Source organism: Phytoactinopolyspora halophila (assembly GCF_003287285.1).
Classification (GTDB): domain Bacteria; phylum Actinomycetota; class Actinomycetes; order Jiangellales; family Jiangellaceae; genus Phytoactinopolyspora_A; species Phytoactinopolyspora_A halophila.
Genome location: NZ_QMIG01000013.1, coordinates 1 through 57,671, shown reverse-complemented (window position 1 = coordinate 57,671; position 57,671 = coordinate 1). Strand labels below are relative to the sequence as shown.

48 protein-coding genes (1 of these 48 running past the window's edge) are annotated in these 57,671 nt (G+C 68.9%); 14 read left to right on the top strand and 34 right to left on the bottom strand.

The window, feature by feature from the left end; all coding sequences use genetic code 11:
- Nucleotides 1–430 carry the 3' portion of a helix-turn-helix domain-containing protein gene (locus DPM12_RS12920; RefSeq protein ID WP_123788442.1) on the top strand. Its footprint begins 455 nt before the window's first position, so only the last 430 of its 885 coding nucleotides appear in the window; its start codon lies off the left edge, out of view; it ends in the stop codon at nucleotides 428–430.
- Nucleotides 431–502: 72 nt separating this feature from the next.
- On the opposite strand, the gene bar is transcribed toward DPM12_RS12920, so the two are convergent.
- From bar to DPM12_RS12900, 4 genes are all read right to left on the bottom strand, one after another.
- Nucleotides 503–1,639: a barbiturase gene (gene bar, locus DPM12_RS12915; protein ID WP_112258741.1), complete on the bottom strand. Its 1,137-nt coding sequence runs from the start codon at nucleotides 1,637–1,639 to the stop codon at nucleotides 503–505.
- A 96-nt stretch (nucleotides 1,640–1,735) separates the two neighbouring features.
- The gene (locus DPM12_RS12910) at nucleotides 1,736–2,674 is read right to left on the bottom strand and encodes a carbamate kinase (RefSeq protein WP_112258740.1); all 939 of its coding nucleotides are present in this window, start codon (nucleotides 2,672–2,674) and stop codon (nucleotides 1,736–1,738) included.
- A 233-nt stretch (nucleotides 2,675–2,907) separates the two neighbouring features.
- Complete coding sequence (locus DPM12_RS12905) at nucleotides 2,908–4,395, bottom strand: carboxyl transferase domain-containing protein (RefSeq protein WP_112258801.1); 1,488 nt, start codon at nucleotides 4,393–4,395, stop codon at nucleotides 2,908–2,910.
- A 91-nt stretch (nucleotides 4,396–4,486) separates the two neighbouring features.
- Complete coding sequence (locus DPM12_RS12900) at nucleotides 4,487–5,665, bottom strand: CaiB/BaiF CoA transferase family protein (RefSeq protein ID WP_211658935.1); 1,179 nt, start codon at nucleotides 5,663–5,665, stop codon at nucleotides 4,487–4,489.
- Nucleotides 5,666–5,786: 121 nt separating this feature from the next.
- On the opposite strand from DPM12_RS12900, the gene DPM12_RS12895 reads away from it, so the two are divergent.
- Nucleotides 5,787–6,515, top strand: coding sequence for a carbonic anhydrase (locus DPM12_RS12895; RefSeq protein ID WP_112258739.1), 729 nt, complete (start codon nucleotides 5,787–5,789; stop codon nucleotides 6,513–6,515).
- A 12-nt stretch (nucleotides 6,516–6,527) separates the two neighbouring features.
- Here DPM12_RS12895 and DPM12_RS12890 read toward each other — a convergent pair whose 3' ends face one another.
- The 13 genes from DPM12_RS12890 to DPM12_RS12830 all read right to left on the bottom strand — a co-directional run bounded on the left by DPM12_RS12890 (nucleotide 6,528) and on the right by DPM12_RS12830 (nucleotide 24,718).
- Nucleotides 6,528–8,381, bottom strand: coding sequence for a hydantoinase B/oxoprolinase family protein (locus DPM12_RS12890; protein WP_112258799.1), 1,854 nt, complete (start codon nucleotides 8,379–8,381; stop codon nucleotides 6,528–6,530).
- Between the two features lie 47 nt (nucleotides 8,382–8,428).
- Nucleotides 8,429–10,534 carry a hydantoinase/oxoprolinase family protein gene (locus DPM12_RS12885; RefSeq protein WP_112258738.1) on the bottom strand — a complete coding sequence of 702 codons (2,106 nt, stop codon included), beginning with the start codon at nucleotides 10,532–10,534 and terminating at the stop codon, nucleotides 8,429–8,431.
- Between the two features lie 219 nt (nucleotides 10,535–10,753).
- Nucleotides 10,754–12,061, bottom strand: coding sequence for a vWA domain-containing protein (locus tag DPM12_RS12880; protein WP_112258737.1), 1,308 nt, complete (start codon nucleotides 12,059–12,061; stop codon nucleotides 10,754–10,756).
- Nucleotides 12,062–12,182: 121 nt separating this feature from the next.
- Nucleotides 12,183–13,145: a sensor histidine kinase gene (locus DPM12_RS12875; protein ID WP_112258736.1), complete on the bottom strand. Its 963-nt coding sequence runs from the start codon at nucleotides 13,143–13,145 to the stop codon at nucleotides 12,183–12,185.
- Entirely contained in the window at nucleotides 13,142–13,867 is a 726-nt protein-coding gene (locus DPM12_RS12870) for a response regulator transcription factor (RefSeq protein WP_112258798.1), read from the bottom strand. Before DPM12_RS12870 ends, DPM12_RS12875 begins: the two co-directional genes overlap by 4 nt.
- 167 nt (nucleotides 13,868–14,034) lie before the next feature.
- The gene (locus DPM12_RS12865; protein ID WP_158542881.1) at nucleotides 14,035–15,411 is read right to left on the bottom strand and encodes an ATP-binding protein; all 1,377 of its coding nucleotides are present in this window, start codon (nucleotides 15,409–15,411) and stop codon (nucleotides 14,035–14,037) included.
- A 157-nt stretch (nucleotides 15,412–15,568) separates the two neighbouring features.
- Entirely contained in the window at nucleotides 15,569–16,801 is a 1,233-nt protein-coding gene (locus DPM12_RS12860) for an amidohydrolase family protein (protein ID WP_112258734.1), read from the bottom strand.
- A gap of 33 nt (nucleotides 16,802–16,834) precedes the next feature.
- Complete coding sequence (locus DPM12_RS12855; RefSeq protein ID WP_112258733.1) at nucleotides 16,835–18,166, bottom strand: amidase; 1,332 nt, start codon at nucleotides 18,164–18,166, stop codon at nucleotides 16,835–16,837.
- Complete coding sequence (locus DPM12_RS12850; RefSeq protein ID WP_112258732.1) at nucleotides 18,163–18,894, bottom strand: SRPBCC family protein; 732 nt, start codon at nucleotides 18,892–18,894, stop codon at nucleotides 18,163–18,165. The genes DPM12_RS12855 and DPM12_RS12850 overlap by 4 nt, the downstream gene beginning before the upstream one ends.
- Nucleotides 18,894–21,305, bottom strand: coding sequence for an aerobic carbon-monoxide dehydrogenase large subunit (cutA, locus tag DPM12_RS12845; protein WP_112258731.1), 2,412 nt, complete (start codon nucleotides 21,303–21,305; stop codon nucleotides 18,894–18,896). Before cutA ends, DPM12_RS12850 begins: the two co-directional genes overlap by 1 nt.
- Nucleotides 21,302–21,844 (bottom strand): (2Fe-2S)-binding protein, encoded by a 543-nt coding sequence (locus DPM12_RS12840; RefSeq protein ID WP_112258730.1) that lies wholly within the window; start codon nucleotides 21,842–21,844, stop codon nucleotides 21,302–21,304. Before DPM12_RS12840 ends, cutA begins: the two co-directional genes overlap by 4 nt.
- A complete protein-coding gene (locus tag DPM12_RS12835; RefSeq protein WP_112258729.1) occupies nucleotides 21,841–22,749 on the bottom strand; it encodes an FAD binding domain-containing protein in 909 nt (302 codons plus the stop codon). The genes DPM12_RS12840 and DPM12_RS12835 overlap by 4 nt, the downstream gene beginning before the upstream one ends.
- 253 nt (nucleotides 22,750–23,002) lie before the next feature.
- Nucleotides 23,003–24,718 (bottom strand): PucR family transcriptional regulator, encoded by a 1,716-nt coding sequence (locus tag DPM12_RS12830; RefSeq protein WP_211658933.1) that lies wholly within the window; start codon nucleotides 24,716–24,718, stop codon nucleotides 23,003–23,005.
- 84 nt (nucleotides 24,719–24,802) lie between these two features.
- On the opposite strand from DPM12_RS12830, the gene DPM12_RS12825 reads away from it, so the two are divergent.
- From DPM12_RS12825 to DPM12_RS12815, 3 genes are read left to right on the top strand one after another with little or no spacing between them, the layout of a single operon-like run.
- Nucleotides 24,803–25,825, top strand: a complete 1,023-nt coding sequence (locus DPM12_RS12825; RefSeq protein ID WP_112258727.1) for an oxamate carbamoyltransferase subunit AllH family protein — start codon at nucleotides 24,803–24,805, stop codon at nucleotides 25,823–25,825.
- Between the two features lie 10 nt (nucleotides 25,826–25,835).
- Entirely contained in the window at nucleotides 25,836–27,341 is a 1,506-nt protein-coding gene (locus DPM12_RS12820; protein WP_112258726.1) for an AllF/FdrA family protein, read from the top strand.
- Complete coding sequence (locus tag DPM12_RS12815) at nucleotides 27,338–28,750, top strand: YlbE family protein (protein ID WP_112258725.1); 1,413 nt, start codon at nucleotides 27,338–27,340, stop codon at nucleotides 28,748–28,750. The genes DPM12_RS12820 and DPM12_RS12815 overlap by 4 nt, the downstream gene beginning before the upstream one ends.
- A gap of 47 nt (nucleotides 28,751–28,797) precedes the next feature.
- Here DPM12_RS12815 and DPM12_RS12810 read toward each other — a convergent pair whose 3' ends face one another.
- The 4 genes from DPM12_RS12810 to DPM12_RS12795 form a co-directional block, all read right to left on the bottom strand.
- Nucleotides 28,798–29,436, bottom strand: coding sequence for a nucleotidyltransferase family protein (locus DPM12_RS12810; RefSeq protein ID WP_211658932.1), 639 nt, complete (start codon nucleotides 29,434–29,436; stop codon nucleotides 28,798–28,800).
- Complete coding sequence (locus tag DPM12_RS12805) at nucleotides 29,433–30,566, bottom strand: XdhC family protein (protein WP_112258724.1); 1,134 nt, start codon at nucleotides 30,564–30,566, stop codon at nucleotides 29,433–29,435. Before DPM12_RS12805 ends, DPM12_RS12810 begins: the two co-directional genes overlap by 4 nt.
- Nucleotides 30,551–31,780 carry a vWA domain-containing protein gene (locus tag DPM12_RS12800; RefSeq protein ID WP_112258723.1) on the bottom strand — a complete coding sequence of 410 codons (1,230 nt, stop codon included), beginning with the start codon at nucleotides 31,778–31,780 and terminating at the stop codon, nucleotides 30,551–30,553. The genes DPM12_RS12805 and DPM12_RS12800 overlap by 16 nt, the downstream gene beginning before the upstream one ends.
- A gap of 62 nt (nucleotides 31,781–31,842) precedes the next feature.
- Nucleotides 31,843–32,766 carry an AAA family ATPase gene (locus DPM12_RS12795; protein WP_112258722.1) on the bottom strand — a complete coding sequence of 308 codons (924 nt, stop codon included), beginning with the start codon at nucleotides 32,764–32,766 and terminating at the stop codon, nucleotides 31,843–31,845.
- A gap of 209 nt (nucleotides 32,767–32,975) precedes the next feature.
- Here DPM12_RS12795 and DPM12_RS12790 point away from each other — a divergent pair, with 209 nt between their 5' ends.
- On the top strand, nucleotides 32,976–34,415 hold the full coding sequence (locus DPM12_RS12790; RefSeq protein WP_112258721.1) for a uracil-xanthine permease family protein: 1,440 nt from the start codon (nucleotides 32,976–32,978) through the stop codon (nucleotides 34,413–34,415).
- A 97-nt stretch (nucleotides 34,416–34,512) separates the two neighbouring features.
- Here the strand turns inward: DPM12_RS12790 and def are convergent, their stop codons facing one another.
- Nucleotides 34,513–35,058, bottom strand: a complete 546-nt coding sequence (def, locus tag DPM12_RS12785) for a peptide deformylase (protein WP_112258796.1) — start codon at nucleotides 35,056–35,058, stop codon at nucleotides 34,513–34,515.
- A 247-nt stretch (nucleotides 35,059–35,305) separates the two neighbouring features.
- Between def and DPM12_RS12780 the strand changes: the two genes are divergently transcribed.
- Together DPM12_RS12780 and DPM12_RS12775 are read left to right on the top strand one after the other, a co-directional pair.
- Complete coding sequence (locus tag DPM12_RS12780) at nucleotides 35,306–37,912, top strand: glycoside hydrolase family 2 protein (protein WP_112258720.1); 2,607 nt, start codon at nucleotides 35,306–35,308, stop codon at nucleotides 37,910–37,912.
- Entirely contained in the window at nucleotides 37,905–38,909 is a 1,005-nt protein-coding gene (locus DPM12_RS12775) for a LacI family DNA-binding transcriptional regulator (protein WP_123788440.1), read from the top strand. Before DPM12_RS12780 ends, DPM12_RS12775 begins: the two co-directional genes overlap by 8 nt.
- Nucleotides 38,910–39,027: 118 nt before the next feature.
- On the opposite strand, the gene DPM12_RS12770 is transcribed toward DPM12_RS12775, so the two are convergent.
- From DPM12_RS12770 to DPM12_RS12735, 8 genes are all read right to left on the bottom strand, one after another.
- Nucleotides 39,028–39,657 carry an HAD family hydrolase gene (locus DPM12_RS12770; RefSeq protein WP_112258718.1) on the bottom strand — a complete coding sequence of 210 codons (630 nt, stop codon included), beginning with the start codon at nucleotides 39,655–39,657 and terminating at the stop codon, nucleotides 39,028–39,030.
- Nucleotides 39,654–39,971 (bottom strand): metal-sulfur cluster assembly factor, encoded by a 318-nt coding sequence (locus tag DPM12_RS12765; protein WP_112258717.1) that lies wholly within the window; start codon nucleotides 39,969–39,971, stop codon nucleotides 39,654–39,656. The genes DPM12_RS12770 and DPM12_RS12765 overlap by 4 nt, the downstream gene beginning before the upstream one ends.
- 95 nt (nucleotides 39,972–40,066) lie before the next feature.
- Entirely contained in the window at nucleotides 40,067–40,519 is a 453-nt protein-coding gene (gene sufU / locus DPM12_RS12760; protein WP_112258716.1) for a Fe-S cluster assembly sulfur transfer protein SufU, read from the bottom strand.
- On the bottom strand, nucleotides 40,513–41,778 hold the full coding sequence (locus tag DPM12_RS12755; protein WP_425467593.1) for a cysteine desulfurase: 1,266 nt from the start codon (nucleotides 41,776–41,778) through the stop codon (nucleotides 40,513–40,515). Before DPM12_RS12755 ends, sufU begins: the two co-directional genes overlap by 7 nt.
- Before the next feature lie 133 nt (nucleotides 41,779–41,911).
- A complete protein-coding gene (gene sufC, locus DPM12_RS12750) occupies nucleotides 41,912–42,670 on the bottom strand; it encodes a Fe-S cluster assembly ATPase SufC (RefSeq protein ID WP_112258715.1) in 759 nt (252 codons plus the stop codon).
- Nucleotides 42,671–42,717: 47 nt separating this feature from the next.
- On the bottom strand, nucleotides 42,718–43,947 hold the full coding sequence (sufD, locus tag DPM12_RS12745; RefSeq protein ID WP_112258714.1) for a Fe-S cluster assembly protein SufD: 1,230 nt from the start codon (nucleotides 43,945–43,947) through the stop codon (nucleotides 42,718–42,720).
- Nucleotides 43,948–44,005: 58 nt separating this feature from the next.
- Nucleotides 44,006–45,418, bottom strand: coding sequence for a Fe-S cluster assembly protein SufB (gene sufB, locus DPM12_RS12740; protein ID WP_211658931.1), 1,413 nt, complete (start codon nucleotides 45,416–45,418; stop codon nucleotides 44,006–44,008).
- A gap of 45 nt (nucleotides 45,419–45,463) precedes the next feature.
- Complete coding sequence (locus DPM12_RS12735) at nucleotides 45,464–46,147, bottom strand: helix-turn-helix transcriptional regulator (RefSeq protein ID WP_211658930.1); 684 nt, start codon at nucleotides 46,145–46,147, stop codon at nucleotides 45,464–45,466.
- 218 nt (nucleotides 46,148–46,365) lie between these two features.
- On the opposite strand from DPM12_RS12735, the gene DPM12_RS12730 reads away from it, so the two are divergent.
- The 4 genes from DPM12_RS12730 (at nucleotide 46,366) to DPM12_RS12715 (ending at nucleotide 50,001) form a co-directional block, all read left to right on the top strand.
- The gene (locus tag DPM12_RS12730; RefSeq protein WP_112258711.1) at nucleotides 46,366–47,169 is read left to right on the top strand and encodes a hypothetical protein; all 804 of its coding nucleotides are present in this window, start codon (nucleotides 46,366–46,368) and stop codon (nucleotides 47,167–47,169) included.
- Between the two features lie 44 nt (nucleotides 47,170–47,213).
- The gene (locus DPM12_RS12725) at nucleotides 47,214–48,146 is read left to right on the top strand and encodes an ABC transporter ATP-binding protein (RefSeq protein ID WP_112258710.1); all 933 of its coding nucleotides are present in this window, start codon (nucleotides 47,214–47,216) and stop codon (nucleotides 48,144–48,146) included.
- A complete protein-coding gene (locus DPM12_RS12720) occupies nucleotides 48,143–48,916 on the top strand; it encodes an ABC transporter permease (protein WP_112258709.1) in 774 nt (257 codons plus the stop codon). Before DPM12_RS12725 ends, DPM12_RS12720 begins: the two co-directional genes overlap by 4 nt.
- 86 nt (nucleotides 48,917–49,002) lie before the next feature.
- Nucleotides 49,003–50,001, top strand: coding sequence for a COX15/CtaA family protein (locus tag DPM12_RS12715; protein ID WP_158542880.1), 999 nt, complete (start codon nucleotides 49,003–49,005; stop codon nucleotides 49,999–50,001).
- A 36-nt stretch (nucleotides 50,002–50,037) separates the two neighbouring features.
- On the opposite strand, the gene DPM12_RS12710 is transcribed toward DPM12_RS12715, so the two are convergent.
- From DPM12_RS12710 to DPM12_RS12695, 4 genes are all read right to left on the bottom strand, one after another.
- Entirely contained in the window at nucleotides 50,038–50,814 is a 777-nt protein-coding gene (locus tag DPM12_RS12710; protein WP_112258707.1) for a hypothetical protein, read from the bottom strand.
- Nucleotides 50,815–50,893: 79 nt separating this feature from the next.
- Nucleotides 50,894–52,018 (bottom strand): NAD(P)/FAD-dependent oxidoreductase, encoded by a 1,125-nt coding sequence (locus DPM12_RS12705; protein WP_112258706.1) that lies wholly within the window; start codon nucleotides 52,016–52,018, stop codon nucleotides 50,894–50,896.
- Nucleotides 52,019–52,123: 105 nt separating this feature from the next.
- Entirely contained in the window at nucleotides 52,124–53,086 is a 963-nt protein-coding gene (locus tag DPM12_RS12700) for a MerR family transcriptional regulator (RefSeq protein ID WP_211658929.1), read from the bottom strand.
- A gap of 158 nt (nucleotides 53,087–53,244) precedes the next feature.
- Nucleotides 53,245–54,192, bottom strand: a complete 948-nt coding sequence (locus DPM12_RS12695) for a heme o synthase (protein ID WP_112258704.1) — start codon at nucleotides 54,190–54,192, stop codon at nucleotides 53,245–53,247.
- 183 nt (nucleotides 54,193–54,375) lie between these two features.
- Here DPM12_RS12695 and tkt point away from each other — a divergent pair, with 183 nt between their 5' ends.
- Nucleotides 54,376–56,472 (top strand): transketolase, encoded by a 2,097-nt coding sequence (tkt, locus tag DPM12_RS12690; RefSeq protein WP_245951263.1) that lies wholly within the window; start codon nucleotides 54,376–54,378, stop codon nucleotides 56,470–56,472.
- 100 nt (nucleotides 56,473–56,572) lie between these two features.
- Nucleotides 56,573–57,671, top strand: a 1,099-nt coding sequence (tal, locus tag DPM12_RS12685; protein ID WP_112258794.1) for a transaldolase, incomplete at its 3' end; no start/stop codon positions are given.

Sequence of the window (57,671 nt, the reverse complement as noted above, 5' to 3'; positions counted from 1 at the left end):
GGCGCGGCGGCTCGGCAGTGAGGTGCTCACCACCGTCATCTCCCCCGCACAGTGGCGGCGCCCGCACGATCGGGTCGTGCGGGCGATCGCGTCGGGACCGCAGGTGCCGCTGCTGGCCGACCAGCTCCTGGAGCAACGGCACCCGCTGTCACCGGCGCGCGATACGGAATCAGAGCGACGTGGATTCCGCTTCTCCGTGATCGACTTGCTGGGCACACAGCCGGAACCGGACGGCCCGGACGATGCCAGGCCGGATGACGCCAGGCCGGATGACGCCAGGCCCGACGCCACCAAGCCGGGCGGCACCGGGCCCGACCGCACCGGGCCGTACGGCACCGGCGCGAACGCGAGTCCCGCCTCATCGGGCGGCGGGAACGACGCCGCCCGGGAGCAGGCCGAGCCCAGCCGCCGAAGCGGTCAAGCCTCGTAGCGATCAAGCACCAGAGCGGGCCGAGCCCGGTCGGCAGAGCCCGGCCGCCGGAGCAGTCAGCCGCCGGAGCAGTCAGGCGTCGTAGCGGTACCCGGTGGGTTCGTCACCCAGGTCCACGACTGCTGCCACCGGCCCGCCACCGTCGGGGCCCTGGTGCGCCGCCGACACGGACACGAACACGGCAGGATCGCCGGTGACCGAGGCGGAGACCCCGCCCACCGCCGCCTTGATCTGGCGGTGCCAGTGCACGTCCGAGTCGTCGAGCATGGCGTTGCGCCGGCCACGTACGGCGCCGTCCTGGCTGACCTCGCATTTCAGGAACACGTTGACGAGGCGGCCGTCGAGATCGCTGTGGTGTGGCCGTTCGGGCAGCTTCAGCCCGGCGTCACGAATCGCCGCCCAGATGCCGTCGGTATCCACGGCATCCTTCATCACCGAGTGCCCGATGCGGTAGCGGCCACCGACGCCGCGCGCGTTGCCGACGACGACTACCTGCGCCTGGTCCAGCTCGACACCGGACGAGCAGGATGCGACCGCCGAGTACAGGTCACGGCTGTGCATGACGTCGGCGTCGTCGGGCATGTCGATCTCGCCGAGCGCCACGCCGACACCGAGCGCCGTGCAGCCGTTCGACAGGTCCATGGATTCGTGCGTGTTCTCCGTCCACACCGACTTGCCGCGCGCCTTGGCGTCGCGGATGGTGTGGATGGTCAGCAGCGGAGTCTTCGTCTGCACGTAGTGCACGTCGGCCGGGTCGGTGATCCCCGCGCGTTCCATCGCGACCTGCACGGCATCGGAGACCTTCTGCACCATGCCGCGTCGCCCGATCTCTTCGGGCAACAGCGTCTCGCTCATCGCGAAGCCTACGGTCAGGCGCGGCTCGTCGGTCTGTTCGGCCTGCTCGCGCGGCACCGTCGCGAAGATCGTCGCGTGCGGGCTGATCACCCCGTCCGTTCCGCCCGACCATACGATCGGCACCTGCTTGACCTCGTCCTCGGTCCGCGTGCCTTTCGCCATGAGGACCTCGCGGAACGCGCGGTCGGCGATGATCCGGGTGTAGTCGTTGACGCCGCCGTTGCCCTCTGTCTTGCCCACTACGGCGATGACGCGATCCGCATCCAGTACACCCGAGTCGATGAGTTCGGCCAGTCCCGAAGCGTCACTGACGTGCTTGATGGCAACCTTGCGGACTTCGATCGGCTCAGGCATACCCGGCCACCTTTCGTACTCGTGTTTCCACTCTCGTGCACCCGTGCCGCCTTCCGGGCACGTACAGCTGGCCATCGGACGTGTGCTGGCGTCGGCTCATGCCGCCGGCACCACCGTCGTCCCGACGTCGTCGCTTACCGCGTCAGCGATACGGCCGAGCGAGGTGATCACCGCACGCCGTCCGCCGTTCTCCACGAAGCGACAGCACGCCTCCACCTTGGGTCCCATGCTGCCACCGGCGAAGTGGCCCTCGGCGGCATGTTTACGCATGGTCGGAACGTCCACCAGCCCCAGGGCGCGCTCGCGCGGCGTGCCGTAGTCGAGCACGGCGCCGTCGACGTCCGTCGCGATGACCAGCGTGTCGACGTCCAGCATGCGGGCGAGCAGCGCCGCTCCGAGATCTTTGTCGATGACGGCTTCCACGCCGCGCACCGTGCCATCGGGGTCGCGAACGACGGGAATGCCACCCCCGCCGTTGGCGACGACGACGAATCCGGCGCGGATCAGCGCGGACACGGCCGGCGCGTCGAGGATCTCGCGTGGCTCGGGGCTCGCGACCATCCGGCGCCAGCCGCGCTCTCCACGATCCTCCCAGACCTGGCCGTGCTCGATCAGCACCTGGGCTTCGTCGCGCGGCAAGTAACGCCCGATCGGCTTGGTGGGGTTGGCGAGGCCGGGGTCATCCGCGTCCACCCGGGCACGCGTGACCACCGCCGCGGCCTGGCGGTCGATGCCGCGCCCATGCAACGCACGCTGCAGGGCGTTGACGGTGACGAACCCGATGGTTCCCTGGGTCTGCGCCCCGCACCAGTCCAGCGTCACCGGTGGGACGACCGAGGCGGCGAGCTCGTTTTTGACCAGGAGGTTGCCGACTTGCGGGCCGTTGCCGTGGGTGAGGACGACGTCGACGCCGCTGGCGATGAGATCGGCAACGGGTTCCATCGCTTGGGTGATTGCGGTGATCTGGTCCTCCGGGCGCGCGTGGCCCTCCGGCGACGTCATCGCATTGCCACCCAGCGCGATCAGCACTCGCACGCGTCTTACCTCCTCAACCCGGCTACTGGCCGGTCAATCCCGGCGGTCTCGGTGGACGGACAGCCGTGCTTCGAGCCTAGGGAGTCGGCCGGGACGCCACGATGGTGAGGTTCGCCCAAACGACGACGATGTTTCGGCACCAATCACCAATTCTGTGATCATGAACACTTTCCCGCCCTGTGGCGGGTCGAATCGTTCATGATCATGCTGGGGAGGGCTCCGAGATCCCCGGGTCAGCTCAAGTGGCGGTAGCGTCGCGACCGTGCTGCCCGGCGCTCGGCCGGGTCCATCTCAAGCAGCCGGACCAGCTCGTGCTGCAGGACATGCCCGACCCGGCGGCAGTAGTCCTCCGGCTCGTCCGCCGCGTCGTCGTGCTCGGCGACGATCCGGTCCACGATCCCCTGCCGCAGCAGGTCGAGCGAGCGCACACCTTGGGCAGCCGCGACATCGGGCGCGTACTCGGTGGTCCGGTACATGATCGCACTGGCCCCCTCGGGCGGCAGCGGGGACAGCCATGCGTGCTGGGCACACAGCACGCGGTCGGCCGGCATCAGCGCCAGGGCGCCGCCACCGCTCCCCTCGCCCAGCAACAGGCACAGCGTGGGCGCCTCCAGCATGACCAGTTCGGCCAGGCAACGGGCGATCTCCCCGGCCATGCCACCCTCCTCGGCCGTCTTCGACAGCGCAGCTCCGGGCGTGTCGATCACGGACACCAGTGGCAGGCCGAGCTCGTGCGCCAGGCGCATGCCCCGGCGCGCCTCCCGCAACGCGCCTGGCCCCATGGGACCCGCCGCGGCCTGGCCACGCCGGTCTTGCCCGAGCACGACGCAGGGAGCGCCACCGAAGCGGGCCAGCGCCAGCAACAGGCCGGGATCGAGCTCCCCCTCGCCGGTGCCGTTCAGCGGCACGACGTCCGTGGCCGCGACCCGCAGCAGCCGGCGCACCCCGGGCCGCTCGGGCCGGCGGGAGCGGAACACCGATTCCCACGCGGGGATGTCGTCCAGCGGTTCCTTGGGCAGTTCCGGCACCGGGGGCAGCCCCTCACGCGGGGCCATCAGCACCGTCAGCGCCCGGTCGGCGATGCCGGCGAGTTCCTCCGCGGGCAGCACCGCGTCGAGAAGGCCGTGCGCGTAGAGGTTCTCCGCGACCTGCACTCCCTCGGGAAACGGGCGTTCGTAGAGTGCCTCGTACACGCGCGGTCCGAGGAAGCCGATCAGCGCGCCCGGCTCGCCCACGGTGACGTGTCCCAGCGACCCCCACGACGCCAGCACCCCGCCCGTCGTCGGATGTCGCAGGTAAACCAGGAAAGGCAGTCCGGCGGAGCGGTGCGCCACGACCGCATCGGTGATCTTCACCATCTGGACGAACGCGAGCGTGCCTTCCTGCATGCGGGTCCCGCCCGACACGGGCGCGGCCAGCAATGGCAGGCCCTCGGCCGTGGCGCGTTCGATGCTGCGGGTGAGCCGGTCGGCCGCCGCCACGCCGATCGAGCCGCCCAGGAAGCGGAACTCGCACGCCGCCACGGCCACGCGGCGGCCGTTGATCCGTCCCTCCCCCGTCACCACGGCCTCGTCCAGCCCGCTGCGTTCTCGTGCGGTGGCGAGCTCGGCAGCGTACGCGCTGTCGGCGGCGACGTCGGGCAGCTCGGTGTCCCAGCGGATGAACGAGCCGTCGTCCAGGACGAGCTCGATCAGCTCCACAGCACCCCGTCTCTCGGTCACACCATCCACTCCCGTCCATGCGTCCTCCGCTGATCATCGGCGATTTTGCGGCCCGAGACGGGCAAAATCGCCGATGATCAGCGGAGGGTGATCAGGGGGATTCGTCCAGCCAGGCCCGCACGGACTCGTCGTGCTCGCCGAGCATGGGCGGTGCGACGTGCTCGCGCGGCTGCCCGCCGTCCACCCGCAAGGGCGGTCCCGGCAGCTGCATCGAGCCGAGCACGGGGTGCTCGACATCGATGAGCAGGCCCTGCGAACGCGTCTGATCCCACTCGTAGACCTGATCGAGCGTGCGCACCTTGCCGCTCGCGATGCCCGCCTTCTCCAGCAGATCCAGCCAGTGGTCGGTGCTCGCCGCCGCGAACGTGCGCTCGATCTCGCCGATGAGCTCCTGGCGGTTCTGCACCCGATCGGCGTTCGTGGCGAACCGGGAATCGTCCGGATCGAGGCCGACGATGCCGGCGAACGCGCGCCACTGGGTCTCGCTGCCGACGGCCACCTGCAAGGCCCCATCGGCCGCCTGGAACAACCCGTACGGCGCGATCGACGCGTGATGGTTGCCGGTACCTTCCGGAACATCTCCGGCGACGGTCCACCGGGTGCCCTGGAAGGCGTGCACGCCGACGACGGATGCCAGCAGCGACGTCCGCACCACCCGGCCCTTGCCGGTCCGTTCCCGTTCGAGAAGCGCGGCCAGCACGCCGCTGGTGCCGTACATACCGGACAGCAAGTCCGCGATCGGCACCCCGACCTTGGTGGGCTGTCCGGGCTCGCCGGTGATGCTCATCAGCCCGGCCTCGCCCTGCGCGATCTGGTCGTAGCCGGCGCGGCCGCCTTCCGGGCCGTCGTGCCCGAACCCGGTGATGGACAGGATGACGAGCTTCGGGTTGATCTCGTGCAGCCGCTCGACGCCGAACCCGAGCCGGTCGAGGACGCCGGTGCGGAAGTTCTCCACGAGCACGTCGGCCCGCTGCACCAGCCGGGTCAGGAAGTCGCGCCCCTCGTCGCTCTTGAGATCGGCAGTGACCGACTCCTTGTTGCGGTTGCACGACAGGTAGTACGTGGACATCCGCTGCTCGGCGGAGCCAACAAACGGCGGACCCCAGCCGCGGGAATCGTCGCCGTGCTCCGGCGCCTCCACTTTGATCACCCGCGCACCGAGGTCGCCGAGCATCATGCCCGCATGCGGTCCGGCCAGCGCACGCGACATGTCCACGACGACGTACCCGGCGAGCGGCCCGCCTCCGGTTGCGCTCTCGACGTCGTCCACCGGATCACCTCCGATACCAGTATGCCGACTGAATTTCCTGACCGAACCACCCGTTCCAGACGTTCGGCATGCTTCGCGATTCCGGTAGCCGCGGGCGGACGTACCCGGCTAACGTGCGAACGTGATCACTACCGACCACGGGCAGCTGCCGCGCCGCCGCGCTCTGGGACTCCTGGCCGCCACCGTGGGTGTCCCGCTCGCCGGAGGCGGCATCACCTCGGCACGCGCATTCGCGCAGACGTCGTCGAGCTCCGATACCGATGCCGGCGAGACGTGGTCCGCGCTCCTGGCCGGCAACGCCCGCTTCGCCGGCGGGACGCCCCGCCACCCCCGCACCGACCCCGGCCGGCGCGCGTCGCTGGTGGACGGCCAGAACCCGGTCGCCACCGTACTCGGCTGTGCCGACTCCCGGGTTCCGCCGGAGCTCGTCTTCGACCAGGGACTCGGCGATCTGTTCACCGTCCGCTCGGCGGGCGAGGTCCTGGACGAGGCGGTGCTCGGCAGCCTCGAGTTCGGTATCGAGCACCTGCGCACACCCCTCACGGTGGTGCTCGGCCACGCGCGGTGCGGGGCGGTCACCGCGGCCATCGACGTGGTCCGTGGCGGCCCGGTCCCGCGAGGTGATGTCGCCGCGCTGGTGCAGGCCATCGAACCGGCCGTGCGCAGCGTGCCCGACGATCCCGACGACGACGCGTTTCGCGCCGCGTGTATCGACGAACAGACGCGCCGCGTGGCGGCCGCGCTGCCCCACCGATCGTCGATCATCCGCGAGGCCATCGAGCACCAGGAGACGCGGGTCGTCGCCGCGGTCTACGACCTCGCCAGCGGGCTGGTGCACGAGCTGGGATAACACGAGCCGCCCTCAGGGCCAGTCGACCGGTGCGGCCGCTGCCCCGCCGGACAGCTGGGCATACCCCGGCCCCCGGTCGAAGAACGGATCGTCGCTATCGCGCTGTGCCCGCATGCGCATGCGCAGCTCGCCGGTCGCGGCCTCGTCGGCCTTCGGATCGTCGGCGGTTCCGTGCACCACGACGCCGTAGTCGGCACGAGCACCGTGGATCGACACCTTGCGCCAGCGGATGTCGCGCAGCACCTCGTCGACGGGCCGCTCCAGCGGGTCTCCCCAGCCCCCGCCGCCGGTGGTGCGAATCCGGATCACCTCACCCGCGACGACGGGTTCGGCGTCGGCCAGCGCGTCGACGCCGCGTTCGTTGGGTCCGCCGGGGTCGATGGTGACCTGAAACGGACGCCCGGCACCGCCGCCCTTGACGCCCCAGCACGACAGGATCGAGCGGTCGGCAATCGACATGAAGTGCGCGTCGCGCAGCATCCGGATGTGCTTCTCGTATCCGAGCCCACCCCGGTAGCGGCCGGGGCCTCCGGAGTCGAGGGCGAGACCCAGGCGCTCGACGACGAACGGGAACCGCGACTCGCTGAACTCCGTGGGCAGGTTGCGCGAGTCGGGAACGACGTGAATGGTGTCCTCGCCGTCGGCGTAGTAGCGCCCGCCCGAGCCACCGCCCAGCACCTCGCGCATGAGGTACGGGCGCCCGTCGGCGTCCTCGCCGTAGACGCCGGTGTAGCGGATGGTCTCCTGATCGGCGGGCATGTGGCCGTCGACGGCCTTGGCGATCGTGCCGGCCAGCACGCCAAGCAGCCGCAGGATGACGAACGTGCGCGCGTTGGTCGGAGCCGGGAAGATCGGGGTGAGCAGCGTTCCCTTCGGCGGGAAGCGCATGTCGATCAGCGGCACGATGCCCTCGTTGACGTCGAGCTCGGCCATGCGCTCCGGGCTGTCCGCGAGATTGCGCAGGATCGGGGCGAGCCATTTCTTGAGGAACACGCCGTCGGCGTAATCACCACAGTGGTTGATCGGCCCCTTGGCCTGCGGCCCGGTACCGGTGAAGTCGATGGTCAGCTTCGGCCCGCCGACGGACTCGTCGTGGTCGACCTTGGTCAGCGTGATCCGCTGGGTGTGCAGTTTCGGTTCGTCCACGCCGTCGTGCTCGGCGTAGTCCTCCCACACGTACGTGCCCGCCGGGATCTTCGACAGGACCTCGCGCTGGAATGTACGCGTCGTCTGGTCCAGGACCGCGTCGAAACTCGCCTCCACGGTGTCCTTGCCATACCGCTCGAACAGCTCGGCCATCCGCCGGGCACCCATGAGGCAGGCGGCGCACTCGGCATCGAGGTCGGCGGCGAGCGACTCCGGCGTCCGCGAGTTCCGCGTCATGATCTTCAGTGCAGCCTCGTTCGGCACGCCCTGATCCCACAGCTTGATCGGCGGCACCATCAGGCCCTCTTCGAACACGCTGGTGGCGTGCGAGGGCATCGACCCCGGCACGGCGCCGCCGATGTCGTCATGGTGGCCGAACGCCTGCACGAACGCGACCACCTCGGGGCCGTTACCGGAGTCGTGGAAGACCGGGGCGGTCACGCACAGATCGGGAAGGTGCCCGATGCCGCCTTCGGAGAGGTAGACGTCGTTGTGGAAGAAGACGTCGCCGGGCCGCATCGTCTCGATCGGGTAATCGCGCGCCACCGGGTGCACCAGCGCCGAGTACGAACGCCCGGTGAGCTTGCGCAGGTGGCGGTCGTGGATCCCGGCCCGATAGTCGTGCGCGTCGCGGATCATCGGCGAGCGCGAGGTGCGCCCGATCGCGGTTTCCACCTCCTTCTCCACCGACGCGAGGTAGCCCTCGACGATCTCCACCATGACGGGGTCGACGTCGACGCCCTCGGTGAGCCGGTACGGCCTGCCCGTCACCTCGCCACCTCCCGTGTCTCGTTCCTGTCGCCTGTTTCCTGCGGATCGCGCGTGATCACGAGGTTGCCGAAGCGGTCGACCTCGACCCGGAAACCCGGATGCACGGGAACGGTCGAGCCGAACTCCTCGATGATGGCCGGGCCGAGCACGACGTCGCCGGCGCCCAGCCGGGCCCGGTCGTAGACCAGGGCGTCGATCCAGTCTTCGAAGTACACCGGGCGATGTCCGCTCGGCTCGGCGCCCGTACCGGGGTCGAGTTCCACCATCTCGGGCTTTCTGATCGGCCCGATGCCGGTGACCCGCACGTTCACCCACTCGACTTCTTGCTGGCGATCACCGCGGAAGTCGTAGCCGTAGAGCTTGCGGTGCTCGGCGTGGAACGCCTCCGCGACGGCGTCAGCCAGCTCGGGCGTCAACGGCCCGTCGGGAATCTCCACCCGCACCTCGAACGCCTGGCCGAAGTAGCGCAGATCGGCCGTGCGCACGAACCGGCGCTCGGCGGGCCCGAATCCCTCACGGTGCAGGGCCGTCTCGGCCTCGGACTGCAAACCGTCCAGGATCTTCGCGGTCTCGGCGAGATCCAGCGCGTCGTGGCGAGAAACGGCCGTGCGCACGTAGTCGTTGCGCACGTCCACGGTGAGCAGGCCGTAGGCGGAGAGGTTGCCCGGATTGGGCGGGACCAGCACGCCACCCAGGCCGAGGATGTCGGCGAGACGGCAAGCCAGTAACGAACCCGACCCGCCGAAGCTGACCAGCGTGAAGTCGCGCACGTCGAGACCGCGCTGCACCGTAATCTGGCGCAGCGCGTTCGCCTGGTTCCACGCCGAGATCTCCAGCACGCCCGCCGCGCACGGCTCCAGGTCGAGGTTGAGACGCTCGGCCAGGCCACCGATCCCGTCCCGGGCGGCATCGACATCCAGCGGGATCTCGCCCCCGAGCAGGTGCGGCGGGATCCGGCCCAGCACGACATGCGCGTCGGTGATCGTGGGATCGGTGCCTCCGCTGCCGTAACAGATGGGGCCAGGATCGGCGCCGGCCGAGTGCGGGCCGACCTTGAGCGTGCCCTCGGGGCTGATCCATGCGATCGATCCACCACCGGCGCCGACAGTGACGACGTCGATCATGGGGATCTTGCTCGGATACGCACCGACCGTGCCTTCGGTGGTCAGCGCCGGATGGCCGTCGACCACGACGGTAACGTCCGTCGACGTGCCGCCCCCGTCGAGCGTGAGCACGCTGTCGTGGCCCGCGGCCCGACCGACGACGGCGGCGCCCAGGGCACCGGCGGCCGGCCCGGACAGTACGGTGGAGATCGGCTGGTCGGCCACCTCCTCGGCAGACAGCACGCCGCCGTTGGACTTCATGACGTAGAAGGGCAGGCTCGTGCCGTCGGTGACGAGCTCGTCGAGCCGCCGGCGGATGTTTCCCACGTAGCGGCGGATACTCGGTTTGACCGCGGCGTCCACCAGCGTCGTGACACTGCGCTCGTACTCGCGGTACTCGCGCAGCACATCGGAGGAGATCGACACCGTCGCCTCGGGGTGCTCCCGGGCCAGGACATCGCGCATGCGCAGCTCGTGCTCGGGGTTGGCATACGAATGCAGGAAACTCACGCCAATGGTGGTGATGCCGTGATCGCGGAAGAACCGGGCGGCGGCGATCGCGGCATCCTCGTCGAACGGCCGGATCTGCGTGCCGTCGTGCGCGAGCCGCCCGCCGACGGTGCGCACCCGATCAGCCGGGACGATCCGCGGCGGCTTGACCCAGAAGTAGCTGTTGCCGTAACCGTCCGGCACCGACTGCCGGGCGATCTCGAGCATGTGCTCGTAGCCCTCCGTGGTGATGAACCCGAGGTCGTCCACCTTGCCTTCGAGCAGCTTGTTCGTGGCGACGGTGGTGCCGTGGCTGACGGCGGAGATCGCCCCCGTCCCGGCATCAAGCGTGGTCAGCACCTTCTGGATGCCCGCCATGAAGCCGTCGGCAGGATCGGACGGGGTGGACGGGGTCTTCGTCGTCACCTGCCAGCCAGTGTCCTCGTCCACGGCGACGACGTCGGTGAACGTCCCCCCGGTGTCGATCCCCACGCGGATCCTGGACGGCATGCGGGCTCCCTCCTCGTGCCTGTCCGTGGCGCTCTCACTCGCGATTCAACCGGGCAGAAGTTGCCAGACGCGTCGGCAACTCCTGCCAAGGTTTCCGTGGTCCGTGCGTGAAGAAACGGTCGTCACGGCGAGCGCATGCCACGGGCAGAACGGTCGCCATGACGCGTCCTGCCCGTGACCCGTCCACGAAGCCGTGGGAGCTGAACTCGGAGCTGGCGGTCAGTCCCAAACCACCATGCGGAACATGATCTCGAATTCGACCTCGTCGCAGTCCGACGTGCTCCCCCGCGGCTCGGTGTCGATCCGCAGAAGCAGCGAGTCTCCGGACGTCGTCCAGGGGTTGTCGATGTGCTCCAAGTAGTCGAGGTTCACGGATTCCTTGCCTCTACCGGTGTCATAGACGTATGCGGAACGGTCGCCCTCCTCCATGGTCAGCCTGGTCCGTAGATAGCATTGAGGATCATCCGGATCTGCCGCTTCCCTGCGAAAGTGCGGCGCGATCTGCATGTCCGGTTCCGTGTCGAACCTGTAGTAGTTCCGCTCGTCGCCGCCGACCGTATCCGTGTACGTCACGCTCACTTGCCCGGTGTTCGCCTGATCGGGGAACGGTGCCCCCTCAAGCACCTGGGGTCCCGCCTCGTCGGCGGCCTCGTTCACGGTTTCCGCGAGCTCGGCCGCGTCACCGGCATCGCGGTACGTGCCATCCGTGGCGTCGGCGACACAGGACAGCTCCGAACGCGCGTCGTCATTGTCACCGAGCGCGAACCCCACGGTGTGCACCGCCAGATCTATCCCGCGATCGGCGATCTCCTGCGCGACCTCACACGGCGGCGGCGGTGCGCACGTCTCCTCGCCGTCGGAGACCAGGACGATCGTGCGTTGACCCGCATCCGGCAGGTCGTCGACCGCCTCCGACAACGACCGCGCGATCGGGGTGTGCCCCACCGCCTCGAACTCGTCGATCGTCGCGCGCAGCTGGGAACGATCCAGCGGCCCGACCGGGTGGACCAGCTCCGTGTCCGCGCACGCCTCGCCGGTATCGTCGCCCTCATAGGTGTGCCCGAACAGGCGCAACCCCACCTGTACATCGTCGGGAAGCTCGTCGACGAGCCCGTACAGCGCGTCCTTGGCCGCCGCCAGCCGCGTCTGGCCGTCCACGTCGCGTTCGTTCATCGATTTGGACGCGTCCAGGAGCAGCACGAGCGACGTGTCCAGAACATCGCCCGGGTCGTCGGAGGCGGCGTCCTGGCCGGGGCCGCCGGCATCGGCATCCGTCGTCGCAGCATCCCCGGGCTGGTCCGTCTGGTCCGCCTCCGGCTCGTTGTCGTCCGTCTCGTCGTCGCCCGGCTCGGGCGCGTCCGCATCCTCGATCGGCGTTCCGGGCGGATCGCTCCCGTCGGTCGACACCTGCTGGGTCCGCGCATCCCGGTCGGCGATCTCTGCATCGCACCCGGTGACGAGTAGTATCGCGGACGCCGCAGCCATGGTTGCGAGCCGCAGCCGTCTGGTGCGTCGTGGTGTGTTCATGGCTTCGTCCTTTCGGCCTGGCCAACCTGATCACCTTTGACGCTACGAACCGGATGTCGCACCAGTAGCGGCGTCGTGTCGCAGGTCTGCGACATGGCGTCCCGGTCCGGCGACACGGCCGTCACGCCGCACCTACAGCGGCCGGCAGGCGTACCGACATGACGGTGCCGTGCCCTTCCCGGCTGCGTACCGACACCGTGCCGCCGTGCCGGGTGACGACCACGCGAACCATGGACAGGCCCAACCCCATGCCGGCCGTGCCGCGGGCCGCCCGGCCACGCGCCAGCTCATTCCACACGTCGTCGACCTCGTCGTCCGGGATCCCGATGCCGGTATCGGCCACTTCGACGGCCACGTGGGAACCGTCGTCGTGGGCACGTATCTCGATCGTGTCAGCGTCGTCGGTGAACTTCAGGGCATTCGCCAGCAGGTTGTAGAAGGCGAGAAACAACAGGTCCCGATCCCCCGGCACCGATGCGAGTGGCCAGGGGGCCTGTGGCAAGGTCAGGGCGATGGTCCGTTCGTCGTCGCCGGTGAGCTCAAGTGCGGCGTCGCGGACCTCGGCCAGCACCTCGGCGAGATCGACCGGATCCTGCTCGATCGGCCGGGTTTCCAACTCCGCCAGCTTGCGCAGATCCGCGACGAGATCGGCCACCCGCTGGGTCTGGATCGACAGGCTGTCGAAGGCTGCCGACGCGCCGGAATCCCGGGTGCCGTCTACCAGGCCAGCCAGATTCGCCAGACCTGCCTGGATGGCGGTGACGGGATTCTTGAGCTCGTGGTCGAGCCGGAGGAGGAACTGGTGATGCCCCTCGGAGGCCACACGGTGCGCCTCGTCGAAGCCCGCACGATACGCCCGCGCGATCCTGGATTGGACAGCCAGCCGCACCAGCATCACCGCCGTGACCAGCAAGCCCGCGGCCAGTGCGGCACCCCACAGCGTGATCCAGATACCGAGGTCGAGATGTGGGACGGCGACGAGAAGGACGATGGCCGCCGCGACCCCCACGAGCGCCGGGGCAGCCACGAGAACGGCCGTCGAAGCTCGGATGCGTGGCCGCTGTGCTGGTTCCAGGCTACTCATGAGGCACTCTCCACCTGCCCGCAGAACCGGTAGCCCAATCCGGACACGGTTTCGATCCAGGTCGGGCTCGCCGGATCGTCACCGAGTGCCCGGCGCAGCTCGGCCACCCGGTTGTCCACCGCCCGCGTGCCCACCGGGGTGGCGAATCCCCACAACACCTCGAGGAGGCGCTCCCGCGTCAGCAGCTCGTCCGGATGCGTGAGCAGGTAGTCGAGCAGCGTCATCGCCTTCGGCGTGAGCGTGAGCTCGCGGTCGTTCAGCCACGCCCGATGGGCGGTGCGGTCGACGTGGAGCCGGCCGCTGCGCAACCGCTCCGACGTGGACAGCGGCCGCCCGTCAGGCCGGGCTCGCCGCAACACCGCGCGGATACGCGCCACCAGCTCGTGCGGATCGAACGGCTTGTTCAGGTAGTCGTCGGCGCCCTCCTCCAGCGCCATGGCCCGCTCGCTGGCCTCACCCACCTGGGTAAGCAACACCACCGGCATGTGGTGATCGTTCGCGCGGAGCCGGCGCAGCACCTCACGTCCGTCGAGCTGCGGCATCAGCACGTCCAGCACGCACAAGTCGGGGCCGACGTCGTCGACGGCCTGCAACGCCGCAGCTCCGTCCTGCGCCACGTGCACGGCGAACCCGGACCGCTCCAGGTACGGCGCCAGGTTCGCGGTGATCGCCTCCTCGTCGTCGGCCAGCACGACCACCGGGCGTCGTCGACCCTCGTCCACCGCCACCACCTCCACGGGCTCGCACGGCCGTGTGATCGTTATCGTGTGGTTGAGGCTAACCCGCCAAGCAGGTGGTCCGGAAGGAACCCCAGCCCCCGTGCCCGACCCCGTGGGGCACGGGCTGGGCGCCGGGCTGGGTACGGGTCAGGTGAGGCGCAAACGTCGGATCACGGCAGGAGATCGTCGCAGGTAAAGCTCCACACGTCCGGATAGTCCGCAGCCAGTTGCGCGGCGCCACCACGGGACCAGAAGGCGTAGATCGGTTCCGCAGAGCCACCGATGAGAGCCGCCTTTCGACGTAGCTCGGAGAGTTCTCGAACCGAGATGGGCTTCGAGCTCCACTTACACTCACCCACCAGGACGGGGCTGCCATCCGGCGCAATCGCGGCCACATCCACTTCGGCCGTCTCGTCTCGCCACCACCGTCCAACTACCGTGTCGCCCGGAAGCTCCCCCTTGTCCACCATGCTTCGCGCGTGTGCGCGTGCAGCGGACTCCAGAACCCGAGCCACATGGGTCTGCCAACGGCCGTCGGCGCGGCGTCGCACGGCATCGCCCTGGCCACCTTCGATGAGATCAAGATCATCACGTAGGACCGAGAACCAGAAGGCCAGATAATCGTCCCCGATCTCGTACTGCGGGTCGTCTCCTGCCTCGGCGCCGATGGGACGTACCCGACGCACGTATCCAGCCCTTCGAAGCCGGTCGAGCGTGTAGTCGATCCGCTGCTGGGCGCGGCCAGCGATACGTGAACGACGACGAGCGCCACGCCCCATCGCGGCCAGGACGCGCTCATATCCCCCACGCCAGTCCAAGTCCTCACTCAAGATGTCAGGGCCATCACCGAGCAGCAGCCCTCCGGGAGTGAACGCCAGCTCCGTCAGATTCTCGACGACACTCGACTCCGGCGACCACCGGCGCAGATGCAGCGGATAGCCACCACACGCCGCGTACGCCTGGAGGAAGTCCTCCCCGTCAAGTTCCGGTAGAAAGGCCACAGCTTCTCGAAACGAGAACGGATCCATCCGCAGTTCCACTGTCGGACGGCGGTGCATGCCCCCGCGCGGGCCCAGCATCTCTTCGATAACGGCGACGGCCGAGCCGGACAACACCAACATGAGTTTCTGGTCCCGGACATGGTTCTCCCACACGGCAGACACAACGTCGCCGAAATCGCCAGCGGTCGAGCTCAGACGAGGCGCCTCATCGATCACCACGAGCAGCGGTTCGTGCCGGGCGAGCCGGGCAACGAAGCGCAGCGCGGCCTCCCACGTCGGAAACGGTCCGGTCATCTCATCGGTCACGGATTCACCGAGCTGCTCACGCAGCCGCTCCGTGAATCGTTCAAGCTGGCGCTCTTCGGTGTCCTGACGCGTGGCCGTGAAGTACACGGACCTGCGAGACCCGGCGAAATGTGACAACAGGTACGTCTTGCCCACTCGCCTCCGGCCCCACACCACCGCTAGTTCGGGCCTACCGGTTTCCGCGTTCTGCCATGCCGACGCAAGCCGGCTGAGCTCACGCTCACGTCCGATCACTTCCATGCAACTCATCGTAGTACGAACTGTTTGTACTACAACCAATTTGTACCCTACCTCTCCCCCCGACCCCGTGATCATGAACACTAACCCCCCGTCTACGACGGGTTAGTGTTCATGATCACGGGGTCGGGCGCGGGCTGGGCGCCGGGCTGGGCACGGGTCAGGCGAGGTGGAACGTCGACGTGCTGGCGTTCTCCGCGACGACGCGGCCACCGGCGAAGACATAAGGAGGGGCGCTGTGCCGTGACAACGCCTCACGTACCGAGCCGCCCTGCACGACGACGAGGTCCGCCGCACCGCCCACCTCCAGGCGATGCCCGGCGATCCCCATCACGTCCGCTGCCCTGGTGGTCACCATGTCGTACACGCGGGCCATGCCGGCAGCCGACACCGCCTCCAGCGCATGCGCGGCGAGAAACGCCACTTCGAGCATGCTGTTGCGGCCGAACGGGTAGTAGGCGTCCTCGATGTCGTCCTGGCCCAGCGCCACCGGCACGCCCAGCCCGTCCATCAGGAACACCGGCAGCCGCACCGGGCCGGTGTGCGGGTCGCTGACGAACGTCAAGCCCGCCCGCCGCGCCAACCCGGCCAGCCGGCGCACTGACGGCTCAGCATACGTCCCGACGGCCCGGGCGTGGTTGGCGATACCGCGTCCGATCAGGTCCTGCCGGATCATCTCCGTGGCCAGCATCTCCGTCGTGCGCAGCGCGGGATCTCCGGCGTCGTCAACCAGCATCGCCACCCTGCGCCGGTGCTCCGCGGCAAGGGCACACATCCGGCGCACGTGCTCGCGGGCGCCGTCGTCGCCGAACTCGATCCAGGGAATACCACCCACGACGTCGGCGCCGAGCTCCACGGCCTCGCGCACCAGATCCTCCGCGCCCGGATCGCGCACCAGACCGTCCTGCGGGAACGCCACCACCTGGAGGTCGACGACTCCGCGGAACTCATCGCGCAGGCGCAGCAGCGGCTTCACGCCGTGCAGCCGTGCCCTGGTGTCGACATCGGCAAACGCGAGTACGTGCCGCACGCCGTGGCGAACCGCTTCGACCACGGCCCGCCGGGCATTCGGCTCGATCCATGTCTCGTCGTACTGGTCCTTAACCGTGGAGGCGAGCTCGATCGACGTCATCGCCGCGCCCATCGAGCCACCGGTGTAGGCGTCGAGTGCGGCATCGCCGACGCGGTCGAGCGTGTACACCTTGCACAGGTGCAGATGCGCGTTGACGAACGACTCGGTGACCAGGTTCCCCGCCGCGTCAACCTCGTCCGTACCGCGCAGCGGGTGGTCTTCGATCGCCGCGATCCGCCCGTCGCTGATGCCGATGCTGTGCCGCCCCGGCCGATCGCGCAGCGTGGCGTCGGCGATCACGAGGTCAAACTGGTCGGTCACGGGCCGGCCCCTCACAACCAATGATCATGAACACTAACGAGCCACATGAGACGACAAGTGTTCACGATCACGAAGGGAACGGCCGAGCTGCCGCGCACCCTCGAGCGCGAGATCGTCACGGCCGGGAGCAGCGACGACCTGAACACCCAGCGGGAGTCCGGCCGGACCGGTGAGACCTGGGACGGCCACGGCCGGCGTGCCCAGCGCGGTCCACGCCCGGCACAGCACCGGATCGCCCGTGCCCTCGTCGATCGGTGGCGCCTCTCCCAGCACGCTCGGGGCCAGGAGCACGTCGACGTCACCGAACACGTCGTCGAGCAGGCCACGGCAGTGCCGCACGTGCGCTTTCGCCGCTTCGTAGGCCCAGGTCATGCGGTCGCCGTGGGCCAGCACATCCTGCAACCGGGTGCTGAGCTGATCGCCATGGTGTGCCCGCTCGTCCGCCAGTTCCCGAGTGACCTCGACGAGCATGAGACACTTCTGCGCCTCGACGAGCCCGGAGAATGCTTCCGGCAGTTCGACGTCGCGCACGCCGAACCCAGCCGCGACCTTCTGTACCGCCTGCTCGATCCTGCCCCGCGAGTCCGCGGGCACCTCGTGCCACTCGGGCGTGCGCGCGAAACCCACGCGCAGCGCACGACCAGCCGCGAGCGCCCCCGCAGCAGGTTCGGGATCGTTCGCGTCGACACCGCCGAGAACGCGCAGCACGGCGTCCGCACCGTCGACGTCGCGGGTGAACGTCCCGATAGTATCCAGGGAACGGCTGCACGCCTTGACTCCCCGCGTGGACACCCGCCCGAAGGTCGGCTTGACCCCGACGACGCCGCAGTACGACGCGGGGCGCACGATGGAGCCGGCGGTCTGGGTTCCGAGCGCCAGGGGTACGGTCCCGGCGCCCACGGCCGCCGCCGACCCGCTCGACGAGCCGCCCGGCGTGCGCGCCGGATCGTGCGGGTTCGTCGTGGCACCGGGATGGAAGAGGGCGAACTCGGTGGTCACCGTCTTGCCGAGGATGATCGCACCCGCCCTGCGCAACCGCGCCACGACGTCGGCGTCCTCGGCGGGATGGTGCCCGGCGTAGATAGGTGAGCCGTACTCCGTCGGAAGATCGGCGGTGTCGATGATGTCCTTGATCCCTACCGGGATACCGTGCAGCGGACCCCGCTCTCCGGCGGGCACGGCGTCCAGTTCCCGCGCCCGGGCCATCGCCGCGTCCGGGTCGAGGTGTGCCCATGCCCGTAGGTCGTCCTCGCGGGCCGCGACGGCATCCAGACACGCGGACGCCAGCTCGGACGCGCTCACCGTGCCCGCCCGCAGCAACCCGATCAGCTCGGCCAGGGTACGGCCCGGAAGGTCGGCGCTCATCGCCGTCGCCCGGCAGCCCAGCCGCCCACGACGACGCCAGCCAGCGCGATCACCGCACCCGCCAGCACGCCGCGCCCGAAATCGCCTCCGAGCACACCCGCCAGGCCAGTGCCCTGCGACGCGGGCGTGGCCGGCGCCTCGTACACGCCCGGGCGGCTCCCCGCCGACGACGCGGCGCCGGCCGGCATACCCGGCACGCCGGACGCGGCCGGAACGGCCTGGTCAGCCGGAGCCGCAGGACCGGCCCCCTCGGCCCCCGACGTGCCGGCACCGGCCCCTGTGGCGGCCCTACCGGTGAGGACGTCATCCACGGCGGAGAAGAACTCTCCGGCGGTCTTCTTCGCCACGCCGGTCAGCATCCGCTGTCCCACGCCGCCGATCATCCCGCCGACGATGGCGTCCGCGTCGTAGTCGAGCGTCGTCACGCCGTCACCGTTCTCGCTGAGCGTCACCTTCACATCCGCGCTCACCGTGCCTGGCGCGCCCGAACCCTGGGCCTTCAAGACGAACGACGACGGCTCCTCCTGGTCGGTCAGCTGCACGTTCCCGGCGTAGGTGCCCTTCACCGATCCGACTCCCGCGTACACCGTCATGCGGTACGCGTCCGGGCCGGTCTCTTCGAGGCGCTGGCACCCGGGGATGGTGCGCACCAGCACGGCCGGGTCGTTGAGCGCCTGCCACACCTGATCGCGTGGAGCATGCAAGGCAGCGGAACCGGTGACCTTCATTAGCGGGAGTCCTTCGTGTTCGTCGTGTTCTGCTCGCGTCGTTCGTGCCGTTGACGTAGTTCGTACAGTTCGGACGGAGAGATCGGCATCCGCGAAATCCGGAAGCCTTCGGCGTCCTCGATCGCCGATGCGAGCACGGAGGCACCCGGAATCACCCCGGCCTCGCCGGCACCCTTGATACCCAGCGGGTTGAGCGGCGATGGCGTCTCCAGGTGATCGGCCTCGATGCGCGGCACCTCCGTCGCGTAGGGCATCAGGAAGTCCATGAACGACGCGTTGAGCAGCTGCCCGGCGTCGTCGTACACCATGCGCTCGTACAGCGCTCCGGCCACACCCTGGGCGACACCGCCGTGGATCTGGCCTTCGACGATCCGCGGGTTGATCAGGGTGCCGCAATCGTGCACCACGCAATAGCGCAGGATCGATATCTCCGCGGTGTCCGGGTCGATCTCGACGATCGCGGCGTGCATACCGTTCGCGAACGTGGACCGGGCCGGCGAGTAGTAGTCGGTGCCTTCCAGCCCGGGCTCGTCGTCCTCGGCCACCGGGGGCTTCTCCGGATCTCCGGGTGTGGCGAACTGGGTGGCGCGCTGGGTTTCCTCGTCGAAGGCGTAGCGCAGCGGGTTGGACAGCACGGCGACGGTGGACAGCGGCACCGTGGCGCCCGGCGTCCCCTTGACCTGCACGATGCCGTCGACGATCTCCAGGTCGCGCGGGTCGGCCTCCAGCGCTTCCCCGGCGATTCGCAGTGCCTTCTCGCGGACGTTGCGTGCGGCCAGCGCGACCGCGTTACCACTCATCACGGCGGCCCGTGACGCGAAGGTACCGACGGCGTACTTGAATCGGCGGGTGTCTCCGGTGGTCACCGTCACCTTTTCCACCGGCACGCCCAGCTCGTCCGCGACGATCTGCGCGAACGCCGTCTGGTGGCCCTGGCCCTGGGTGGTCAGCCCGGTGGCGACGACGACGCTCCCGTCGGTCTCCACCTTGACGAACCCGCCCTCGTACGGCCCGACACCGGTCCCCTCGACGTAGCAGGCCATGCCGATACCTACCTGGCGGCCCTCGGCCCGCGCCGCCGCGCGGTAGTCGTCGAACTCGTCCCAGCCGATGAGCTTCTTCAGCTTGTCCAGGCTGGCCGGGTAATCGCCGGAGTCGTAGATGAGCGGACGGCCGTCCTGAAAGACGAGCCCGTGGTCGTAGGGCATCTCGTCCGGCCGGATGAAGTTGCGTTCGCGCACCACCGCGCGGTCGAGACCGAGATGGTCGGCGATGGCGTCCATCGTCCGTTCCATCGCGAAGCACCCCTGCGGGCGGCCCGCACCGCGGTACGGCGTCACGATCACCGTGTTGGTGTAGAGGCTGAAGCACTCCGCCCGGTACGCGCCCGGCTTGTACGGCCCGAGCAGCTGCGTGGTGGTGATGATCGGCACGATGATCCCGTAGGGCGTGTACGCGCCGTTGTCGTGCCAGATGGTGACGTCGAGCCCGTGCAGCCGGCCCTCGCTGTCGAACCCGACCTTGACGTGTTGCAGCTGGCCCCGCTCGTGCGCGCTGGAGACGAAGTGCTCGCGGCGATCCTCGGTCCACTTGACTTCCCGGCCGAGCGTCACCGCCGCCCACGGCACCAGGATCTCCTCGGGCCACGGGTGCACGATCTTCACACCGAACCCGCCTCCGACATCCGGGGCGACGACCTCGACACGGTCGGCGGGCAACTCCAGCTTGGCGGCGACGGCGGCGCGCACCGACGTAGATGCCTGGGTGGAGGTGTAGACCCGCAAGCTGGTGTCGTCGGCGTCCCACCGCGCGAAGACGGCCTTGCCCTCCATCGGCATGGACGCGCTGCGCTCGATCTCCAGATCCAGTTCCAGCACGTGTGGCGCCTGGGCCACGGCCGCGCGCGCATCCCCGGATTCTTGCACCAGGCGGGCGGCGACGTTGCCGGGAACATCGTCGTGGACCAGGTGCTCGGCGTCGCGAGCCACCTCGATCCCGACGACCGGCGGCAGGAAGTCGAACTCCACCTGGATGCGATCGCACGCGTCCTCGGCGACGTACCGGTCGGTGGCCACGACCATCACGATCGGTTCGCCGACGTGGTTGACCTCGTCTTTGGCCAGCGGGTACGGCGTGCGCCCATGCGTGAGCGCGTCGTGCGGGATGAGCAGCGGCAGCGGTTCTCCGACCCGGCCGGGCAGATCTTCGTGGGTGTAGATTGCCACGATCCCGTCGACGTCGAGCGCGCCGGTGACATCGATGTCGACGATCCGCGCGTGCGCATGCGGGCTGCGGACGAACGCGACCTCCAGCGCCCCCGTGCCGATGTCGTCGACGTAGCGACCCTGGCCGGACAGCAGCCTCGGATCCTCCCGCCGGGCGACCGGCTCCCCCAAGCTCCGGGTGGTCACCCGCCCACCTCCTCGCTCTTCAGCTCGGCAGCGCGCAACACCGACGCCACGATGTTCTGGTACCCCGTGCAGCGGCACAGGTTCCCCGAGATCGCCTCGCGGGCCTCCTCCTCGCTCGGCGACGGGTTCTCCTCCAGATACGCGGTGATGGTGGTGACGAACCCGGGGGTGCAGAAGCCGCATTGCAATCCGTGACAGTCCTGAAAGGCTTGCTGCACCGGGCCGAGTTCACCGTCCGGTCGGGTGCATCCTTCCACCGTGGTGATCTCCGCGCCGTCGTACATGACCGCGAATTGCAAGCAGGAGCGGATCGGACGCCCGCTCACCCCTTCATCGTCCGACCGCCCGGCCCCGGTGACCAGCACCGTGCACGCCCCGCACACGCCGTGCTCGCAACCCGTGTGCGTTCCGGTGAGGCCGAGGTCATGGCGCAGGAAATCCGACAGCAAGCGGCGCGCCGGCACGGTTGCCGACCGCGGCACGCCGTTGACCACGAGGTTCACCTCGTGCCGTGGCTCTGCTGCAGACGTGTCGCTCACTGCGGGACCTCCGTCATGATGTCGTGGCGGGCGAGGGCGTGGCGGGCAGCCGCGCTCAGCGCCCGGCTGGTCAGCACGCCGGCCAGCTGGCGACGGTATGCCGCGCTCGCGTGGATGTCGCCCTCGGGCTGCAACTGGGCTGCCGCGTAGCGCCCGGCGGCGTCCCAGTCGGCGGTGTCGTACGGTACCCGGCCGATGACCTCACCCAGATCGAGGACGACGGGCGTGGCGTCCACCGAGATGTAGCCGGTACGGGCGGCCACGACCCGCGCGTCGCCGTCGAGGCGCAGCACGGCGCCGACACCGCACACCGCGTAATCGCCGTGCCGGCGGGCCACTTCCAGCCAGGCGGAACCGCTGCGGCCTTCGGGCACGGGAAAGACCGCCGAGGTCGCGAGCTCGTCCGGTTCGAGGCAGGATTCCAGGGGGCCGACGAAGAAGTCGCTGGCGCTGACGCACCGGGCCCCGTGTGCACTGCGCACCTCGACCGAGCCGTCCAGGAGCGCGAGTACCGCGGTCATCTCCCCCGCCGGATCGGCGTGGACGAGGCTGCCCACGGTGGTGCCCTGGTTGCGGATCGTCGAGTGGGCCACGTGGCTCAACGCCTGGCGCAGCAGCGGCAGGACGGTGAACGCCGCCGTGTCGCGTTCCACGGTGGTGTGCCGGGCGGTGGCTCCCACCCGGACCGCCGCTCCCGCGCCGTCGCCTTCCACCTGTACGTAGTCGAGCGCCGTCAACCGGTTGATGTCGATCAATTCGGCGGGGGCGGCCAAGCGCATGTTCATCATCGGAACCAGGCTCTGCCCACCGGCCAGGACCTTGCCCTCGGGGCCGACCCGGCCGAGCACGTCGAGCGCCTCGTCCACCGTCTGCGGGCGGTGGTAGGTGAACCCCGATGGCTTCACGGTGTCGTCCTCTTCCGGAACGTGGGTTGGTTCACGTATCGGCCAGTGTGGTGGTCGGTGGCGTGGCGACCGGAATCGCCACGCCAACGCACACCCTGACATTTCTGATGCAGGCAAACTATGCATGCGGACGTGGCGCCGCATGGGCACGATCTGCCGACGGGACGCCTTCGACGTCGGCAATCTCTGTCCTGCGTGGCGATGTGCCTGGCGACGAGCACGGGTCCCGAACTCCCCGTCATCGGGCTTTCCCTCATCGCAACCCCCGCATCTGCAAGACCTTCAACGCCAGGGCCAGGTCGAGACGCAACTCCGGGTCGGTGGTGAACGGTCCCAGGATCCGTTCCAGCTTGCCGATCCGGTAGCGCAGCGTGTTGTAGTGAAAGTGCAGGGTGCGCGCAGCCTCGGCGACGTTGAGGTTCGTGTCGAGCAACACCTTGAGCGTGTGCCGCAGGTCGGCCATCTCCGGATCGTCCTCGACCGCCAGCTCGTGCAGCGTCTCGCGCACGAACCCGCGCAGCTCGTCGCGGTCTTGAACCAGGCTGATGAGACGGAACGAGCGCAGCGAGTCGAAATAGGCCACCGACCCGAACCCGTTCACCTGGCGGCCCACGTGGACCGCCCGGCGTGCCTGCTCGTACGCGCCCGGGAACCGCTCCGGGTCGTTGACGGCGCGGCTGACCCCGGTGGAGAACTGGCGCCGGCCACCGCCGCCGTCGCCGGAGACCTGGCGCACCACGTCGTGCACCAGCTCGCTGACGTCGCCGCCCGGTGGTACCGGCAGCAACGCCACCACCTCCTGCGCGAAACCCACGACCGGCGCCTGGCGATCGTGCCGGGCGACGACGGTCTGCCACGCCGTGCTGAAACGCTCCTGCACCGGGCGCAGTTCGAGGTCCGGGCCCGGCTCGGTGCCCTCTTCGGGGTCCAGCTCGGCCACCACGACCACGAGCTCGCGATCGATGTCCCACCCGAGCAGCTCGCAGTGCGCCACGACATGGTCGCGGCCGCCGGCCCGCCCGGCCAGCACGTCCCGCAGGAAATCACCCCGGTACTTGCCCTCGACCGCGGTGATGGCGAGCTGCTTGGTCACCGCCAGTGCCGCCACCGTGGCGGCTCGCTCCAGGACGTTCACGTCACTGTCGTCGAGCTCGCGGTGCGAAACGAACGCCACGATCCGCCCGTGATCCACCTTGCCGGCCACGACCGGGACGACGGCATGAGAACCCGGAACCTCGGAGTGGTCGTGCACGCCGCCCGGTTCGTACTCGGTCCGGAACCGGCCGGTCTCATCGAAGCACGCGCTGGATCGCCAGCTGGCCAGATCGTCCGGATCGCCGCCCTCGGCGACCACTCGCCCGTCCGGTGTGGTCACGAAGATCGGGGCGTCCAGCACGGTAGACGTCTTGTCGGCGACCTCGTGCAGCCCGCCGCCCTCCAGAACCACGGACAGCAGCGCGTGATGGATCTCCCACGAGCGTTCGAGCACGGCCGCCTGGCTGTTGAGCACCCCGGTCAGCACCTGGTTGATGATGTCGTCGAAGCCGACCGCGTCGGGAAGGAGCAGCAGTGGAAGATCGAGCCGCTCCGCCTCGTCGATCATCTGCTCCGGCAGGTAGTCCAGGTAGCGGTGCAGTTTCACCCCCAGCGCCGCCAGGCCGTGCCCCGCCAGATCGGTGACCAGAGCGGGCAGCCCTTGCGGAGTGTTGCGCAGCGGGTAGCCCGTGGTCAGCAACAGCTCGTGCGGCTTCACCCACGGGAGGATGTCCGGAACCTCCATCACGTTGGCCCGCTGCACGATCCCGTCCAGCCCTCCAGCACCCGCCAGCAGCCGGGCGCCTTGCAGGGCGGGCATCTCGATCGCCTTGCGCACCGTCAGGCCCGGAACTGCGGACGACGGCCGCGACATGCCACCCCCCGCTGTCAATTCCGGCGAACCCAGCGCCCGATCGTTGGCAAGTTTTTCCATGCGGTAGACGGTAGCGCTGTAGATACGTTCGGAACAGTCTCAGCGAGTCACTATCGTTCGAATCGCTCGAAACGGAGGTGGGCGGTGCCGGCATCCACGGCCATCGGCGCATCCAAGGCCGTCGCGCCCGGGGCCTCCACGGCACCGGGTGTGGCTCACAGCACCCGTGGCACCGCCCGGCGCTCGCTGAGGGCTGTCCCTCCACGGCCGGCAGCGGTCGATCGGCTGCTGCCGGCCGCCGCCAGCACGGGCGTGCGTTTCCTCCTCCGGGGTCCCCACCGCAGCGGCACCGTCGTCGCCAGTACCCGGCACATGGTCGCCGCGCTGATCGACGGCGCGGAGCCCGAGCTGGTGTGCTTCGGCACCCGCGACGCCGTCCGGTTGCCGTGTTCCATCGTACCGTCCGGTGCGCTGCCGTCCGTGGCTGTCGGCGCGCCCGTCTCCGTCGGCGGCGGGCGGGTCCGCCTGCGCGATCTCGTACTCACCCCCACCCGGTGGTGGCCCGCGCGCTCCCCTGCCATCTCCGACCCCCGGCGCTGCGTGACGCACGCTCCCCCGTGTCCCCGATCCTCCCTCGATTCACCGGTCCTCGCGGGCGCTCACCTCCTCGCGCACGCCCTGCGCGGTGGAGACACGCCATCCACCGACGACGGGACGGCCGGCGGCGAACCGGCACGCGAGCACGACGGCCATGATCAGTCCCTGGATCGCGCCGTCGACGCGCTGCTCGGTCTCGGGCCCGGGCTCACTCCCGCCGGCGACGACATCCTGGCGGGCGCCCTGGTCACGATGCGCGCCCTCGAAAAGGCCACGGTGGCCCGGCGTGACGATCCGCGCCGGGTCACCGCCGACCAGCTGGCCAGCGCCGTCGCCGCCGCTCATCCGCATTCCCGAACCTCCGCCGTCTCCGCCGGGCTGCTCGCGTACGCGGCCCGCGGGCAGTGCGTCCCGCAGTTCACGGCGCTGCTCACGGCCCTCGACTCGCCCGGCGGCGACATAGCCGCGGCGCACCGGCGGCTGCTCGCCGTCGGGCACACCTCGGGCGCAGCGCTCTACACCGGGGCGTTGTGCGCCCTCGATCCCCTGTTCCCGCATCGGAGTTCCTGACGAGGTATACATGACCCGACATCTCGACGTCCGGCCTGGCGCGTATCACGATTCCGTGACTCTCATGCAGGTGAGCCGAACCGTCAACGACGAGCCCGGTGTCAACGCCGCGCTCGTCGCGATGGCCACCGAGCTCAACCTGGACCTGCTGGCCGGAATGGGATTCCACGCACCCGAGTCCGCCGGTCCCAACGATCTGCTGGTCGCGCTCGACGCCGCCGACGACGACGCGCTGAGCCGGGCGCAGGCGCGGGTCGACGCCGCACTGACCGAACGCGCGCGGCCCGCGGCGGTGAGTTCCGGGAACGGCCCCGCCGCGCACACCATCGGGACGGCCGCGCGCAACGCGAGCGGAACTCCGCCCACCGTCGCGTTCGTGTCCACCCCGGGCACCTCCGCCTTCGTCGACGCCGTGGATGCGCTGGACCACGAGCTGCCGGTCATCGTGTTCTCCGACAACGTCCCGCTGGAGCAGGAGATCCGGCTCAAGCAGCTCGCGAGCCAGCGGGACCTGCTCGTCATGGGTCCCGACTGCGGCACGGCCGTCATCGGGGGCGTGGGATTCGGCTTCGCCAACGTCGTGCGCCCTGGCCCCGTCGGGCTGGTCGCGGCCTCCGGTACCGGTGCCCAGCACGTCATGAGCCTGGTCGACGCGGCCGGGGTCGGAATCAGCCACTGCCTCGGCGTCGGCGGGCGCGATCTCAGCGATGCCGTCGGGGGCATCTCCACCATCACGGCACTCGACATGCTCGCGGCCGACGACACCACCGAGGTCATCGCCGTGGTGAGCAAGCCACCGGACCCCGAGGTCGCCAAGCGGGTCCGCGCCCACGCCGACGCGCTCGGCAAGCCCGTCCTGTTCGCGCTGATGGGTGAAGACCAGCCAGATCTCACGATGGCTGCCCGGTCCGTCGTGGAGGCCGCCGGGGCGGAGTGGACCGAGCCCGGCTCGTGGACGCCATCGGCACCGGAGACGGGAACCGGCGGCTACCTCCGCGGCCTGTTCGCCGGCGGCACGCTCTGCGACGAAGCCATGGTGATCGCCAGCTCGGCGCTGGGCCCGATCAGGTCGAACATCCCGCTGCGTCCCGAGTGGGCCATCGACGGCGACCTGCACACCGGCCGCCTCGACGGGCACGCGATGATCGACTTCGGCGACGACGAGCTCACCCGGGGCCGGCCGCATCCGATGATCGACGGCTCGCTGCGGGCCGAGCGGATGGTCGTGGAGGCTGCCGACCCCGCATGTGGGGTGATCCTCCTCGACGTGATCCTCGGGCACGCCGCCCATCCCGACCCGGCCAGCGAGCTCGCACCGGCCATCATCGACGCCCGGAACCGGGCCCGCGCGGACGGCCGGCAGCTCGACGTCGTCGTGTCGCTCACCGGTACCAGCGACGATCCGCAGGACCTGAACGGGCAGGGTTCGAGACTCGCCGAGGCCGGCGCGTCGGTCTACCTGTCCAATGCCGCCGCCGCGCGCGCGGCCGTCGAGCTCGCGGGAGGACAGCCATGAGCACCCTGCACGATCTGATCAGCACCGAACCGTCCGTCGTCACCGCCGGCGTCGAGCTGTTCGACGACGCCCTCGCCGCGCAGGCCGTGGCGACCCACCGGGTCGAGTGGCGCCCGCCGCTTGACGGAACCGACGAGGACCTGGCGCGGGTCATGGGAGACGAGCGGCGCGCTGCGGCGAACGCGCGGGCCATCGAACGCATGCTGGCGGCCAGCGCCGAGCTGGTCGACGTGCGCCCGGCCCGCGAGGTGCTCGGCCTGCAGCCGGGCGAGTTCCTGCACGCCGGGCCGCCACTGAGCTGGTACCGCGCCTCCGGGCCGATGCGCGGCGCGCTGATCGGCGCCATGCTGTTCGAAGGGCTGGCTGACACGCCCGACGACGCCGAGGCCAAGCTCGCCGCGGGAGACGGCATCGCCCTGCAGCCCTGCCACGATCGCGGCGGCGTCGGCCCCATGGCCGGGCTCGTCTCGCCGTCGATGTGGATGTTCGAACTGCGCGACGAGACCCACGGCCAGACGTCGTGGTGCACGCTCAACGAGGGTCTGGGCAAGGTCTTGCGCTACGGCGCCTACGCGCCCGAGGTCATCGACCGCCTGCGCTGGATGGGCGAGGTACTCGGCCCGGTGCTGCAGACGGCCGTGCGCCAGCGGGGCAGCATCGACATCAAGGGCATCATCTCGCAGATGGTGCAGATGGGTGACGAGGGGCACAACCGTAACCGGGCGGGCACGCTCATGTTCTTGCGCGAGCTCATGCCCGATCTGATCGACAGCGGCGCCCCCAGCTCGCGCGTGTCCGAGGTGGCCCGGTTCATCGGTGGCAACGACCACTTCTTCCTCAACCTGGTGATGCCCGCCGGCAAGCTGCAAAGTGCCGCCGCGTCCGGCATCGCGGGTTCCTCCGTGGTCACCGTCATGGCCCGCAACGGCACCGACTTCGGGATCCAGGTCTCGGGCACCGGCGGGCAGTGGTTCACCGGACCGGCGAACACGCCCGATGGGCTGTTCCTCGGCTCGTTCGGGCCCGATGACGCCAATCCCGACATCGGGGATTCGACCATCTGCGAGACCATGGGCATCGGCGGGTTCGCCATGGCATCGGCGCCGGCCATCGTGCGCTTCGTCGGTGGCACCGTTCCCGACGCCCTATACACCTCGCAGCTGATGTACGAGATCACGCTCGGCGAGAATCCCGCCTATGCGTACCCCATCCTGGAGTTCCGCGGCGCGCCCACCGGCATCGATGTCACCCGGGTAGTGCGAACGGGGATCCTGCCGCAAATCAACACCGGTATGGCCGGCAAGGTGGCGGGCACCGGGCAAGTGGGGGCCGGGCTGGTCAAGCCACCGGTCGAGTGCTTCACGTCCGCCCTGTCCGCGCTCGCCGCCCAGTCTCCCCTCCCCTCCTGATGATCATGAACACTCACCCCTCGAATTTGAGGGGTGAGTGTTCATGATCATCGGAAAGTGAGGTCGTCTGGGTAGTCGATGTCGTCGGGGCTGCCGATCCCGTCGCACGGGACCGCCGTGACGAGTTCGGGATGGGCCTTCATGTACGCGCGCGCTCCCACGTCGCCCTTGGCGAGCTCGAGCACGTCGTCCCACACCTCCCGGCCCAGCAACACGGGGTTTCCCCGCTGGCCACCATAGATGGGCACCGCGACGAACGCGCCCCCGTCCCGCGCGGCGCGCAACCGGCGTACCGCCTCCGGGCTCAGCCAGGGCTGATCGACCAGGGCCACCACGACGGCGCCGACATCCGCACCGCGTAGTGCGTCCAGGCCGACGTGCAGAGACGTTCCCATGCCGTCCGGCCATCGGGGGTTGTGCACGACGCGCACGGTTGGAACGTCCAGCCTCCGGCTAGGCTGCGTCGGCTCCGCCGACGGCGCCGACGGCGCCGACACCGCGGACTCCATCGCCTCCAGCCGCACCGCACCATCGACCACGATCACCGGATGGCAGCCACCATCGGCCAGCAATCGCACGGCCCGGTCCACCAGCCGCTCGCCCTCGACCTCGACCACCGCCTTGGGCTGGCCGAAGCGACGGCCCTCCCCCGCCGCGAGAACCAGGCCGGCCGCCGCGGCGATCACGGCCCGTCTCCGGCAGGCTCGGACTCGGCCAGCCGATCGTGGTGAATCGGCCCGGACAGGTCGCGCAGCGAACGCCCGGTGCCGCCCCACCGCGTGGCGATGATCTCGGCCGCGATCGAGACCGCGGTCTCCTCCGGAGTGCGCGCCCCGATGTCGAGGCCCACCGGCGAGAACATGCGCTCCAGATCCGCCTCGCTCACGCCACGCTCGCGCAGCCGCTCCAACCGGTCGGCGTGGGTCCGCCGCGAGCCCATCACCCCGATGTAGGCGGCCGGGGTGCGCAGGGCGCTCTCCAGCAGCGGGACGTCGAACTTGGGATCGTGGGTGAGCACGCAGATCACCGTGCGCGCATCGACCTCCACACCGTCCAGATAGTCATGCGGCCAGCTCACCACCACCTCGTCGGCCTCGGGAAAGCGGCGCTCGGTGGCGAACACCGGCCGGGCATCACACACGGTCACGTGGTACCCGAGAAACTTGCCCATCCGCACCACCGCGGCCGCGAAGTCGATCGCGCCGAACACCAGCATCCGCGGTGGCGGGGCAAAGGACTGCACGAACACCTCCAGCTCGTCCTTGCGCCGCTCGCCGTCCGCGCCGTACCGCCGTGTCCCCGTACGGCCCTGGTCGAGCATTCCGCGCGCGTCGTCGGCGACGGCGTCGTCGAGCCGCTGCCCGCCGAGGCTGCCCGCCACCCGGTCCGGCCACACCACCAGATGCGACCCGATAGCTCCGGGACCGGAGACTACTGTCGCGACGGCCACCGGCTCTGCCGCGGCGATACTCTCGGCCAGCTCGGTGAGCTCGGGAAACACCTCGGCATCCACCGGTTCGACGAACACGTCGATGGTGCCGCCACAGGTCAGCCCGACGGCGAACGCGTCGTCGTCGCTCACGCCGTAACGCTGCATCGTCGGCGCACGGCCGTCGATCACCTCGCGGGCCAGCTCGTAGACCGCACCTTCGATGCACCCGCCGGAGACGCTGCCCACGGCCTCACCGGTGTCGATCACCGCCATCGACGCGCCCGGCGGGCGGGGCGCCGAGCTGAACGTCCCGACCACGGTCACCAGGCCCACCCGGCGGCCCTCCCCGACGGCCGCAACGAGGTCTGTCATGACGTCACGCATCGACTCACCACCTCATCCGAGCTCGCCCGGGCTCCCGCGGCGAGCAAGCCTGCGAGATCCTCCATTGCCGCCAGCGAGTGCCCCGCGACCAGATGATCGACGTACGGGAGGACCGCCTGCATGCCCCCGGTGCGCGGGACGTAGCCCGGGCGTCCCCGGTGCGGGTTCACCCACACCACGCGGCGGGCCAGCCGGCGCAGCCGCTTCATCTGCGCCCCGAGCAGCCCCGGATCGCCTCGCTCCCAGCCGTCGCTGGCCACGACCACCACCGCTCCCCGGGCCGTGCCCCGCTGCCCCCAGCGATCGAGGAACTCCTTCGTCTCGCCACCCAGGCGAGTTCCACCGCTCCAGTCCGGTATTGCCGCCGAGGCCGCCCCCAGGGCCGCTCCCGGCTCGCGCTGGCGCAGCTCCCGGGTGACCCGGGTCAGCCGGGTGCCCATCGTGAACACTTCCGTGTCCGGACGCGCCCGGCACGCGGCGTGCGCAAACCGCAGGAACGTGTCCGCGTACGGCGCCATGGACCCGCTGACGTCGATGAGGAACACGAGGCGCCGATGCCGGCGGCTGCGGCGATGGTGCCGCAGCTCGACCGGCTCGCCGCCGTGGCGCAGGATCGCCCGGATGGTGCGTTGCGGGTCCACCGGCCCGGACGCCGACCGGCGCAGCCGGCGGGTGAGACGTTCCGGTGCCGCCGGAGCCAGCGCGCCGATGAGCCGGTGCACCTCGTCGCGTTCCGCCGTGCCCAGGCCGGCGACGTCGCGGTGCCGTAAGATCTCCATCCGGCTCGCCGTGGCCAGCGTCTGTGGTGGCGGCTCCTCGGTGTCCGACCCGGCGCCGTCCGGCGGATCGGCCGGAACCGCCACCAGCCGGTACGTCGGCTCGGCCGGCGCACGCATCCGGGCCGGCGCCCGCTGGCCACGAAAGTACGCCGCGAAGACGCGATCGTAGCGCTCGATGTCTTCCGGGGAGGCACACAGTGTGAAACGCCCGGACCAGTACACCGCGTCCAGCGAGTCACCGCCCAGCTCGCCCATGGCCTGCACCATCGCGTGCACGCGGGTGGGAGGCACGGCGGCACCGGCGTCGCGCAGGCGGTGCACGAAGTCCACAACGCCATCGACGGCGTCACTGGTGCCCGATACGGGGTCGCTGGTGCCCGATACGGGGTCGCTGGTGCCCGACACGGGGTCGCTCGTGCCCGACGCGGTATCCATCTCGCATCACCCGTCTGCGCCGATCGTCGTCCGTCCCGTTCGTCGCTGCCCGCGCACCCGCGTCACACCTGCCCGACGAGCTCGGCCACCTCCGCCCGCATACGTTCGGTGTCCTCCTGATACTTCAATACAGCGCCCAGGGTGCGTGCGGCAATATCGGCGTCGAGCTCCACGGCACCCAGCGACGACAACGCCGCCACCCAGTCGATCGACTCGGCCAGGCCGGGCGGTTTGAGCAGGTCGGCCTCGCGCAGGCGGTGCACGATGCGGGCGACGTCGCCGGCCAGCTGCTCGCTCACGTCCGGCAACCGTCGCCGGATCACGGCGATCTCGCGTTCCATCGTGGGATGGCCCAGCCAGTGGTAGAGACACCGCCGCTTCAACGCGTCGTGCACTTCCCGGGTGCGGTTGCTGGTGACCACCACCAGTGGCGGGACGTCCGCCCGCACGGTCCCGACCTCGGGAATCGAGATGGTGAAATCCGAGAGGATCTCCAGGAGGAACGCCTCGAATTCGTCGTCGGCCCGGTCGATCTCGTCGATCAGGAGCACGCACGGCGCCTCTTCCAGCGCCCGCAGCAGCGGCCGCGCCAGGAGGAACCGCCGATCGTACAGCTCGTGCTCGAGGCGCTCGACGTCGCTGATCCCGGCCGCTTCCGCCGCGCGCAGGTGCAGCAACTGCCGCGGAAAGTCCCAGTCGTATAACGCCTGGGCGGCGTCGACACCCTCGTAGCACTGCAGCCGGATGAGAGGGACCTGTAACGCGCTGGCCAGGGCGTGTGCCAGCGACGTCTTCCCGACGCCGGCCTCGCCTTCGACGAATAGGGGACGTCCCATCCGCAGCGCCAGGAACGCGGCGGTGGAGAGCCCGCCGTCACTCAGATACCCCGCCGTGTCCAGGCGTCGCCCCAGCTCATCGGGCGAAGCGAGGTCCTCGTACCCGGGTGGCGGATCGGCGTTGCCAGCCTGGTTCACGATGTCGGTCATGCATCAACGCTATGCCATATGTCCGGGCTCACCATGGCGAATATTGCCAGTCGAGCTGGTGTGCGTGTCGTGAATGTCACCAGGTGACCCTGGAGCGGTGCACCTGTAGCTTCCTATCCCAGAAATTTCAACCGGCGGGCACATATCACATCAAACCGACGTCGCCGGGCCCGGGATGCCGGCGCTCGGACGGACATCAGGAGGGGCCTATGAGCACGACCTCGAGCAAGCCGGTAGACCTGAATTACGGACTCGAAGACGTCCCCAAGCCGCTGGCCGGCCTCGGGCTGGGCATACAACACGTGCTGACCATGTTCGGTGCGACCGTGGCGGTGCCGCTGATCCTCGGCCCGGCCATGGAGATGTCGCCCGACCAGCTCGCGATCCTCGTGAGCTCGGTCATGATCTGTTCGGGCATCGCCACGTTCATCCAGGCTCGATTCGGCACGCGGTTGCCGATCATCCAGGGGGTGTCGTTCGCCTTCCTGGGCCCGTTCTTCGCCATCATCGCCGCCACCGTCGAGCAAGGTGGCGACGTGAGCATGCAGTACATCGCCGGTGCGATCATCGCCGGTGCCGTTCTCGAGATAGTCCTCGGCTACACCGGGCTGTTCGGCAAGATCCGGCGGTTCATCAGTCCCGTCGTGATCGGCCCGGTCATCGCGCTCATCGGGCTGGCGCTGTTCGAGAACGGCGCGCCGGATGCGGCGCTGAACTGGTGGATCGGCGGGCTGACCATCGTCGCGTCACTGGGCTTCGCGCTGATCCTGGCACCGCGCGTGCGGTTCTTCTCGCTGTTCCCGATCCTGCTCGCGGTGCTCACCGCCTACCTCGTCGCGCTGTTCATCAGCGTGACCGGGATCATCAGCGAGGACAATCCCGCCTACATCAGCTTCGACAGCGTCGGCGACGCGCCATGGATCCGGAGCTTCGTCATCGGCGACGGCGGAATCCTGCTGCCCTGGGGCTGGCCGCAGTTCGCACTGGGCTTCATCCTGGCAACCCTCGCCGGGTACCTGGCGTCCATGATCGAGTCGTTCGGCGACTACCACGCGATCTCGCGGGCCATCGGCAAGGACCACCCCACGGAGAAGCAGATCAGCCGGGGCATCGGCGCCGAGGGTGTCGGCTGCCTCACCACGGGCCTCTTCGGCGGGTTCGCCTCCACCAGCTACACCGAGAACCTCGGCCTGGTCGCCATGACCAAGGTGGCGAGCCGGAGAGTCGTCTACATCGCCGCCGGGCTGCTGATCATCCTGGGATTCGTCGCCAAGTTCGGCGCGGTGATCGCGACCATCCCGACACCCATCGTGGGCGGGCTGTACTGCACGCTGTTCGGGCTCATCGCGGCCATCGGGCTGTCCAACCTCACCCAGGCCGATATGACTAGCCAGCGCAACTTGCTGATCGTCGGGTTCATCCTCTTCATGGGCCTCTCCGTGCCGGCATACTTCGAGGGCGTCGAGATCCACATCAGCTGGGCCGAGTGGCTCGGTGACGTGATCACCACCGTCGGCAGCACCGGCATGGCGGTTGCGGCCATCTTCGGGCTGATCCTCGACAACCTCATCCCGGGCACTCCCGAGGAGCGGGGCATCCCCCGTACCGAAGAGACGCACGGCCCGGTCGGCGAGGCCGCGGACGACTAGTACCGCCGCACCCCCGAACCTGCTGATCATGAACGCTAGCCGGCCTCTGAGGGCCGGCTAGCGTTCATGATCAGCGGGTCAGGAGGGAAGCGAGAACCTAGGTCGCGTGGCCGAACGTCCGATGCGGCGACACCTTCACCTCGGGTGGCTCCTCCCCTGCCCACTCGGCCTCCCGGATCGCCTTCATCGCGGCCTTGCGCGCTTCCCGATCCAGCCGGTCGATGAACAGGATCCCGTCCAGGTGATCCGTCTCGTGCTGGATGGCCCGGGCAAGTAGCTCGGAACCTTCGATCGTCACCGGATCGCCGTGTTCGTTGAATCCCTTGGCGACCACGCGAAGCGCGCGCCGGCAGTCATACTCCAGACCGGGGATGGACAGGCAGCCCTCCGGGCCGAACTGCTCCTCCCCGGAAAGCTGCAACTCCGGGTTGATCAGGTGGCCGACGACGCCTTCGACGTCGTAGGTGAAGACACGTAGCGACACGCCCAGCTGTGGCGCCGCCAGGCCGGCGCCGCCGGCGTCGAGCATGGTGTCGGTGAGGTCCCTGACCAGGCCACGTAGCTCCTTGTCGAACTCGACCACCGGCTCGGCCCGGGTTCTGAGTACCGGATCGCCGAACAGCCGGATCGGCCGTACTGCCACCTGGTCCACCTCCTGTGTTCGCTTCCTGCGTTCATCTCCGGGATGCCTCCGGTCACCCGCACCGCAGGTCGTCGCCGGCAAACATCGTGATACGTCAACCACTCGGAGGATACAGGCCACCCGGGAGTGAACCGTAAACGATCATCGCGCGAGGGCATCAGGGCCCGTCCCGCCCCAGTCCAGGATAACTAAAAGTTTACTAAAACATTGACCCGATCCATCAGGAGCCGCTAGCGTCGCCGGAATCATGGCTAGCGATCCCTCCCCCACCACGACGACCACCGTTTCCGGCATCACCACCCTGCCGGCCCGCCGCGAGCTCGGCGAGGGCTGGCGCCTTCACGGTTCGGGCTCCACCGTCCCCGCGGGAACCGAGGCCCTCACGGCCACCGTTCCCGGCTGCGTCCACATGGACCTGCTGGCACACGGGCTGCTGGAAGATCCGCTCGTGGACCGCAACGAGCACCTCCAGTACTGGGTCGGCGAGACCGACTGGACGTATCGCCTCGAATTCGACCACGACCCGCCCGCTCCCGGGCAGCGCACCGACCTGGTCTTCGGCGGGCTCGACACGTTCGCCACCATCGTGCTCAACGGCCAGCAGCTCGGAACGACGGAGAACATGCACCGCACCTACCGCCTCGACGTCACGGACCTGCTCCGTACCACCGGCAACGAGCTCGTCGTGACCTTCGCGGCGCCGGCCACGTCGGCGGCCGCACGCCGGGACGCGCTCGGTGACCTGCCCAACTCCTATCGGCAGCCGTTCAACTTCGTCCGCAAGATGGCGTGCAACTTCGGCTGGGACTGGGGACCGCGGCTCACCACCTCGGGAATCTGGCGACCCGTCTGGCTCGAAACGTGGACCGGGGCGCGGCTCGCCGCCATACGTCCGTCGGTGGACGTGCGACCAGACGGGACCGGCGTCGTCGACCTCGCCGTCGACCTTGAACGTGGCGCGCCGCACGGCCGGTCAGGCGGCCCATCGGGGAACGACGTCGCCGTCCGCGCGCAGGTCGCCGGCGTCGTCGCCGAGACGGTCGTCCACGACGACGCGGATACCGCGCAGCTGCGCCTGGACGTCGCCGACGTCGAGCTGTGGTGGCCCGCCGGCCGCGGCGCGCAGCCGCTGTACACGCTGACCGTGACCGCGTCCGTCGCGGGCGAGGACACCGATCACCACGAGTGCCGGCTGGGCTTTCGCACGATCGAGATCGACACCACGACCGTCGACGACGGCACGCGGTGGGCCCTCGTGGTCAACGGCGAGCGGCTCTGGGTCCGCGGCTTCAACTGGATTCCCGACGACACCTTCCCATCCCGCGTCGACCGCGATCGCTACGAGCGCCGTCTCGGCGACGCGCTCGCCGCAAACGCCAACCTCGTCCGGGTCTGGGGCGGCGGGATCTACGAGAGCGACGATTTCTACGACGTCTGCGACGAGCGCGGCCTGCTCGTCTGGCAGGATTTCGCCATGGCGTGCGCGGCCTACCCGGAAAACGAGCTCGCCGACGAAGTGCGTCACGAGGCCGTCGACGCCGTCAACCGCCTGATGTCGCATCCCAGCCTCGCCCTGTGGAACGGCAACAACGAGTGCCTCTGGGGATGGTGGGATTGGGGCTGGCCCGACGAGATCGGCGACCGCCCGTGGGGACTGGGCTGGTATACCAGCCTGCTGCCGGACATCGTGAGCAGGCTCGATCCCCGGCGACCCTACATCGACGGCAGCCCGACCTCGAACGACGTGGAGCGCCACCCGAACGACCCGGCACACGGCCCGGTACACATCTGGGATGTGTGGAACGCGCGGGACTATCCCCACTACCTCGAACACCAGCCGCGTTTCGTTGCCGAATTCGGGTTCCAGGGGCCCGCTGCCTATCCCACGCTGGCGGACGCCATCACGTCCCGCCCGCTGGACCCGCACAACCCGGATCTCCTGCATCACCAGAAGGCACACGACGGCCCCGCCAAGTTCGAAGGGTGGCTGAACCAGCATTTCGGGCCCCAGCCGGAGTTCGCCGACTGGCACTTCTTCGGCCAGCTCAACCAGGCACGGGCGTTGCAGACCGGCGTCGGGCACCTGCGCAGCCTGCACGAGCGCTGTTCCGGCGCGATCTGGTGGCAGCTGAACGACTGCTGGCCGGCGATCTCCTGGGCCGTCGTCGACGTCGCCGGACGGCGCAAGCTCTCCTGGTACGCCGCCCGGCGCGTGTTCGCCGACCGGCTCCTGGTCATCGAGCCGATCGATGGGGAACTCACCTGCGTCGTCGTCAACGACTCCCGGCTGCCGTGGTCCGGAACCCTCGACGTGCGACGCGTCGATCTCGCCGGTCACGAGCTCGCCACCGGCTCGCTCCACTTCGCCGTCGACGCCGACGCCGCCACGTCCGTGCCGCTACCCGTGCAGCTGCGCACACCGGCCGACTCCCGACGCGAGCTGCTCCTGGCCACGGTGGACGGCCACCGGGCCTCCTGGGCCTGGGAACGGGACCGGGAGCTCGTGCAGACCCCGGCCCGTTGGCACGCCGAGGTAGACGCCATCCCCGGCGAGAACACGGTGCGCGTCACTGTCCAGGCCGAATCCCTGATCCGTGACCTGTGCCTGTTCGCTCACCAGCTCGATCCGGACGCCGTCGTCGACAGCCAGCTGGTGACGTTGCTCCCCGGTGAACGGCACCGCTTCGAGATCGACACCGTCCGGGCCGCCGAGGTGGGAGCGGGCACCACACTCGTAGCTGGCCGCGGTGCCGCCGCTGCGGACGGCTCCGGGACGGGTACCGCGGGCGGGGCCGGCTCTGGCTGGGGCGCCGACGGGCACCTCGTCATACGGGCGGCGAACGACCGTGCCTGAGTCCCGTGCCACGCTGGCGGACATCGCCGAGCGCGCCGGGGTCTCGCTGGCCGCGGCGTCGCTGGCGGTGCGCGGCAAGCCCGGCGTCGGGGACACGACACGTCAGCGTGTGCTCGACATCGCGCACGAGCTGGACTACCGGGCGCGCTCCTCCACGAGCAGCCCGGGCGCGATCGGCGTCCTGGTCCGCGCCAGAGAACGCGACCACATCGAGTCCGATGCCTTCTACGGATCCGTCATCGCCGGCATCACCGAGGAATGCGCCACGATCGATGCCGACCTGCGCCTGGACTCGCTGACGGTGGACGATCAGCTGAATCCGGTCAGCACGCCCCGCCTCGTCGAGGCCCCCCACATCCGGGGCTTCCTCGTCCTCGGGACGTTCGTCAGTGCCGAGACGATTCGCCTGCTGAGCCGGTGGCCGGTGGTACTGGTCGACAGCTACACCGCGGAGCCGGGCATGTTCCCGGGCGTGGTGAGCGACAACATGGGTGGGACGGCCGCCGCGACCTCCCGGCTGATCGGCCTCGGTCACCGAAGAATCGCGCTCGTCGGGACGAATCCCGCGGCCTTCCCGTCAATACTCGAACGACGCGACGGTTACACGCGGACCATGCTGGCGGAAGGGCTCGAACCCTGGTACATCGACGGGCAGCACCACACGCCCGGGCCGTGTGTCGCGGCCGCCGTCCAGGCGCTCGACCAGGAGCCCCCGCCGACGGCGTTCGTCACGGCGAACGACGCGGTCGCCCTGGAACTCATGGGAGAGCTACGGGACCGGGTACCACGCCAGGTCTCCATCATCGGGTTCGACGACATCGAGGCGGCGAGCCTGATGCGCCCGCGTCTCGACACCGTGGCCGTGGACACCCGCGCGATGGGCCGTCTCGCGGTGTCCATGCTGCGGCACCGGCTGACCCATCCGGACGATGCGGTGTTCACCGCCGTGCAGGGAGCGTCGCTGGTCGTTCGCGACACCACTGCCCCACCGCCGTGACGGCCAGCCTGGTTACTCCAGCCGTCGTTCGGTGTGGAGTTTCGGTCGGGGCTGCGGGGAGAAAAGGTCGTGATAGCGGCCGTTTGTCCACGCAGGACGTACGGAAACTCCACACCGATCACTCACGGGACGCAGAAACCAGCCCCATCTCTGCCAGCTCGGCCCGGGCCCGCTCCGGATCATCACCGGTAACGTGCAGGCCGACCATTCCGAGCTCGCGGGCTGCCGCCACGTTCGCGGACACGTCGTCGAGATACACCGTCGAGGCCGGCTCGATACCGTAGCGCTCGAGAAGCACGCGATAGATCTGCGGATCGGGCTTGACCAGCTTCTCCTCGCCCGAGACCACGATCCCCTGAAACCACGACAACCACGGGTAACGTTCCCGGGCGATGGGAAACTTCTCCGCCGACCAGTTGGTCAACGCGTAGAGCCCGACACCTGTTGTCCGCAGCTCGTCGAGGATCTCCACCATTCCACCGAACGCGCCGCCGAGCATCTCGTCCCAGCGCTCGTCATAGGCAGCGATCAGCTCTGCGTACTCGGGAAACTGTGCGCTGAGCTTCTCGACGGCCTCCGCCCACGACCGGCCGCGATCCTGCTCCTTGTTCCATGCGCCCGTGGTGACCTCCGCCAACAGCCACTCGACATCGTCGTCGGTCGGCAGCAGCTGCCGGTACAGATACCGCGGGTTCCAATCGACGAGCACGCCGCCCAGGTCGAAGACGACGGTCCGCGGTGGGCTCATACGTTGAAGCCCAGTGCGCGCAACTGCTCGCGTCCCTCGTCGGTGATCTTCTCGGGGCCCCAGGGCGGCATCCAGACCCAGTTGATCTGCAAGTCACTGACCAGGCCATCGGTGACGGACTTGGCCTGTTCCTCGATCACATCGGTCAGCGGGCACGCCGCGCTGGTCAGCGTCATGTCCAGAGTCGCGACGTTGTCCTCGTCGACGCTCACGCCATAGACGAGACCGAGATCGACGACGTTGACGCCGAGCTCGGGGTCCACGACGTCTCGTAGTGCCTCTTTCAGATCTTCCAGGTCAACTGTGGTAGTCATGAGAACTCACGCCTCCTATCGGGGCATCCGATCGATGCCGACGCGGGTCGACACGGACATCAGCGAGCAGCGAAACCGCAGGCGAGGCCGACATCTCAACGATGCGCCTCCCCGCCGGCCACTGCCCGGGCGGCCGCGTCCTTGAACGCCATCCACGACAGGAGCGCGCACTTCACCCGCGCGGGATAGCGCGCGACACCCGCGAACGCGACGCCGTCACCGAGGATATCCTCATCTGGTTCGACCTCACCCCGGCCCTGCATGAGCTCGACGAACGCGGCCTCAACGTCGAAGGCTTGCTGCACGTCGCTCCCGGTCAGCAGCTCGTGCAACACGCTGGCCGATGCCTGGCTGATCGAGCATCCCTGCCCGTCGTAGGAGACGTCGGCCACCGTGCTGCCATCCAGCGTCACCCGCACGGTGATCTCGTCACCACATGTCGGGTTGGTGTGGTGGGACTCGGCGTCGAATGGCTCGCGCAAGCCCCGACCGTTCGGGTTCTTGTAGTGGTCCAGGATAATCTCCTGGTACAGGGACTCACTCACCAGAAGAACCTCTTCACCCGTTCGATTCCGTCGATCAATGCGTCGATCTCCGCGCTCGTCGTGTACAGATAGAACGACGCACGCGTCGTCGCCGGTATTCCATACCGCAGGCAGACCGGCCGGGCGCAGTGATGCCCGACACGCACCGCGACACCATCCTCGTCGAGTAGCTGCCCGACATCGTGCGGGTGCACACGATCGACGGTGAATGACACCGTGCCGCCGCGGTCGGTGCTCGTGTCCGGTCCGATGATGGTGACGCCGTCGACGTCACGCAGCCGCTCCAGTGCGTAGGCGGTGATGTTCCGCTCGTGCTCGTGGACCTTGTCCATTCCGAGGCCGCTCAGGTAGTCCACCGCAGCACCCAGTCCGACGGCCTGCGCGATGGGCGGCGTACCGGCTTCGAACTTGTGCGGCACGGGCGCGAACGTGGAGCCTTCCATGGCCACGGTCTCGATCATCTCGCCGCCACCCAGGAAGGGCGGCAGGGCGTCCAGCACCTCCCGGCGTCCCCAGAGCACGCCGATCCCGGTCGGACCGCACATCTTGTGCCCGGTGAAGACGTAGAGGTCCGCGCCGGCCTCGGTGACGTCGACGGGCATGTGCGGTACGGCCTGCGAGCCGTCGACGACGACGAGCGCGCCGACGTCGTGGGCGCGCTCGACGAGCCGTGACACGGGGTTGATGGTCCCGACGATGTTCGACTGGTGCACGAACGAGACGACCTTGGTCCGCGCGTTGATCACGTCGTCGATCGTGGAGAGATCGAGCCGGCCGTCGTCGGTGAGGCCGAACCAGCGCAGCGTGGCGCCGGTGCGCTGGGCGACGAGCTGCCAGGGCACGATGTTCGAGTGGTGCTCCATCTCGGTGATGACGATCTCGTCACCCGGCCCGAGCCGGTACCACGGGTCCTCCGCCAGCCCGCTGGCCAGCGTGTGCGCCACCAGGTTCAGCGCCTCCGAGGCGTTCTTCGCGAAGACCACCTCGTCCCGGCTCGGCGCGCCGATGAACGCGGCGATCTTGTCCCGGGCTCCCTCGTAGGCGGCCGTGGCCTCTTCCCCGAGCTGGTGCACGGCCCGGGCGACGTTCGCGTTGTGCCGCTCGTAGTGCTCGGCGATGGTGTCCAGCACCGGGCGGGGTTTCTGGGAGGTGTTGGCCGAGTCGAGATAAGCGAGCGGCCGGTCACCGGCCAGCCTGCGCTCGAGGATCGGGAAGTCCTTGCGAACGCGATCGACGTCGAGCGGGCTAGCCATCTGGTGCACCACCTCTTGCCTCCTCTATTTTAGCCTGCCTCCGAATGATCATGTTTGGTACGTTTTCTCGGGCCGTAACACGGCTGTAGGCGTGTTACGGGTCGGAGAAACGTACCAAACATGATCATTCGGAAAGCTTTGGTCAGGCGGATGCGCCCACGTAGCCCTCGTAGCCGTGCTCCTCGAGCTTCTCGGCCAGTTCGGGACCGCCTTCCTCGGCGATCCGGCCGGCGATGAACACGTGCACGTGGTCCGGCTTGATGTAGCGCAGGATCCGCGTGTAGTGCGTGATCAACATGACGCCCTTGTCGCCACCGGAGGTGAAACGGTTGACGCCATCCGAGACGATCCGCAACGCGTCGATGTCCAGGCCCGAGTCGGTCTCGTCGAGCACCGCGAACGTCGGGTTCAGCAGCTCCAACTGCAGGATCTCGTGACGCTTCTTCTCACCACCGGAGAACCCGGTGTTGAGCTCGCGCTCGGCGAAGTTCTCGTCGATGCGCAGGTTCTCCATGGCGTTCTTGACGTCCTTGACCCACGTCCGCAGCTTCGGTGCCTCACCGTCGATCGCCGTCTTCGCGCTGCGCAGGAAGTTCGACACCGACACGCCCGGCACCTCCACCGGGTACTGCATCGCCAGGAACAGGCCGGCCCGTGCCCGCTCGTCGACGGTCATGTCCAGCACGTCCTCGCCGTCAAGCGTGACCGAGCCCGACGTCACCGTGTACTTCGGGTGCCCGGCCAGGGCATAGGCCAGTGTGGACTTTCCGGAACCGTTGGGTCCCATGATCGCGTGCGTCTCGCTCGTGTTCACGGTGAGGTTGACGCCGTGCAGGATCTGCACCGGCCCGTTCTCCCCTTCGACGGACACGTGCAGATCGCGGATCTCGAGAGTACTCATCAGCTCGTTTCTGCCTCGTTTCGAATCTCGTACCAGGTTGGGTGGGGTCAGGCGCCGCCGGACGCGTCATCAGAGGCCATCGCCTCGACGACGGCGAGCTCGCGCTCGACCGTTGCCATCAACCGCTCGGTCAGCTGGGGGACGCCGATCCGGTTGATCAACGACGCGAAGAAGCCGCGGACGACGAGCTTGCGGGCGAGGTCCGCGGGAATGCCCCGGGCCTGCAGGTAGAACAGCTGCTCGTCGTCGAAGCGGCCGGTCGCGCTGGCGTGCCCGGCACCCTCGATTTCACCGGTCTCGATCTCCAGGTTCGGCACGGAATCGGCCCGGGCACCGTCGGTGAGCACGAGGTTGCGGTTGAGCTCGTAGGTGTTGATCCCCAGAGCCTCCTTGCGGATCAGCACGTCACCGATCCACACCGCGTGTGCCTTCTTCCCCTGCAGCGCTCCCTTGTATTCGACGTCGCTGGTGCCGTTCGGCGTGTTGTGATCGACGATGAGCCGGTTCTCGATGTGCTGACCAGCGTCGGCGTAGTACAGCCCCAGCAGCGTCGCATCCCCACCGGGACCGGCGTAGTTCAGCGTCGTCCCCGTTCGCACGAGGTCGCCACCGAACGTGATGATCGCGTGCTTCACCGTGGCATCCCGACCGGTGCGCACGTGATGATGCGACAGGTGAACGGCATCATCCGCCCAATCCTGGACGGTGACCACGGTGAGTTCCGCGCCATCGCCGGCGACCACTTCCACGTTGTCCACCAGGGCGGCCGAGCCGCCGTACTCGAGGACGACGACGGACTTGCTGTGCCGCCCGGCCGTGATGACGATGTGCCCAGCGGCGCCCTGTTCCGCCGACGAGCCACTCAGCTGCACGAACGTCGGCCGCTCGATCTCGGCCTCGACCGGGATGTCCACGGCCAGGACCTTCTCGGCCGCCTCCCACGCCCGCGCACTGGGACGGTCAACGGGAACGTAGCTCGACGTCCCCCGCCGGGGGTCGTCTGCTCCCACGGTCTCGACCGTGACCTGCGGATCGGCATCGACGGACACCGCGACGTCCCCGCCGTCCAGGGCGGCATCATCGTGCAGGCCGCGCAGCCGGCTCATCGGTGTGAATCGCCACTCCTCTTCCTTGCCATGTGGCACGGGATGGTCGGCGACGTCGAACGAGGCGAACCGATCGAGGGCGCTCTGGGCGCTGCCCTTCTCATCGGCTGCGGCACCGTGAGAGTGGGCGGTCAGGCCGTGCTGTGCCGGCGTTTCGGTAGCGGTGCTCATCTGCTCCTGGTCCTGGTCTTGACGTTGTACGGTATCCGGCGATGTCGGGGCGTCGGCGTCAGCCGACCGCCCCTTCCATCTGCAGCTCGATCAGGCGGTTGAGCTCAAGCGCGTACTCCATCGGCAATTCACGAGCGATCGGCTCGATGAAACCACGCACGATCATGGCCATCGCCTCGTCCTCGGGAATGCCGCGACTGGTGAGGTAGAACAGCTGATCCTCGCTGACCTTGGACACCGTGGCCTCGTGGCCCATGGACACGTCGTCGTTGCGGATGTCGACGTACGGATATGTGTCCGAACGCGAAACCGTGTCGATCAGCAGCGCGTCACACAACACGTTGCTGGCGCTGGCCGTCGCTCGCGGCATGACCTGAACCAGGCCCCGATACGACGTGCGCCCACCGCTGCGGGCGACCGACTTGGAGACGATCGAGCTGGACGTGTTCGGCGCCATGTGGACCATCTTGGCCCCGGAGTCCTGGTGCTGGTCCTCGCTGGCGAACGCGAGCGAGAGCGTCTCACCCTTGGCGTGCTCTCCCATCAGCCAGATCGCCGGGTACTTCATGGTCACCTTGGAGCCGATGTTGCCGTCGACCCACTCCATGGTGGCGCCCTCGGCGGCCGTCGCCCGCTTGGTGACCAGGTTGTATACGTTGTTCGACCAGTTCTGGATGGTGGTGTAGCGGGCGCGCGCACCCTTCTTCACCACGATCTCGACGACGGCGCTGTGCAGCGAGTCCGACGAGTAGATCGGGGCGGTGCAACCCTCGACATAGTGGACGTAGGCGTCCTCGTCGACGATGATCAGCGTCCGCTCGAACTGGCCCATGTTCTCCGTGTTGATCCGGAAGTAGGCCTGCAGCGGGATGTCGACGTGCACGCCCTTCGGCACGTAGATGAACGAGCCACCGGACCAGACTGCCGTGTTCAGCGCGGAGAACTTGTTGTCACCCGCGGGGATGACCGAAGCGAAGTACTCCTTGAACAGCTCCGGGTGCTCGCGCAGGCCGGTGTCGGTGTCCATGAAGATGACACCCTGCTGCTCCAGGTCCTCGCGGATCTGGTGGTACACGACCTCGGACTCGTACTGCGCCGCGACACCGGCGACCAGCCGCTGCTTCTCCGCCTCTGGGATGCCCAGCTTGTCGTAGGTGTTCTTGATGTCGGTGGGAAGCTCGTCCCAGGACGTCGCCTGCTGCTCCGTGGAACGGACGAAGTACTTGATGTTGTCGAAATCGATGTTCGACACGTCGGCGCCCCACGTGGGCATCGGCTTCTTCTCGAAGAGCCGCAAGGCCTTCAGCCGGATGTCGAGCATCCACTCCGGCTCACCCTTCTGCGCGGAGATCTCACGGACGACGTCCTCGTTCAGACCGCGCTTTGCCGCCGCGCCGGCGGTGTCCGGGTCGGACCAGCCGTATTCGTACCGGCCGAGACCTTCGAGCTCCGGGTGGGCTGTGGTGGTCATATGCGAGATCCTCTCCTCAGGAATCGTCCGTGTGCTGCCTCGAGGCTACGGGCTTCGAGGCACGTGCGTCGTGCAGACGCCGTCGCCGTGAGCGATCGTCGCGATCCGCTGCACATGAGTGTTCAGCAGCCGCGCGAACACCTCGGTCTCGGCCTCGCACAGTTGTGGGAACCGCTCGGCGACGTGCGCCACCGGACAGTGGTGCTGGCACAGTTGCTCCCCGTCCGTCACCGGCGACTCGTCCGCCGACGCCGCGTAGCCGTCGTCACTGAGCACTTCGGCCAGCACCCTGGTGCGTTCCGCCGGCTCCACCGCCTCGATGACCGGTCGGTACCGGCGTTCGAGGTCGGCGACGCGGTGCCGGGCGAACGCCGCAACCAGTTCTTCTCCCCCGGTGTCGGCGAGGAACTGCAATGCCCCCACCGCGAGGTCGTCATAGGCCTGTTCGAACTCGTCGCGCCCGGCATCGGTGATGACGAACACCTTGGCCGGGCGCCCGCGTCCACGCTGACCGTACACTCGCTGCTCACGAGCCTCGATCACGCCGTCGGCGAGGAGCGCGTCCAGATGCCGTCGCACTGCTGCCGGAGTCAGCCCGAGCTGATCTGCGAGTGCCGCCGCCGTAGACGGCCCGTTCTCCAGAATCGCGCGGGCTACACGTTCCCGTGTGCGCGCGTGCGACTCCTGCGCGACGGAGGACTCCTCTGCCGCCTCGGTAGCCGTACGCACATTTTTCACAACACCATCGTGCTCTATTTCCGGCCGCGAGACAAATCCCCGGCCCACAGGCCCTGGTGGCGTCAGTCACGCAGGTCAGGCTTACCTTACCGTGCGCGTACTCCCGGGTTCTGCCAGACTTGAACCATACTCAGCCGGGCGCGGTGTTCTCGCAGGCACGAGAACGCCCCGGGAAGCGTTCAGCTGTAGCCACACGGGCTGGAGGGGCCATGGAAGGCGGTATCATCCTCGTCGTCATCGGGCTCGCGGTGGCGGCCGCGGTCGTCTGGAACCGCCGGATGCATCAGAGACGAAAGCAAGACATCCGCGAGCTGGCGATGTCATACGGCTGGCATTGGGTTGAGCGGAACGACAACTTGACCACCCGCTGGAGTGGTCCGCCGTTCCGGGACGTCGGGCGCGATATGAAAGCACGCGACGTCGTCTCGGGCGAGTACCGGGGACGGCCGTTCACCGCCTTTCAGTATTCCTACACCATGGGTCCGCCCCCGGGACCCGCGCTCGACGAACCGCAGTCTCACCCCGGCAGCGCTCGCTACACCGGGAACGAACTCCGCGGCGGTGGCGGACACGCCCAAGCGGGCCGGTTCGGCAAGCACTCCGTCGCACGGCTCGGCCGGGGCAGGAGCACGTCGACCTTCCATCACCGTGTGTTCGTGATCGAACTGCCGCTCTCGCTGCCACCCATCTCACTCGGGCCGGAAGGGCTCCTCGGTGGCAGGCTCGCCCGGGCATTCGGTTTCGACCGCGTGGAGACCGGCGATTCGTTCTTCGACAACCAGTACAAAGTCGTGTGCCCGGATCCCGATTTCGCCCGGAGCCTGCTGCATCCGGAAATGGTGCGCCTGCTGGCCAGGTCCGGGACCTGGTCATGGCGCATCGAGGGCGACGTCATGCTGTCCTACAGTCGCGGCTACATGCGCGCCACACTCGTCCAGCGACAGCTCGATGCCATGTGCGACGTGCTCGACCTCATCCCAGGCGATGTCTGGCACACGTACGGCGTGCCGTGACCCGGGAACGTCCGCACCGGTGAAAGCGTGCCAGACTCGCGGGCGTGAGCACCTCTGCAGCCGTCGAGATCGAATCGCTGGTCAAGTGCTATGGCCGCGTGCCCGCCGTCGACGGCTTGTCGCTCACCATACCTAGCGGCACGATCACGTCGGTGCTCGGACCCAACGGCGCCGGCAAGACCACCACCATCGAATGCTGTGAGGGATACCGCCGCCCCGACTCCGGAACCGTCCGCGTCCTCGGCCTCGATCCGCAGCGCGACGCCCGGCGGCTGCGTCCCCGTGTCGGCGTCATGCTCCAGGAAGGCGCCGGCTTCTACCCCGGCGCGCGCGGTGTCGAACTCCTCAGCCACCTAGCCCGCCTGCACGCCACCCCACTCGACGTCGCCACACTCGTGGAGCAACTCGAGCTCGGCGACACGGCCCGCACGCCCATGCGCCGCCTCTCGGGCGGGCAGCGCCAGCGGGTAGCGCTCGCCGCGGCCCTGGTCGGCCGGCCCGAGCTCGTCTTCCTCGACGAACCAACGGCCGGACTCGACCCGCGGATGCGCCGCTCGGTGTGGGACACGTTGAGCGAGCTGCGCGCCGCCGGCGTGACCGTCGTCCTCTGCACGCACCTCATCGAGGAGGCCGAGCGGCTCGCCGACCATGTGGTGATCATCCACGACGGTCAGCAGGTCGCGCAGGGCAGCCCGGCGGAGCTGACCGAGGACGACGAGTCGACCGTACGGTTCAACGGCCGGCCCCGGCTGGACCTGGCGTCGTTGCGCGACGCGCTGCCCGAAGACGCGAGCGTCCAGGAAGTCTCGCCCGGGACATACGTCGTGGCGACCACCGTCGATCCCGGTGTGCTGGCGACGATCACCTCGTGGTGTGCCGCGCACGACGTGATGCCTGAAGGGCTCCAGGTGGGACGTACCTCGCTCGAGGACGTCTTCATCAAGCTCACCGGCGCCGAGCCAGGAACCGGGTCATGACGACGACGGAACGCCGGTACCGGCCCGCACCCGGTGCAGCACCGGTCTGGCGAATGCTGGTGGCCCAGACCGCCTTCGAGACCCGGCTGCTCCTGCGCCACGGCGAACAGCTCTTGCTCACCGCCGTCATCCCGGTGACGCTGCTCGCGCTGCTGGCGTTCGTGCCGGTGATCGACACCGGCGCGTACTCGCGTCTCGACTTCCTCGTCCCTGGCATCCTGGCGCTCGCCGTGATGTCGACGTCGTTCACGTCGCTGGCCATCGCCACCGGGTACGAGCGCCGGTACGGCGTGCTCAAGCGCCTGGCGACCACGCCGCTGCCGCGCTCGGCACTGCTGATCGCCAAGGCGCTGACCGTGCTCGTCGTCGAGGCGTTACAGGTGACACTCGTTGGCGGTCTCGGGGCTGCGCTGGGCTGGCGTCCCACCGGGTCGGTCCTCGCCGTGCTGGCTCTGATCGTCGTCGGCACGCTCGCCTTCGCCGGTCTCGGATTTCTCATGGCGGGCACGTTGCGCGCCGAGGCGACCCTGGCGGCGGCAAACCTGGTGTACCTGTTGTTGCTCGTGCTCGGCGGGATCATCATCCCGTTGGACGAATTCCCGGACGGAGTGCAGCCCGTTCTCATGGCTACCCCGGCCGGCGCGCTCGCCGACGGGCTGCGTTCCGTCCTCGCCGACGGTTCCGGCCTTCCCTGGTCCGGGGTGGCGATACTGGCCGGTTGGGCAGTTGCGGGATTCGCCGCCGCTGCCCGCTGGTTTCGCTGGGAATGAGCGGGACCGGGCCAAACGGGCACGAGCCGGCCAGACCGGGCGAAGGTGCCGCCGATCCGATCATGCCCACCTCGTACCATGACACGGTGACGAGCCAGAGTCCCGATGCCCCGCCGTCCGCGTTGTCGCGCGCCCTGCGCCGATTGCCGCTGCCGTCCGAGCGCGCCCTGCGCATCCTGGCCTACGCGTCGCTGGCCACCCAGGCGGGCATCATCGTCACGGGCGGGGCGGTTCGCCTCACCGATTCGGGGCTGGGATGCCCCGAGTGGCCGCGCTGCACGGAGGAGTCCTGGACGGCGTCGCCGGAGATGGGCAGCCACGGCGCGCTCGAGTTCGGCAACCGCCTGCTCACCTTCGTTCTCGGTGTCGTCGCGCTGGCCATGTTGCTCGCCGTCGTGCGTACTCTCGTCTCGCATCGCCCGCGGCGCGACCTGCTCTATCCGGCCATCTTCCTGCTGGGCGTCATCCCGGCGCAGGCCGTGATCGGCGGCATCACCGTGTGGACCGGGCTCAATCCATGGGTGGTCCAGTTCCACTACCTGGTCTCGGCGGTGCTCGTCGGCGTGGCCACGGTGATGGTGCGCCGCGCCCGGCGTCCCGCTGCCGTCCCGCCCCAGCCGGCCGGCACCCCGTGGCTGGAACGCCTCGCCCTGGTCATGCTCGCGGCGGTTGCCATAACCATCTACATGGGGACCGTCACCACCGGCAGCGGCCCGCATGCTGGTGACCCCGACGCCCCGCGCATCGGGTTCGACATCACCACCGTCACGCAGTTCCACGTCCACGCCGCCGTGTTCACACTCGGCCTGGCGATCGGAGTGTTCTTCGCCGCCCGGCTCTCCGGTTCCGCTCCCCACGCGGCTCGCGCGAGCGCCCGGCTCGTCGGCGTTCTCGTGGTCCAGGGCGCAATCGGCGGGATGCAATACGGGCTGGGGCTGCCCGAGGTGCTCGTCGCCCTGCACCTTGCCGGCTCAGCACTCATCGTCATGGCGGCCGTCGACACGTGGTATGTCACCCGTTGGATGCCACCCGAGCAACCGCCCGCGTCGGCTCGTCCAGCACGTCAGCCAGCAGCAAGCGAGTGACGTTTCAGCTACCCGTGGTGACGGAACCCGTCGAGGTCAGCGAGACTCCGGCACCACCTGATCGTCGAAGCCCGCGACGCGCCGGACACCGTCATGCGTGGCGAGCTCGCCACGGACAGCCGGATGGTTCAGGTAATAGTCGACGGCGTGGAAGGCGACCAGCGGGTTCATCGCGAACCTCTTGTCGGGAACCGCGATCACGGTGTCGCTGTTCATGGCCCGAGTGATGCGCGCCGCGGCCGCGTGCCCCGCACCCCCGAGGACCGTCGACGGATCGTGCGCGTCGATACCGAGCCAGTTGTGCCACGGCCGCGGCAGGATCCGCCGCATGCCGTAACGGACCACGAAAGCACGCATGTCGCGGATCTCGTTCCAGGACACGGCCAGCTGGCCATGCGCCGGAACGCCGCCGTCGAATACCACCCGCGTGGGAGTCAGGCGCAGGCCGGGCATGGCATCTTTGCGGCCGCGCAGCCCCGCCACGGCCGCAGTGCCGAAGATCCCGGCGAGAGCGCCCAGCACCAACACGCCTGGAACGGCCGTCCATTCCCGATCGAGTACGCCGGCGACGGCCACGACGCCGGTCATGACGGCGAACAGCACGCCCAGCACGGCGAACCCGATTCCCTGTAGCCGGGACGTGCGCCGCATCGGCAGCAGCACGGCAGGCTCGCGCGCGCCATCGACGTCGACGTTCACGGTTCGGACCTGGCCGGTGCCCCGCGCCCGATATGCGCGTGCGCGCCGCTTCGTCCATCGCCACCCGGGCGGCCACGGCAACGCGGCGGCTCGTGCGTTCTGCTCGTCTGTCACGGTCCATATCGTGCCAGTTCGCTCCGGAATCATCGGAGCCGTTCCGGCGAGTCGGAGCCGTCCGGGCGAGATGGCACGGTCAGCGCGGGCGATCGGGTGCGAAGATGCCCGGGATGTCGGCGGACTCGCCGAGGATCGATGCGGCGACGAGCTGGCCCGCACGCGGTGCAAGTGTGAGCCCCTGTGGCCCGAATCCGGTGGCCAGCCACAGCCCGGCCACTCCAGTCGCCGGTCCGATGAACGGCTCGCCGTCCGGGCTCGCCGGACGCAGTCCCACTCGCACCTCCAGCCACTGGGCCTCCTGCACGGCCGGCACCACCGCCCGGCCACGATCGAACAGCATGTCGATACCGCCGACCGTCGCGTGCGGGTCGAATCCGCTGTCGTCTTCCCGGGTGGCTCCGATCACCACCCGATCTCCCGGGAACGACAGGAGGTAGCACCGGTTGAACGCGCTCATCACCGGCAATGCCGAGCCGCCGGGCATGCGCAGGTGCACGATCTGCCCGCGCTGCGGGTACACGGGCAGGTCGACGCCGGCCGTCGCCGCGAGCCCGGCCGACCACGTTCCGCCGGCCAGGACGACGTGATCGGTGTACAGCGTCGCCTCCGGCGTGCGAACGCCGCGCACACAGCCGTCGTCGGTGAGGAGCGCGTCCGCGGATTGATCGATCAGCCGCGCGCCCCGCTCGACGGCCAGGTGCATCAGCAGCTCGCGAATGGTATGCCCGTCGATCCGGGCCACCTGGGGCAGCCACACCGCACCTGCCGCCGTCGACGACACCCGTGGAAAGCGGGCAGCCAGCTCGCGCGCCGGCAGCCGGTACGGGGTACCCGCACCGGCCACGCCGTACTCCGCGGTCAACCGTTCCGCGCGCTGCATGACGCCATCCAGGTCCGCCAGCTGGGCGTCCTCCAGCGCGAGGATCAGCTGCCCTACGGCCCCGTACGAGTGATCGTCGTGCCCGGCACGCTCGAACGAGCGGATCATGTCCAGGTAGTGGCGTACCGCCTCGAACATGAACCGGCTCTTGACGTCGTCGGTGGGACGCGCGCTGACCGGCGTCAGGATGCCGGCACCCGCGGACGTCGCCCGTCCGTTCCTGGCATCGTCCACGACGACGACGTCCGCGCCGGCGTCCGCGAGGTGATAGGCGGCGCTCGCCCCGGCGATTCCAGCCCCGATGACCGCGACTCTCGTCATGGTCACCGATCCTCTCGCAGGCGGTGCCCGCTAGCTCAGCCGGCACCGCCCGCGAGATTCAGCCTCGGAGGTCAGCTCCGATGTCAGCGTGGTTCGCCGTGCACGCTACGCCGAGCTCGCACGCAATGCGGCCACGAACCATTCCATCGGCGCCACGTCCCTGCTGCCCGACTCGTGCGCCGGCCATCCGTTGACGACACCGACCAGCTCCCAGAATCGCTGCACCCGGCGATCGGAGAACGTGGAGATCTCGTCGGCCAGCTGCGCGCGGAACTCGGTGTCGTCGGCCGTGCCCCGGGCCGCGGCGAACGCTTCGGCGAGTTCACCGATGGCGCGTTGCGCCCGTTCCGACTCCGGCTCCACGCCGGCCTCGCGCAAGGGCTGCACCACCGACGTCATGCGAGCGAACAACTCCCGCTGCTCCGCGGCAGACGGCGCCACCTGCTCCCCAGAGCTGCGCGCGTCGTGCGCGATCCGTGCCATCTCACGGGACCGTTGCCGGTAGTCCGGGTCCCGGACGAGCTCGGCGAGCTCGATCCACGCGTCGATCTGTTCCTGGCTCGGCTCGTCCGGCAGCTCGATCTGCACCGAGCGCATCTTGGAGGCGACCTCCGGGTCGACGTCGAGTCCGTCAAACACCTCGTCCCAGTACTCGTCGATGATCCGCTGCCGCTCGGCGGCCGACAGCTGGGCCAGCTTGTTCATCACGACCAGCTCCTTCTCGTCGTCGATCCCCATCTGGGCGACCGCGCGCATCACCGATCGCTGCGTGCGCACGATGCGCATCTGGGCGTCGAGCGCCGCGGCATGCCGGGCCGCGAGGTCCGACAGGCTCAGCGTCCGATCCAGAACGGCCTGGATGGATGCCAGGTCCACGTCGAGCTCGCGCAGCGTCCGCACGAAGTCCAGGCGCGCGACGGCAGTAGCGTCGTACTGCCGGTAACCCCCTGGGGATCTGTCCGTCGGCGGCACGAGGCCGATGTCGGCGTAGTAGCGGATCGTCTTGACCGGAAGGCCGGTGCGCCGCGCCAGTTCACCGATGGTCAGCCACGTGTCGCCTGCATTCACGTTGTCCAACCCTGACCCCTCCAGCCACTGGAGACTCAAATCGAATTCACGCGAGCTTTCCGCTGAGCATGAACGTTGCAAGCACCGCTTGAGCCCGCCCATAGGTGGCCTAGTGTTCATGATCAGCGGGTGGGAGCAGGTGGAAACGGTGAAGACGATCAGGCGAAGACGAGGACGTCGGCCATGACGGCGACGAACAGCAGCGTCAGGTAGGTGATGGAGCCGTGAAACAGGCGCATTGCCTTTAGCCCCGCCCCGTGGGAATCGCGCCGCGCCAGGCCGTAGAGGCGGTGCGCCTCGGCGAGGAACCAGGTCCCGGTCAGCACCGCACCGACCCCGTACAGCCATCCCAGACCCGCTACGGGCCACAGCGCGAGCGACGTAACCACCATGGCCCAGGAGTACGCCAGGATCTGCGCGGCCACCCTCCGCGCCGACGCGACGACCGGCAGCATCGGCACCCCGGCACGCTCGTAGTCCTCGCGGTAGCGCATCGCCAGCGGCCAGTAGTGCGGCGGCGTCCAGAAGAACACGATGAGGAACAGCAACACCGGTGGCCAGGCGAGACTGCCGGTCACGGCCGACCACCCGATGAGGGTCGGCAGGCATCCGGCGACGCCACCCCACACGATGTTCTGCGTCGTCCGCCGCTTGAGCAGCACCGTGTAGATCAGGACATAGAACAGGTTGGCCACGGCGGTGAGCGCCGCCGCCACCGGGTTCACCCACACGAGCATCATCACCACGGCGGCGACCAGCAACGCGGTGGCGAAGACAAACGCCGCCCGTGGCGACACGATCGACGCTGTCACCACCCGGCGCCGGGTGCGATGCATCACGGCGTCGATATCGCGCTCAAGCACCTGGTTGTACGCGTGCGCACTCCCGGCGGCGAACGTGCCCCCGAGGAGCGTGACCATGGTCAGCCACAGGGGCGGAAGGCCCTCCTGGGCGAGCACCATAGCCGGCAGCGTGGTCACCAGCAGCAGCTCGATGACCCGCAGCTTCATGAGCGAGATATACGCACCGACCACCTCGCGCCAGCTGGCCGAGGGGCCCACGTCATGCGGCGACTGAACGCGGTGGTCCACGGCCGTCACAATCATCCTTCGGGTGGTCGGGCATTCTGGGGATGCGGAAACATCCGCCGCACGGGCTCTGTTGAGTCTAACGATGGACCTTTTCAAACGACCGAGCGGGCATGCACGTCGGTCATGGGGATTAGGCTCGACGTCGGGCCCTGTGGCCACGGCTTCGACCAACGGCACGACGGAAGGGATAACACGCCAGTGAACACGACACCTGCCTCCGCCGATTTCCCATGGTCCGAGCTCGATGATCGGGCGGTCGACACGGTACGGCTGCTCGCCATGGACGCGGTGGAGAAGGTCGGCAATGGTCATCCGGGTACGGCAATGAGCTTGGCTCCGGTGGCCTATACCCTCTATCAGCGTGTCCTGCGCCACGATCCGTCTGACTCCGCGTGGCTCGGACGTGACCGGTTCGTGCTCTCCGCCGGGCACAGCAGTCTGACCCAGTACATCCAGCTCTTCCTCGCTGGATACAACGTCACACTGGACGACATCAAGGGGCTGCGCACGTGGGGGTCCAAGACGCCGGGACATCCCGAGTACGGGCACACCGACGGCATCGAGGTCACCACCGGGCCGCTGGGAACCGGCCTTGCCTCCGCGATCGGTATGGCATTCGCCACACGCCGCGTCCGCGGCCTGCTCGACCCCGACGCCGCGCCCGGCCAAAGCGTCTTCGATCACCACGTCTACGTGATCGCTTCCGACGGTGACCTGCAAGAAGGTGTCGGCGCCGAGGCCAGCTCCCTGGCGGGCACCCAGGAGCTCGGCAACGTGATCGTCTTGTGGGACGACAACAACATCTCCATCGAGGACGACACCAACATCGCCTTCACCGAGGACACCGTCGCCCGCTACGAGGCGTACGGCTGGCACACCCAGGTGGTCGACTTCACGGCGGGCCCGGAGTACCGCGAGGATCCGAAGGCGATCTTCGATGCGTTGCAGGCCGCGAAGGCGGTCACCGACCGGCCGTCTTTCATCGCCGTGCGCACCATCATCGGATGGCCGGCGCCGAACAAGCAGAACACCGGCGCCGCCCACGGCTCGGCCCTCGGCGCCGACGAGGTGGCTACCACCAAACGCATCCTGGGAGCGGATCCGGAGAAGAGCTTCGACGTCGACCCGGAGGTTCTCGATCACACCAGGCTCGCCGTGGAGCGCGGCGAGAAGCTGCACGCCGAATGGGAGGAACGTTTCGCGGCCTGGAAGGAAGCCAACCCGCAGCGCGCCGCCCTGCTGGAGCGGCTGAACAAGCGCGAGCTTCCCGCGGGCTGGGAACAGGCGCTGCCGGAGTTCGAGCCGTCGGAGAAGGGCATCGCCACGCGCGCGGCCTCGGGCAAGATACTCAACGCGATCGCGCCGGAGCTGCCCGAACTCTGGGGTGGGTCGGCCGACCTCGCCGGTTCGAACAACACTACGGTCACCAGCGAACCGAGCTTCCTGCCCGAGAAGCGCTCCAGCGAGATGTTCCCCGGGCACCCGTACGGGCGCACGCTGCACTTCGGTGTCCGCGAATTTGCCGGCGGGGCGATCGCCAACGGTATCGCGCTCAACGGGCTGACCCGTCCCTACGCCGCGACCTTCCTCATCTTCAGCGACTACCAGCGGGCCGCGGTTCGGCTCGCCGCGCTGCAGCAGATCCCGGTCACCTTCGTGTGGACGCACGATTCGATCGGTCTGGGGGAAGATGGCCCGACGCACCAGCCCGTCGAACACCTCTCGGCGCTGCGCGCGATTCCCGGTCTCGACGTCGTCCGCCCCGCCGATGCCAACGAGACGGCGGTCGCCTGGAAGACGATCCTCGAACGCAGCCACCGTCCGGCCGGTATCGCGCTGACCCGTCAGGGCATTCCCGTCTTCGACCGCAGCGTGGTCGCTTCGGCCGACGGTGTCGCGCGCGGCGCGTACGTGCTCGCCGACGCCGAGGGCGGCGAGCCCGATGTTTTGATCATGGCGAGCGGCTCGGAGGTACAGCTCGCCATGTCGGCCCGTGAACAATTGCAGGCAGAGGGTATCCGTACCAGAGTGGTCTCGTTCCCGTCTCACGAATGGTTCGACGAGCAGGACACCGCGTACCAGCAATCGGTCCTGCCGCCGGACGTGCGGGCGCGCGTCTCGGTCGAGGCCGGGGTCGCCATGAGCTGGCACCGGTTCCTTGGCGACGCGGGTCGGGCGGTCAGCCTCGAACACTTCGGGGCATCGGCGGACTACAAGACACTCTTCCAGGAGTTCGGTTTCACCCCCGAAGCCGTCGTCGCCGCCGCGAAGGAGTCCCTGGCCGCCGCCCGCTGAACCGTCCGACGTCCGTGCGTCCCGGGATCGGAGATCGCAGGGCTCGTCACAGGGCTCGGAGTACACGGCACGCACAACGAAAGCGATGGAGCTGATCACCATGACCGATACCACGGCCGACCCCCTGGCCCGGCTGTCCGACGAGGGCGTTGCCATCTGGCTCGACGACCTGTCCCGGGACCGGCTGGATACCGGGAACCTGCAACACCTCATCGACAACCGCCATCTGGTGGGCATCACCTCCAACCCGACGATCTTCCAGGCAGCGATCAGCAAGAGCAGCCTCTACGACGACGATCTACGTGCTCATGCCGAGCAGGGCTCGGACGCGGATACTGCCGTACGTGCGTTGACCACCGACGACGTACGGGCTGCCGCCGACGTCCTGGCTCCGGTCGCGGAGCGCACCGGGGGCGTCGACGGCCGCGTCTCGATCGAGGTGGATCCCCGGCTCGCACACGACACCGACGCCACGATCGAGCAGGCACGTGAGCTGTGGGAAATCGTCGATCGGCCGAACATCTTCATCAAGATCCCCGCTACGGAGGCAGGGCTGCCCGCCATCACTGCCACCATCGCCGACGGGATCAGCGTGAACGTGACGTTGATCTTCTCGATCGAGCGCTACCGCGCCGTGATGGACGCCTATCAGGCCGGGCTGGAGCAACGCCTCGAAGCCGGGAAGTCGCTGGACGGCGTGGCCTCCGTAGCGTCGTTCTTCGTCAGCCGCGTCGACTCCGAGATCGACAAGCGGCTGGAACGGCTGGGCAATCCGTCCGCTCTCGCGTTGCGCGGGCAGGCGGCTGTCGCTAACGCCCGGCTGGCGTATGCGGCGTACGAGGAAGTCATCGCAGACGATCGGTGGAAACGCCTGGAAGCGGCGGGCGCGAAACGCCAGCGCCCCCTCTGGGCGTCGACGTCGGTGAAGAACCCCGATTACCCCGACACGTTCTACGTCACCGAGCTGGTGGCCCCGGACACGGTGAACACCATGCCCGAGTCCACACTTGAAGCCGTCGCCGACCACGGCGAGATCACCGGCGACACGATCCGGCCGAACATCGACGACGCCCAGCGCACCTTCGATGCGCTCATCGCGCTCGGTGTCGATCTCGACGACGCCAGTCGCGTGCTGGAAAGGGAAGGGGTCAAGAAGTTCGAGTCCAGCTGGAACGAGCTGCTGGAGTCGGTGAGCGCGA

Excerpts from the sequence above, each read along its gene's own strand:
- DPM12_RS12865 (WP_158542881.1), bottom strand. The coding sequence starts at position 15,411 with ATGGAAGTGATCGGACGTGAGCGTGAGCTCAGCCGGCTTGCGTCGGCA.
- DPM12_RS12855 (WP_112258733.1), bottom strand. The coding sequence starts at position 18,166 with ATGAGCGCCGACCTTCCGGGCCGTACCCTGGCCGAGCTGATCGGGTTG.
- sufB (WP_211658931.1), bottom strand. The coding sequence starts at position 45,418 with ATGACCACCACAGCCCACCCGGAGCTCGAAGGTCTCGGCCGGTACGAA.
- sufC (WP_112258715.1), bottom strand. The coding sequence starts at position 42,670 with ATGAGTACTCTCGAGATCCGCGATCTGCACGTGTCCGTCGAAGGGGAG.
- DPM12_RS12885 (WP_112258738.1), bottom strand. The coding sequence starts at position 10,534 with ATGCCGTCCAGGATCCGCGTGGGGATCGACACCGGGGGGACGTTCACC.
- DPM12_RS12850 (WP_112258732.1), bottom strand. The coding sequence starts at position 18,894 with ATGAAGGTCACCGGTTCCGCTGCCTTGCATGCTCCACGCGATCAGGTG.
- DPM12_RS12875 (WP_112258736.1), bottom strand. The coding sequence starts at position 13,145 with ATGAGTAGCCTGGAACCAGCACAGCGGCCACGCATCCGAGCTTCGACG.
- DPM12_RS12730 (WP_112258711.1), top strand. The coding sequence starts at position 46,366 with ATGGAAGGCGGTATCATCCTCGTCGTCATCGGGCTCGCGGTGGCGGCC.
- DPM12_RS12820 (WP_112258726.1), top strand. The coding sequence starts at position 25,836 with ATGACCCGACATCTCGACGTCCGGCCTGGCGCGTATCACGATTCCGTG.
- DPM12_RS12830 (WP_211658933.1), bottom strand. The coding sequence starts at position 24,718 with ATGGAAAAACTTGCCAACGATCGGGCGCTGGGTTCGCCGGAATTGACA.
- DPM12_RS12720 (WP_112258709.1), top strand. The coding sequence starts at position 48,143 with ATGACGACGACGGAACGCCGGTACCGGCCCGCACCCGGTGCAGCACCG.
- DPM12_RS12805 (WP_112258724.1), bottom strand. The coding sequence starts at position 30,566 with ATGCGTGACGTCATGACAGACCTCGTTGCGGCCGTCGGGGAGGGCCGC.
- DPM12_RS12780 (WP_112258720.1), top strand. The coding sequence starts at position 35,306 with ATGGCTAGCGATCCCTCCCCCACCACGACGACCACCGTTTCCGGCATC.
- bar (WP_112258741.1), bottom strand. The coding sequence starts at position 1,639 with ATGCCTGAGCCGATCGAAGTCCGCAAGGTTGCCATCAAGCACGTCAGT.
- DPM12_RS12705 (WP_112258706.1), bottom strand. The coding sequence starts at position 52,018 with ATGACGAGAGTCGCGGTCATCGGGGCTGGAATCGCCGGGGCGAGCGCC.
- sufD (WP_112258714.1), bottom strand. The coding sequence starts at position 43,947 with ATGAGCACCGCTACCGAAACGCCGGCACAGCACGGCCTGACCGCCCAC.
- DPM12_RS12880 (WP_112258737.1), bottom strand. The coding sequence starts at position 12,061 with ATGAACACACCACGACGCACCAGACGGCTGCGGCTCGCAACCATGGCT.
- DPM12_RS12790 (WP_112258721.1), top strand. The coding sequence starts at position 32,976 with ATGAGCACGACCTCGAGCAAGCCGGTAGACCTGAATTACGGACTCGAA.
- DPM12_RS12815 (WP_112258725.1), top strand. The coding sequence starts at position 27,338 with ATGAGCACCCTGCACGATCTGATCAGCACCGAACCGTCCGTCGTCACC.
- DPM12_RS12695 (WP_112258704.1), bottom strand. The coding sequence starts at position 54,192 with ATGATTGTGACGGCCGTGGACCACCGCGTTCAGTCGCCGCATGACGTG.
- DPM12_RS12770 (WP_112258718.1), bottom strand. The coding sequence starts at position 39,657 with ATGAGCCCACCGCGGACCGTCGTCTTCGACCTGGGCGGCGTGCTCGTC.
- DPM12_RS12890 (WP_112258799.1), bottom strand. The coding sequence starts at position 8,381 with ATGGTGGAGATCGTCGAGGGCTACCTCGCGTCGGTGGAGAAGGAGGTG.
- DPM12_RS12800 (WP_112258723.1), bottom strand. The coding sequence starts at position 31,780 with ATGGATACCGCGTCGGGCACGAGCGACCCCGTGTCGGGCACCAGCGAC.
- DPM12_RS12795 (WP_112258722.1), bottom strand. The coding sequence starts at position 32,766 with ATGACCGACATCGTGAACCAGGCTGGCAACGCCGATCCGCCACCCGGG.
- DPM12_RS12765 (WP_112258717.1), bottom strand. The coding sequence starts at position 39,971 with ATGACTACCACAGTTGACCTGGAAGATCTGAAAGAGGCACTACGAGAC.